General features: G+C 65.4%; 43 protein-coding genes and 1 rRNA gene (2 of these 44 cut by a window edge). 13 read left to right on the top strand and 31 right to left on the bottom strand.

Features of this window, described 5'->3' with window-relative positions:
- Together rrf and BMY90_RS03880 are read left to right on the top strand one after the other, a co-directional pair.
- Positions 1 to 55, top strand: a 5S ribosomal RNA gene (rrf, locus tag BMY90_RS03885) (it extends 59 nt beyond the left edge of the window).
- A 199-nt stretch (positions 56 to 254) separates the two neighbouring features.
- A complete protein-coding gene (locus BMY90_RS03880; protein WP_008211253.1) occupies positions 255 to 938 on the top strand; it encodes a rhomboid family intramembrane serine protease in 684 nt (227 codons plus the stop codon).
- On the opposite strand, the gene BMY90_RS03875 is transcribed toward BMY90_RS03880, so the two are convergent.
- Both BMY90_RS03875 and tfpB read right to left on the bottom strand, forming a co-directional pair.
- Positions 903 to 1,667: a glutamine amidotransferase gene (locus BMY90_RS03875; RefSeq protein ID WP_092701764.1), complete on the bottom strand. Its 765-nt coding sequence runs from the start codon at positions 1,665 to 1,667 to the stop codon at positions 903 to 905. The genes BMY90_RS03880 and BMY90_RS03875 overlap by 36 nt on opposite strands.
- Before the next feature lie 20 nt (positions 1,668 to 1,687).
- On the bottom strand, positions 1,688 to 3,505 hold the full coding sequence (tfpB, locus tag BMY90_RS03870; protein ID WP_092701760.1) for a type IV pilus assembly ATPase TfpB: 1,818 nt from the start codon (positions 3,503 to 3,505) through the stop codon (positions 1,688 to 1,690).
- A 98-nt stretch (positions 3,506 to 3,603) separates the two neighbouring features.
- On the opposite strand from tfpB, the gene glyQ reads away from it, so the two are divergent.
- The gene (gene glyQ, locus BMY90_RS03865; protein WP_092701757.1) at positions 3,604 to 4,515 is read left to right on the top strand and encodes a glycine--tRNA ligase subunit alpha; all 912 of its coding nucleotides are present in this window, start codon (positions 3,604 to 3,606) and stop codon (positions 4,513 to 4,515) included.
- Positions 4,512 to 6,665, top strand: a complete 2,154-nt coding sequence (gene glyS, locus BMY90_RS03860) for a glycine--tRNA ligase subunit beta (RefSeq protein ID WP_092701754.1) — start codon at positions 4,512 to 4,514, stop codon at positions 6,663 to 6,665. Before glyQ ends, glyS begins: the two co-directional genes overlap by 4 nt.
- Before the next feature lie 72 nt (positions 6,666 to 6,737).
- Here glyS and BMY90_RS03855 read toward each other — a convergent pair whose 3' ends face one another.
- Positions 6,738 to 7,328, bottom strand: coding sequence for a helix-turn-helix domain-containing protein (locus BMY90_RS03855; RefSeq protein ID WP_245734864.1), 591 nt, complete (start codon positions 7,326 to 7,328; stop codon positions 6,738 to 6,740).
- Between the two features lie 324 nt (positions 7,329 to 7,652).
- Here BMY90_RS03855 and BMY90_RS03850 point away from each other — a divergent pair, with 324 nt between their 5' ends.
- Positions 7,653 to 10,709 (top strand): TonB-dependent receptor, encoded by a 3,057-nt coding sequence (locus BMY90_RS03850; RefSeq protein WP_175481485.1) that lies wholly within the window; start codon positions 7,653 to 7,655, stop codon positions 10,707 to 10,709.
- A gap of 265 nt (positions 10,710 to 10,974) precedes the next feature.
- Entirely contained in the window at positions 10,975 to 11,841 is an 867-nt protein-coding gene (locus BMY90_RS03845; protein ID WP_092701746.1) for a YbaY family lipoprotein, read from the top strand.
- Positions 11,842 to 11,913: 72 nt separating this feature from the next.
- Here BMY90_RS03845 and BMY90_RS03840 read toward each other — a convergent pair whose 3' ends face one another.
- The 4 genes from BMY90_RS03840 to mnmG form a co-directional block, all read right to left on the bottom strand.
- Positions 11,914 to 13,710, bottom strand: a complete 1,797-nt coding sequence (locus BMY90_RS03840; RefSeq protein ID WP_092701743.1) for an autotransporter outer membrane beta-barrel domain-containing protein — start codon at positions 13,708 to 13,710, stop codon at positions 11,914 to 11,916.
- Between the two features lie 108 nt (positions 13,711 to 13,818).
- Positions 13,819 to 16,146, bottom strand: coding sequence for a Tex family protein (locus BMY90_RS03835; protein ID WP_092701740.1), 2,328 nt, complete (start codon positions 16,144 to 16,146; stop codon positions 13,819 to 13,821).
- Between the two features lie 155 nt (positions 16,147 to 16,301).
- Positions 16,302 to 17,093 (bottom strand): RDD family protein, encoded by a 792-nt coding sequence (locus BMY90_RS03830; protein ID WP_008211234.1) that lies wholly within the window; start codon positions 17,091 to 17,093, stop codon positions 16,302 to 16,304.
- A gap of 199 nt (positions 17,094 to 17,292) precedes the next feature.
- Positions 17,293 to 19,167: a tRNA uridine-5-carboxymethylaminomethyl(34) synthesis enzyme MnmG gene (gene mnmG / locus BMY90_RS03825; protein ID WP_092701737.1), complete on the bottom strand. Its 1,875-nt coding sequence runs from the start codon at positions 19,165 to 19,167 to the stop codon at positions 17,293 to 17,295.
- Between the two features lie 864 nt (positions 19,168 to 20,031).
- Between mnmG and BMY90_RS03815 the strand changes: the two genes are divergently transcribed.
- On the top strand, positions 20,032 to 20,217 hold the full coding sequence (locus BMY90_RS03815; protein WP_008208032.1) for a hypothetical protein: 186 nt from the start codon (positions 20,032 to 20,034) through the stop codon (positions 20,215 to 20,217).
- A 59-nt stretch (positions 20,218 to 20,276) separates the two neighbouring features.
- Here the strand turns inward: BMY90_RS03815 and pepN are convergent, their stop codons facing one another.
- Positions 20,277 to 22,928, bottom strand: a complete 2,652-nt coding sequence (gene pepN, locus BMY90_RS03810) for an aminopeptidase N (RefSeq protein WP_092701729.1) — start codon at positions 22,926 to 22,928, stop codon at positions 20,277 to 20,279.
- A gap of 68 nt (positions 22,929 to 22,996) precedes the next feature.
- Between pepN and BMY90_RS03805 the strand changes: the two genes are divergently transcribed.
- Together BMY90_RS03805 and BMY90_RS03800 are read left to right on the top strand one after the other, a co-directional pair.
- Positions 22,997 to 23,992 (top strand): aldose 1-epimerase, encoded by a 996-nt coding sequence (locus tag BMY90_RS03805; protein ID WP_092701726.1) that lies wholly within the window; start codon positions 22,997 to 22,999, stop codon positions 23,990 to 23,992.
- Complete coding sequence (locus BMY90_RS03800; protein ID WP_092701723.1) at positions 23,989 to 24,960, top strand: pyridoxal-phosphate dependent enzyme; 972 nt, start codon at positions 23,989 to 23,991, stop codon at positions 24,958 to 24,960. Before BMY90_RS03805 ends, BMY90_RS03800 begins: the two co-directional genes overlap by 4 nt.
- On the opposite strand, the gene BMY90_RS03795 is transcribed toward BMY90_RS03800, so the two are convergent.
- Together BMY90_RS03795 and BMY90_RS03790 are read right to left on the bottom strand one after the other, a co-directional pair.
- Positions 24,961 to 26,085 (bottom strand): sterol desaturase family protein, encoded by a 1,125-nt coding sequence (locus BMY90_RS03795; protein WP_092701720.1) that lies wholly within the window; start codon positions 26,083 to 26,085, stop codon positions 24,961 to 24,963.
- A 66-nt stretch (positions 26,086 to 26,151) separates the two neighbouring features.
- On the bottom strand, positions 26,152 to 27,042 hold the full coding sequence (locus tag BMY90_RS03790; protein WP_092701717.1) for a DMT family transporter: 891 nt from the start codon (positions 27,040 to 27,042) through the stop codon (positions 26,152 to 26,154).
- A gap of 89 nt (positions 27,043 to 27,131) precedes the next feature.
- Between BMY90_RS03790 and BMY90_RS03785 the strand changes: the two genes are divergently transcribed.
- Positions 27,132 to 27,704 (top strand): DNA-3-methyladenine glycosylase I, encoded by a 573-nt coding sequence (locus BMY90_RS03785; RefSeq protein ID WP_092701837.1) that lies wholly within the window; start codon positions 27,132 to 27,134, stop codon positions 27,702 to 27,704.
- A gap of 81 nt (positions 27,705 to 27,785) precedes the next feature.
- Here BMY90_RS03785 and BMY90_RS03780 read toward each other — a convergent pair whose 3' ends face one another.
- The 6 genes from BMY90_RS03780 to bioB all read right to left on the bottom strand — a co-directional run bounded on the left by BMY90_RS03780 (position 27,786) and on the right by bioB (position 39,984).
- A complete protein-coding gene (locus tag BMY90_RS03780; RefSeq protein WP_092701714.1) occupies positions 27,786 to 34,406 on the bottom strand; it encodes a DUF3320 domain-containing protein in 6,621 nt (2,206 codons plus the stop codon).
- Between the two features lie 373 nt (positions 34,407 to 34,779).
- Positions 34,780 to 35,661: a malonyl-ACP O-methyltransferase BioC gene (gene bioC / locus BMY90_RS03775; protein WP_092701712.1), complete on the bottom strand. Its 882-nt coding sequence runs from the start codon at positions 35,659 to 35,661 to the stop codon at positions 34,780 to 34,782.
- On the bottom strand, positions 35,658 to 36,443 hold the full coding sequence (gene bioH, locus BMY90_RS03770; RefSeq protein ID WP_092701709.1) for a pimeloyl-ACP methyl ester esterase BioH: 786 nt from the start codon (positions 36,441 to 36,443) through the stop codon (positions 35,658 to 35,660). The genes bioC and bioH overlap by 4 nt, the downstream gene beginning before the upstream one ends.
- Positions 36,440 to 37,339 carry a sulfurtransferase gene (locus BMY90_RS03765; RefSeq protein ID WP_092701706.1) on the bottom strand — a complete coding sequence of 300 codons (900 nt, stop codon included), beginning with the start codon at positions 37,337 to 37,339 and terminating at the stop codon, positions 36,440 to 36,442. Before BMY90_RS03765 ends, bioH begins: the two co-directional genes overlap by 4 nt.
- Positions 37,340 to 37,398: 59 nt before the next feature.
- Positions 37,399 to 38,583, bottom strand: coding sequence for an 8-amino-7-oxononanoate synthase (bioF, locus tag BMY90_RS03760; protein ID WP_092701703.1), 1,185 nt, complete (start codon positions 38,581 to 38,583; stop codon positions 37,399 to 37,401).
- Between the two features lie 345 nt (positions 38,584 to 38,928).
- A complete protein-coding gene (bioB, locus tag BMY90_RS03755) occupies positions 38,929 to 39,984 on the bottom strand; it encodes a biotin synthase BioB (RefSeq protein WP_008216440.1) in 1,056 nt (351 codons plus the stop codon).
- A 149-nt stretch (positions 39,985 to 40,133) separates the two neighbouring features.
- On the opposite strand from bioB, the gene BMY90_RS03750 reads away from it, so the two are divergent.
- Positions 40,134 to 40,841, top strand: coding sequence for a ComF family protein (locus BMY90_RS03750; protein ID WP_092701700.1), 708 nt, complete (start codon positions 40,134 to 40,136; stop codon positions 40,839 to 40,841).
- Between the two features lie 103 nt (positions 40,842 to 40,944).
- Here the strand turns inward: BMY90_RS03750 and ubiA are convergent, their stop codons facing one another.
- On the bottom strand, positions 40,945 to 41,838 hold the full coding sequence (gene ubiA / locus BMY90_RS03745; RefSeq protein ID WP_092701697.1) for a 4-hydroxybenzoate octaprenyltransferase: 894 nt from the start codon (positions 41,836 to 41,838) through the stop codon (positions 40,945 to 40,947).
- Between the two features lie 334 nt (positions 41,839 to 42,172).
- Here ubiA and BMY90_RS16980 point away from each other — a divergent pair, with 334 nt between their 5' ends.
- Positions 42,173 to 42,496 carry a hypothetical protein gene (locus BMY90_RS16980; protein ID WP_139201677.1) on the top strand — a complete coding sequence of 108 codons (324 nt, stop codon included), beginning with the start codon at positions 42,173 to 42,175 and terminating at the stop codon, positions 42,494 to 42,496.
- A 45-nt stretch (positions 42,497 to 42,541) separates the two neighbouring features.
- On the opposite strand, the gene BMY90_RS03735 is transcribed toward BMY90_RS16980, so the two are convergent.
- The 12 genes from BMY90_RS03735 to BMY90_RS17180 all read right to left on the bottom strand — a co-directional run bounded on the left by BMY90_RS03735 (position 42,542) and on the right by BMY90_RS17180 (position 55,111).
- On the bottom strand, positions 42,542 to 43,213 hold the full coding sequence (locus tag BMY90_RS03735) for a glycosyltransferase family 9 protein (protein WP_245734859.1): 672 nt from the start codon (positions 43,211 to 43,213) through the stop codon (positions 42,542 to 42,544).
- 84 nt (positions 43,214 to 43,297) lie between these two features.
- Complete coding sequence (ilvA, locus tag BMY90_RS03730) at positions 43,298 to 44,809, bottom strand: threonine ammonia-lyase, biosynthetic (RefSeq protein WP_425438644.1); 1,512 nt, start codon at positions 44,807 to 44,809, stop codon at positions 43,298 to 43,300.
- A 53-nt stretch (positions 44,810 to 44,862) separates the two neighbouring features.
- Positions 44,863 to 45,141, bottom strand: coding sequence for an acetolactate synthase small subunit (ilvN, locus tag BMY90_RS03725; protein WP_008211731.1), 279 nt, complete (start codon positions 45,139 to 45,141; stop codon positions 44,863 to 44,865).
- 158 nt (positions 45,142 to 45,299) lie between these two features.
- On the bottom strand, positions 45,300 to 47,099 hold the full coding sequence (gene ilvB, locus BMY90_RS03720; RefSeq protein WP_008211730.1) for a biosynthetic-type acetolactate synthase large subunit: 1,800 nt from the start codon (positions 47,097 to 47,099) through the stop codon (positions 45,300 to 45,302).
- A gap of 203 nt (positions 47,100 to 47,302) precedes the next feature.
- Positions 47,303 to 47,644, bottom strand: coding sequence for a VOC family protein (locus BMY90_RS03715; protein WP_092701688.1), 342 nt, complete (start codon positions 47,642 to 47,644; stop codon positions 47,303 to 47,305).
- Positions 47,645 to 47,715: 71 nt separating this feature from the next.
- Positions 47,716 to 48,726, bottom strand: coding sequence for a ketol-acid reductoisomerase (gene ilvC / locus BMY90_RS03710; protein ID WP_092701685.1), 1,011 nt, complete (start codon positions 48,724 to 48,726; stop codon positions 47,716 to 47,718).
- Positions 48,727 to 48,880: 154 nt separating this feature from the next.
- Positions 48,881 to 49,978, bottom strand: coding sequence for a 3-isopropylmalate dehydrogenase (gene leuB, locus BMY90_RS03705; protein WP_008211728.1), 1,098 nt, complete (start codon positions 49,976 to 49,978; stop codon positions 48,881 to 48,883).
- 91 nt (positions 49,979 to 50,069) lie between these two features.
- The gene (leuD, locus tag BMY90_RS03700; protein ID WP_092701682.1) at positions 50,070 to 50,654 is read right to left on the bottom strand and encodes a 3-isopropylmalate dehydratase small subunit; all 585 of its coding nucleotides are present in this window, start codon (positions 50,652 to 50,654) and stop codon (positions 50,070 to 50,072) included.
- A gap of 184 nt (positions 50,655 to 50,838) precedes the next feature.
- Complete coding sequence (gene leuC / locus BMY90_RS03695) at positions 50,839 to 52,254, bottom strand: 3-isopropylmalate dehydratase large subunit (RefSeq protein ID WP_092701680.1); 1,416 nt, start codon at positions 52,252 to 52,254, stop codon at positions 50,839 to 50,841.
- Positions 52,251 to 53,252 carry a branched-chain amino acid transaminase gene (locus BMY90_RS03690; RefSeq protein ID WP_092701677.1) on the bottom strand — a complete coding sequence of 334 codons (1,002 nt, stop codon included), beginning with the start codon at positions 53,250 to 53,252 and terminating at the stop codon, positions 52,251 to 52,253. Before BMY90_RS03690 ends, leuC begins: the two co-directional genes overlap by 4 nt.
- Positions 53,249 to 54,859: a 2-isopropylmalate synthase gene (locus BMY90_RS03685; RefSeq protein ID WP_092701833.1), complete on the bottom strand. Its 1,611-nt coding sequence runs from the start codon at positions 54,857 to 54,859 to the stop codon at positions 53,249 to 53,251. Before BMY90_RS03685 ends, BMY90_RS03690 begins: the two co-directional genes overlap by 4 nt.
- A gap of 114 nt (positions 54,860 to 54,973) precedes the next feature.
- Positions 54,974 to 55,111 carry a hypothetical protein gene (locus tag BMY90_RS17180; RefSeq protein WP_172624109.1) on the bottom strand — a complete coding sequence of 46 codons (138 nt, stop codon included), beginning with the start codon at positions 55,109 to 55,111 and terminating at the stop codon, positions 54,974 to 54,976.
- A 382-nt stretch (positions 55,112 to 55,493) separates the two neighbouring features.
- On the opposite strand from BMY90_RS17180, the gene BMY90_RS03680 reads away from it, so the two are divergent.
- The gene (locus tag BMY90_RS03680) at positions 55,494 to 56,183 is read left to right on the top strand and encodes a GNAT family N-acetyltransferase (protein WP_092701674.1); all 690 of its coding nucleotides are present in this window, start codon (positions 55,494 to 55,496) and stop codon (positions 56,181 to 56,183) included.
- A gap of 46 nt (positions 56,184 to 56,229) precedes the next feature.
- Here BMY90_RS03680 and BMY90_RS03675 read toward each other — a convergent pair whose 3' ends face one another.
- Together BMY90_RS03675 and thrC are read right to left on the bottom strand one after the other, a co-directional pair.
- The gene (locus tag BMY90_RS03675; RefSeq protein WP_092701672.1) at positions 56,230 to 56,859 is read right to left on the bottom strand and encodes a glutathione S-transferase; all 630 of its coding nucleotides are present in this window, start codon (positions 56,857 to 56,859) and stop codon (positions 56,230 to 56,232) included.
- 188 nt (positions 56,860 to 57,047) lie between these two features.
- Positions 57,048 to 57,671: the final stretch of a threonine synthase gene (gene thrC / locus BMY90_RS03670; protein WP_092701669.1), read on the bottom strand. It continues 693 nt past the right edge of the window; 624 of the gene's 1,317 nt are visible here — the last part of the coding sequence; the start codon falls outside the window, past its right edge; it ends in the stop codon at positions 57,048 to 57,050.

Genomic DNA, 57,671 nt, shown 5'->3' with positions numbered 1-57,671 from the left:
CAGCCGCGCCGATGGTAGTGTGCTTCTTGCATGCGAGAGTAGGTCACCGCCAGGGGCTTTATCCTTAGAAGGCCTCCCCATCCGGGGAGGCCTTCTGCTTTGCTGCCGACCGAACCGCTGAGAACGCCCCCGCCGTGATCGCGTGGCGTGCTGATTCCGCACGAGGGTTTCCATTTTCCGGTCCTGGCCGTGATGGCACGGAAAGCCCATGACTTCCCGTATCATGTTTCCAGCAGACCGCTATCGGGGACGCCGTGTTCATCCATGTTGAAACCAGGCGGCGCAAGCAGTGGCAGTGGGCCACGCTGTTACTGGTCGTGGTGTGCGTGGTGACCTTCGTCGGGTTGGCCCTGACGCCGGCACCGCAGCGTGTGTCCCTGCTGCTGGAATGGGGCACGATTCCGGCGAATATCTTTCACCAGCACGAGAGCCTGCTGCGGCAGTTGCGGGACCCGGCGTTGCTGCGCCTGTTCACGGCACTGTTCATCCATGTGGCCTGGCTGCATCTGCTCAGCAACCTTTTGTTCCTGGTGATCTTCGGGTTGCCGGCGGAACGCGCGCTGGGATCGTTGCGCTTCCTGTTGCTGTTCCTGATCGGTGGCGTGGTGGCCAACCTGATGGGGGCCTTGTCATTGGCCGGCGTGGGGCGCCCGATCATCGGCTGCAGCGGCGCGGTGTCGGCCGTGGTGGGCACCTACGTGGCGTTGTTCCCACGCGCGCGGCTCGGACTGGTGTTGCCACTGGGCCTGTACATGCAGTTCGTGCGCGTGCCGGCTTTCCTGCTGATCGGCATCTGGGTGCTGCTGCAATTGCTGTTCAGCTATGCAGGCCCGAGCTACGGCGCAGTCGTGTGGTGGACCCACATCGCAGGCTTCCTGTTCGGCGTGGCCTTCGCGTTGGTCTCACGCAACTCGATCGCGCGGCGCTTGCGCGGTTAGCGCTTCGGGAGCATCGGCGGCCAGGTGGTTGAGTCGCGCGAAGCGGTGCAACAAGCGTCGCGCATCGGGTGTGGGCGCCACGGCCCGGAACGTGGCCTGCGGGTCCTGTCCTTCCTGCTGCATCACGCTGTGCTTGCGCCGTATATAGGCGCGCATGACATCGGCGTTGAATTCCGGGTGGAATTGCACGCTGGTCGCGTGGCGGCCGTAGCGCAGGAAATGGTTCGGGTCTCGGCTGGAGCCGGCCAGTACCGTGGCCCCGGCCGGCGGCTCGAGTACGCTTTGCTCGTGCGTGGTGTGGGCGCGAAAACTGGTGGGTAAACCGCTCAGCAGCGGATCGCCGGAGCCGCCCGGGTACTGCGAGATGGGCAGCGTGCCAATTTCGCGGCCTCCCGGCAGGTAGTCCACGCGACCACCGAGGGCGTGTGCCATCAATTGATGTCCGAAGCAGACGCCGAACATCGGCAGTTCCGCATCCATCGCGTCCCGAATCCAGCCGGCCGTGCGCTCACTCCACGCGGCGCGTTCGGTCACCATCGCCGCCGAACCCGTGATGATGCTGCCGGACACGGTATGTGGCGAAGGCAGTGGTTCGCCCGCTGCCACGTCCACGATCCACAACGGTCGGGCCAGCTTAGCCCCGACCCGGAACCAGTGGGGAAAGTCTCCGTGGCGCGCGCGGATGTTGTCCGGGGCGCGGCCGGTAAGAATGATCAGGACGGGTTTCATGCAGTTGAACGTATCGGCGATTACTCGGCATCGATTGTATCGATGGGCGGGAGCACGGTAAGCACTTCCTGGACTGTCGTCAGTCCGCGTGCGACCTGTTCCGCGGCAGAAATGCGCAGCGGACGCATGCCTTCGGCGAGGGCCCCGGCGCCAAAGCGGCCAAGATCGAGCTGGGCCGAGATCAGCCCGCGCAATCGCGGCGACAGGCGCATCATCTCGTAGATGCCGGTGCGGCCGGTGAAGCCGGTATTGCGGCATTCCAGGCAGCCGACCGGGCGGAACACGCGCTCGGGCAGTGGCAGTGACCAGCCGTGTATCAGGGCCGCCCATTCATGCGGATCCTGCTCGGCTTCCTTCTTGCAGTGCGGACACAAGGTACGCACCAGGCGTTGCGCCACCACGCCAGTCAGCGTGGACTGGATCAGGTAATGCGGCACGCCGAGATCGAGCAGGCGGGTGACCGCGCTGGGCGCGTCGTTGGTATGCAGGGTGGACAGCACCAGGTGGCCGGTGAGCGAGGCCTGCACCGCCATCTGTGCGGTTTCCAGGTCGCGGATCTCGCCGACCATGATTATGTCCGGGTCCTGTCGCAACAGGGTGCGCACGCCGCTGGCGAAATCCAGGTCGATCGAGGTCTGCACTTGCATCTGGTTGAACTCGGGGCTGACCATCTCGATTGGGTCTTCCACCGTGCAGACGTTGATCTCGGGCGTGGCCAGGTGCTTGAGCGTCGAGTACAGCGTGGTGGTCTTGCCCGAGCCGGTGGGGCCGGTGACCAGTACCACGCCGTGTGGCCGCTCCACCATGCTGCGCCAGGTTTCCGCTTCGGTCGCGGAAAAGCCGAGCTGGCCGAAATCCTTGGCCACGATGTCCGGATCGAAGATGCGCATCACCACCTTCTCGCCGAACGCGGTGGGCATGTTCGAGATGCGCAGTTCCACCTCGCGCCCGGTGCTCGAGCGGGTCTTGATGCGACCGTCCTGCGGGCGGCGCTTTTCGGCCACGTCCATGCGCGCGAGGATCTTGATGCGTGCGGTTACCGCGGTCATCACCGGCGGCGGCAGCTCGAACACTTTGTGCATCACGCCGTCGATGCGGAAACGGATCAGGCCGGCTTCGCGGCGCGGCTCCAGGTGGATATCCGAAGCGCGTTGCTCGAAGGCGTATTGCAGCAGCCAGTCGACGATGTGCACCACATGGCGATCATCGGCGCCCACTTCGCCGGCTTTGCCCAATTCCACCAACTGCTCGAAATTGAGGATGGCGGCGGTGTCGTAGCCACCGTTGCTCTTGGCATCCTGCGCCATCTGGATCGAGCGCTGGACACCGTAGAATTCCTGCAGGTAGCGGTTGATGTCGAGCGGGTTGGAAACGACCCGGCGCACATCCCGGCGCAGCATGTGCGACAGGTCGGCTGCCCAGGCTTCCTCGAACGGCTCACATGTGGCAAAGGTCACTTCGCCGGGTGTCGCCGCCACCGGCAGAATGCGGTGGCGCTGCGCGTAGGCGTGGCTCACCACCTGGGTGACCGCCGCGGCGTTGATCTTCATCGGATCGATCTTGAGATACGCCAACTTGGCCGCGCCGGCCAGCCACTCGGTGAGGTTCTCCAGGCTCAGCGGCCGTCCCGGTTCGCGCTGGTTGGGCAACTTGGCGTTGGCAATCAGCACCAGCGGATGCAGCTCGATGGCACTGCGACCGGAGCGAGCTCCCATCCGCACCTGCTTGGCATCGTCCGCCGCCAGATAGCCGTCTACCACCAGCGAAGCCAGTGTCTCGTCCAGCGCCAGCTTGCCGCGACGGCCGAGCAGGGAGCGGGTTTGCGGATGGGCGGCCATGCGTGGGCGGGTCTCCGGAGGTGAACGCGGGCCCGACAGCCGGCGGGCAGGCTTGCTGGGGCTATACTAACGCGCTTTGTTCACGGTCACGGAAAGCCATGTCCGCACGTACCTTCCAGGATGTGATCCAGACCCTCAATCAGTATTGGGGGAAGCAAGGTTGTGTGCTGTTGCAGCCACTCGATACCGAGGTCGGCGCCGGCACCTTCCATCCCGCCACTTTTCTGCGCTCGCTGGGGCCCGAGCCGTGGGCCGCCGCGTACGTGCAGCCATCGCGCCGGCCCACCGATGGCCGCTATGGCGAAAACCCCAACCGTCTGCAGCATTACTACCAGTATCAGGTGGTGATGAAGCCGAACCCGGAAAACATCCTCGAGCTCTATATCGGTTCGCTGAAGGAGCTGGGCCTCGATCCGCTGGTGCATGACCTGCGCTTCGTCGAGGACAACTGGGAGTCACCCACGCTGGGTGCCTGGGGCCTGGGCTGGGAAGTCTGGCTCAACGGCATGGAAGTGACCCAATTCACCTACTTCCAGCAGGCTGGTGGCCTGGAGTGCCGCCCGGTGACTGGCGAGATCACCTACGGTCTCGAGCGCCTGGCGATGTACCTGCAGAACGTGGACAACGTCTACGACCTGATCTGGACCGACGGTCCGCGCGGTACGGTGACCTACGGCGACGTGTTCCACCAGAACGAGGTGGAACAGAGCACCTACAACTTCGAACATGCCAACGTGGCCGAGCTGCTGCACTGGTTCGACGTGTGCGAAACCACCGCCAATCAGCTGGTAGCGGCCAATCTGCCACTGCCCGCTTACGAGCAGGTGATGAAGGCCAGTCATACCTTCAACCTGCTGGATGCGCGCCGCGCAATCAGCGTGACCGAACGCCAGCGCTACATCCTGCGCGTGCGCGCGTTGTCGCGCAGCGTGGCCGAAACCTACGTGGCGCAGCGCGAGAAGCTCGGCTTCCCGGGATTGAAGAACACGCCGAAGGAGCAGGCCGCATGAGCGCCGCCGACAAATCCCTGCTGATCGAACTGGGTACCGAGGAACTGCCGCCGAAGGCGCTGGACGAGCTTGCTGCCGCCTTCCTTCGCGGCATGTGCGACGGACTGGCGACGCGCGGCATCGAAGCCGCACTGGACCAGGCGCGGGCTTACTGCACGCCGCGTCGTCTGGCCGTCCATATCCCCGGGGTAGCCAAGGCGCAGCCCGAGCAATCGATCGAGCGGCGCGGCCCGGCCGTCAGCGCAGGGATCGGTGCGGATGGCCAACCATCCAGGGCGCTGCTGGGCTTTGCGCAATCCTGCGGCGTGGAAGTCGGGCAACTGGAGAAGCTGGAGACCGACAAGGGTGCCTGGTTCGTGTTCCGCGCCGTGAAGCCGGGTCAGCCGGTGGCCGCGTTGCTGCCCGAGGTGGTCGAGGAAGCGTTGAAGGCGTTGCCGATTCCGCGCCCGATGCGCTGGTCCGACCACGACTACAGCTTCGTGCGCCCCGTGCACTGGTTGGTGATGCTGCACGGTGATGCCATCGTCGATGGTGAAGTGCTTGGCTTGAAGAGCGGCCGCAAGTCGCGCGGCCATCGCTTCATGCACACCAATCCGGTGCATGTGCTGGACGCGGACAGCTGGCTGGATGCGTTGCGCGCGGCCAAGGTGCTGGCCGATCCCGCCGAGCGGCGCCAACGCATCCGCGAAGAGATTGCCCGCGCCGGCCTGAAGACCAACGGCGTGCCGCGTCTTGACGAAACCCTGCTCGACGAGATCGCGAATCTCACCGAGTGGCCGGCGGCGATTGCCTGCGCGTTCGACCGGGATTTCCTTGCCGTGCCGCCCGAGGCACTGGTCACCACCATGGAGACCAACCAGAAGTTCGTGCCGGTATTCGATGCCGGCGGCAAGCTCACCGAGCAGTTCATTGGCGTGGCCAACATCGAGTCGAAGGACCCGGCCGAGATCCGCAAGGGTTACGAGCGGGTGATCCGCCCCCGCTTCGCCGATGCCAAGTTCTTCTGGGACGAAGACCTGAAGACGCCGCTGGCTGATTATCAGGAACAGCTGAAGAGCGTCACCTATCAGCAGGCGTTGGGCAGTCTGTGGGACAAGAGCGTGCGCGTGGCCGAAATTGCGCGCGTGATCGCCAACCGGGTCGGCGCCGATGCCGGTGCCGCCACCCGCGCGGCATCCCTGGCCAAGTGTGACCTGTTGACCCGCATGGTCGGCGAGTTCCCCGAGCTGCAAGGCGTGATGGGTCGCTACTACGCCCAGCACCATGGTGAGGCCGCAGATGTGGCCGCCGCGCTGGATGGCTACTACCAGCCGCGCCAGTCGGGCGATGCGATTGCCGATGGCAAGCTATCCCGCGTACTGGCCGTGGCCGAGCGTCTGGACACGTTGGCCGGCATCTTCGCCGTCGGCATGAAGCCGAGCGGCAACAAGGATCCGTTTGCCCTGCGCCGCGCCGCGCTGGGTCTGGCGCGGACCCTGGTCGAAGGCAAGCTCGATCTCGACCTGCGCGCACTGTTTGCCGAATCGCTGGAACTGTTGCCCGAGTCTGCCCTGGCGGCCGGTCTGAAGCGGGGCAAGGACGGCAAGGCACCACCGCTTGACCCGGGCGCGCGTCGCGCCGAGCTGCTCGATGAACTCCACGACTTCGTGCTGGAGCGTCTGCGCGGTTACTACGCCGAACGGGGTTTCACACCGGAACAGTTCGAAGCCGTACTCGCCGTGGCGCCGGTCAGCCTGTACGACTTTGATCGTCGCCTGCGTGCCGTGGCCGAGTTCGGCAAGCATCCCGAGGCGTCCAGTCTCGCAGCGGCGAACAAGCGCGTGGCGAATATCCTGCGCAAGAGCCGGGAAGATGGTGAGGTTGGCGCGACGGGGGCACGCGTCGTCGACCCGGCGTATTTCGAATCCGCGGTGGAAGTCGCACTGGCAGAGGCCCTGGCCAGTGCCCATCACGATACGGCCCAGGCTTTGCGTCGGGGCGACTACACCGAAGCCCTGGCCCGGTTGGCCCGATTGCAGGCGCCGGTGGATGCCTTCTTCGAAGGCGTGATGGTGAACGCCGACGATGCTCGCGTGCGCGCCAACCGGCTGGCCCTGCTTGGCCAGCTCAGCACCCAGTTCGGCGCGATCGCCGATATCGCAAGGCTCTGACGTCGTCGAGGCGTACCGTCCCGGGGCAACTACCCGGGGACGGTGGTACGACAGTCGTCTGCCTGGATAACTTCAGGCGGTAGCGTCGAGCGGGGGCCGGGCCAGAGGGGGGCGGATTCGCTCGGCCAGCCGACGGTTGAAGGTCAGCATCGCCATGGTATCGATGCTCTGTCCGCGCGGTCCCAAGATGCCGTAGAGCTCGGCCAGCAGATCCGCATTCTGTGCCAGCGACAGCGCGCTCTGGCTCAGCTCCAGCTCCGACTGCAGGATCTTCAGCGCCGTATCCAGACGCTCCGAGTCCATCGCCATGCCGGCGGTTTGCAGCGAGGTCGCCGCCGTGTGCAATTTCGTGCGGTGCCGGTTCGGCTGCACCGACTCGGCGTTCGTCTGGTCGTCCATCGGCGCATTGACGGACGGGTCGACCTGCATGGCCCCTTCGCCCGCGACCAGCCAGACCAGCGAGACGCCCAAGGTGCGGGCCAGGGTCACGCAGCGCGCTCGCGAAGGGTCGGTGTTGCCATCTCGCCAACTACGGACGACACCTTCGGAAAAACCGCACATTCGTGCGATTTCAGTGACGCTGCCGACCCTGTAGATCAGCGCTTTTATGCGATCCGAGAAGGTGGCGGACGACTCGGGCAGGGAGTGATTGCGAGAACTCATCGTATATTCTTCCGTTCCTGTGTCGCATAGCCATGAATGTAGGCCAAACGACCACCGCAGAATGTGAAATTTTGCGAAGCTTGATTGTTATGAAAGCGTTGACTTCGGCAATTTCTTGCTATAGGTTCGCAATATCCTGCTGATTCGATGCGGTCTGGAGGGCATTGCCATGATGGGAACGCAGGAAGTTTCCAAGCGTTGACAAGGCAAGCGCATCAAATCGGCAAGAAAGTATGGGCGGCTCAATCTGCCAGCCTGCAAATAGCTGTTTTCAAACACTTTTGATGCCCCGGCTTTCGGGGTGATTCATGGGGAGATTTGTTGATGAACAAGCATTCCATATTGCGCGGGGCCCTCCCTCGCCGGACTGCCCTCGCTCTGGCACTCGGACTCGGGTTCAGTGGATTGGCGATTGGCCAGTCAACCGTTGGCTCCATCTTTGGCCATGTGGCGAATGGGGCTAATGAAACAGTGACCATTCAGGGCACCACAGGCGTGACCCGCACGCTTACGGTCGACAGTGCTGGCAACTATCGTGCGAGCAGTCTGCCCCTGGGCACTTATACGGTGACGTTGTCGCAGAACGGCTCAGTGGTTGATACGCGCAAGAATGTATCGATCACTGTCGGTGGTGGTACTGAGGTGTCGTTCGGTGGCGCGAGCGTTTCGAACGCGGTAGCCCTGAGTGCCGTGACCGTGACAGGCAGCGCATTGCCGGCAATCGATATTTCTTCGGTTTCCACCAGCACGGTCATTGATGCCAAGCAGTTGAGCATGCTGCCGCTGGGGCGGAGCGCAGAGTCGATCTCGCTGCTCGCTCCGGGCGCTGGTATTGGCAGTGGCAACTTCTCGACGACCACCAATCCGAATGGCGCAGTCTCGTTCGGCGGTTCGGGCGTCACTGAAAATGCCTACTACATCAACGGCTTCAATACCACCAATCCGTTGAGCAACTTGGGTGGCATAGGCCTTCCCTATGGCGCCATCGACCAGCAGCAGGTCTACACGGGCGGCTACAGCGCCATGTATGGCCGCTCCGATGGCGGCGTGATCAGCCAGGTCGGCAAGCGTGGCACGAACGAATGGCACTTCGGTGGTCAGTTTATCTGGGCCCCGGTGGGCGCTTCGTCGTCGCCTGGTGATATCTATTATCCGAATAAAGCGTTTCCCGCTGGTTTTGGCTACGAGAACAAGGATCTGCCAGGCACCATCTACCGTCGCCGCGAAGGCGACAAGTCTTGGACGAAGACTTACAGCGCGTACGTGGGTGGCCCACTGATCAAGGACAAACTCTATTTGTTCTTGGCAGCAGAGTCCGAAAAGCAGGAAGGCGTTTCGACCAATTCCAGCGCGAGCAGCATCCAGGCTCGCAATCACTACAAATACGACTTGCCCAAGTTCTACGGGAAGATCGATTGGAACATCAACGACAGCAACATCCTTGAGCTTTCGCACGTCCGCAGCACGACGCGTTACAGCGGTGTGTACAACGCTTACGACTACGCAACGAATGTCGAGAGTGGCCCGACCGGCTCCTACCCGAATACCACCAAGATTTCATCCAAGTACGATATTGCGAAGTATACGGGTTACCTCACGGATGATCTGACGCTGTCCGCTACGTGGGGTCGCAGCACCACCGGTGACTACCAGACCAATCCGAGCGACAACGGCGTGACGCCGTACCTGTCGGGCGTGACGAACCAGAACCCGCTTTACACCGGTGGCACGCCGATCAAGAACTCGGTTGGCACCTCCAGCTCGAAGGATCCGGACGCCAAGAACACCACCCGTGGCTTGCGAGTCGATCTGGAGTACAGGCTCGGTGATCACGACCTGTCCGCCGGTATCGACAATATGAGCTACTGGGCGTCGAACGAAGGTCAGTCGATGTCGGGCCCCGGTTACGCGTGGATCTACAGCCATGCGTCCAATCCGAGCAAGGCCATCAGCCCGTCGTTGGGCGTTGGTGCGCCAGGCGGCAATGGTTATTACGTGCGGAAGTACATCTTCAGCACCACCACCAGCATGTCTGCCAAGCAGACGGCCCAGTATGTGCAGGATCGCTGGCAGGTCAGCAACAACCTGCTGCTCAGCCTGGGCCTGCGCAACGATAAGTTCGTCAACAAGAACAACGTCGGCGCGACCTATGTCGACAGCGGCAACCAGTGGGCGCCGCGCTTGGGTGCTTCGTGGGACGTCTTTGGCGATTCATCGTTGAAGGTGTACGGGAACCTTGGTCGGTACTATCTCGCGCTGCCCAACAGCGTGGCCATCCGCGGCGCTTCGGCATCCACCTACACCAACGAATACTTCGATTACGTCGATATCAAGGCAGACGGCTCGCCGGTCCTCGGCAAGGCGCTGGGGCCCGGCCCGGTGTCTACCAACAACGAGTACGGGCAGGCGCCCGATGCGAAATCGGTTACCGCCACCGACCTCAAGTCCCAGTACCAGGATGAGTTCATTGTCGGCTTTGACAAGAAGCTGGGTGAAAGCTGGGTGACTGGTGCGTCGTTGAACGTGCGCAAGCTGCAGACCGCGATCGATGACGTTTGCGACACCGGCAAGATTGCCGACAAGCTGGCCGCGCAAGGCATCAATCCGCACAGTGTGACCATTCCTGGGTGCGTCATCTTCAATCCGGGCGAAACCAATACGTTCAGCCTCGCCAACGCCAATGGCAATGGGCGCACGTCGGTCCGCATGTCCATGAGTGACTGGGGTTTTACGACAGGAGCGAAGCGCAAGTACTACGCGCTGAACATGTATCTTGAGCACCCGTTCGACGGTAAGTGGCAGGGTCGCATTGACTACACGTTCTCGCGCAGCTATGGCAATACGGAAGGCCAAGTCAAGTCTGACACGGGCCAGACCGATACCTCCAAGACTTCCGACTGGGATGCCGCCGCACTGATGCAGTACAGCAACGGCATTCTCTCCAATGACCGTACGCACCAGATCAAGATTCGCGGTGCCTATGCGATTACCCCGGAATGGATGGTGTCGGGTGTCCTGATCGCGGAATCGGGGACGCCGAAGAATTGCCTGGGCTACGTCGGCCCGACTCAGGAGGATCCGGTCGGTTACTCCTCGTACTATCACTACTGCCTCGGCCAGCCGTCCCGTCCGGGCGATGCGGGTCGCAACCCGTGGACCCATATGTTGGATCTGGCGGTGACCTATCGTCCCAGCTTTGCGGACCACAAGCTCGCGATCAGCCTGCAGGGCTTCAACGTGCTGAACGAGCGTCGTCGTGTCCAGACGTATGCGAACAACTCGAACAGTGTTGCTCCCTATACGATCACCAACACGTATGGCATGGGCGAGTACTTCGAGCAGCCGCGTTATGCACGTCTGCAGGTGACCTACGACTTCTGATCGTAGGTGGTACCGATAAAAGAATCGCCGCGCATGCGGCGATTCTTTTATGTGCGTGCCGAACAAAAGCGAAATGCAATTTCGCAAGATGCTTGACTGCATTCGAACGAGTGTAGTGTTTGGAGGATCGAACGCATCCCCTTATTGACTTTTGCTTTCGATTCGCAATCGTCTTATTCTTGGAGCCTTCCCCCGCGAAGGTAGGCAGCGCGCAGGCGCCTGGCGAAATTCGCGCTCCCGTTTGATCGCAGATTGAGGTTTTCCCATGCGTATGATGGTTTGGCCGCTCGTGGCGGCAGTTTCGCTGGCGCTCGCCGGCTGCAATTCGGGCTCGTCGACGCAGGCCGCGAATGGTGCGAACCCGGCCGCAGCGGGCTCCGCTGCGCAGGCCGCCGCTCACTCGGTGAGCGGCACGATCACGATTCGCGGCAGCGACAAGCCGTCGGCGTCGGACAAGCTGGTGATCAACCTGGTCGACGTGTCGCAGCAGGGCTCCACGCCGCTGGCGACCAAGACGATTGCGCCGGCGACCACCTTCCCGCTGCAATTCGAGCTGGGCTTCAATACGGCCGACGTGGTGCCGAATGACTTGTACGTGGTGAAGGCCGAGCTGATTGATGGCGACCGTCATTACGAGATGCCGTTGCAGGCACCGGTGCTCACCAAGGGCCATCCGGTGACCAACGTCTCGATCGAGCTGGTGCCGCAGCAGACTCCGGGCGAAAAGGAACTGGCAGCGTTCCAGGCCGAGCAGAAGCAGCTGGGCGCCATGAAGATCCACACCGGCACCAAGCTGGAGAAAGACATCTCCTATGGCTGGCAGGTGTTCCGCCAGAACGACCAGGTGCAGTTCATCCGTGCCCGCGCCGACCGTGGCGACAAGGGCTTCACCGCCACCGATTTCGCCTACAAGGATGGCAAGCCGTGGGTGGTCGTGCAGCAGAAGAAAGCCAACCAGGGTGCCAAGCCGTCGTCGATCGACCGTGCCGGCTGGAGTGCCGATGGCACGCTGGTGCTCAAGCAGCACGAGGCTTCCGGCAAGGTCAGCCCGCTGGATGACAGCGATGCGGCCAGCCTGAAGCAACAGGCGCTGGACATGTTGAACATGGCGACTGGTGGCAAGGGCAACTAAGCCTCCCAGAGATCCATGCGTAAAAAAAGCCGCCCGTTTCCACGGGCGGCTTTTTTGTGGGCAGCCGCCGGATCAGAAGGCGAACTTGAAGCCCAGGTTGAGGCTGTTGTACTTCTGGCTGCTGTCGGCGAAACGGCCGCTGTAGCCGAACCAGGTCATCATGTTGTCGAACTTGGCGGAGATGCCGACATCCGCCGTGGCCCAGCTCTTGTCCGGGGCGAAGCCGGCCATCTCGAAGCTGCCGTTCAGGCTGTTGAGGCCTGCGGTGATCATGCGCTGGTCGGCCTTGCTGTCGTGGTTCCAGGCCAGCTCGACGAAGGGCGAGAGCACCGCCTGGTTCAGTTGCCAGTGGCCCTGCAGGCGCCAGCCCAGCGTGCCAATCAGCGCCTTGCGCTCTTGCCGCCCGAACCACATGGCCGTGGCGTCGCTGCCGCCTTCGCTGTAGCCATTGATCTTGATGTTCTGCCAGTCGAGGTTGGCGAACGGACCGGTGCGCAGCCCGCCGACGTTGAACCACCAGCCGCCGGTGAGGCCGGCGCCGAGGTGCGAGCCATCGGCCTTGCCCGATTCGGTGACGCGCGCCGCGCCGACCTGGAAGCTGCGCTCGATGTTGCTGAAGTTCGACTGGCCGAAGTTGGCGTAGCCGCCCACATAGCCGCCGTCATGGTGCAAGGTGATGTAACCGAGACCGGAGATGTCCTGCAGCTTGTAACCGCCGCCACCGGACACGCTGGCGTTGGCATTGCCGATACCCAGTGCGACACCGGTCGACAGGTAGTCATTGGCGCGCACGTCGGCGCCCAGGGTGAGATTCACGTTGTTGCTGGTGGTCTTCGGTGAACTGTCGCTGGCATCGAAACGCTGCCGCGCATAGTCGATGTTGGCGAAGAAGCGGGTCTTGCTGCCGAAATCATCGGCCAGCATCTGGTTGCGCAACGCACGGGTCTGCGCTTCGGATGCGGCCAACGGCGCTTCACCGAGCAGGGAAATTTGCTGCGGCGCGGCCAGTTCGGACAGCACCACCTGCGCCAGCATGGCGTGCGCGGCGGTGGTCGGGTGCACGTCGTCGGCAAACAGATAGCTGCTGGCGGCATTCGGCGTGACCAGGGTGCTGGCGGAGCAGTTGATCGAGCTGCTGGTGGTGCACGCCTGGTCGGTGACATTGCTGAAGCCGTAGCGTGCCGGGTCGGCGATGACCTGGTTGAGCAGCGCATAGGCGTTGACCGGGATGATGCCGGTGCCGATCTGGCCCAGGCCGGCATTCAGCACACCGTTGTACAGCGTGCCCAGCAGGCCGGCCGAGCCCGCTTCGCTGGTGCCGCGGATGCCCGGTGTCTTGCTCACGTCGGGCAGGTTGAACACGACGATGTATTTGGCGCCGGCATTGTGCAGTTGCTTGAGCGTGGCCACTTCGGCGTTGGCGGCCGACAGCGCAATGGTCTGCGCATTGGCCGGGTCGGTGGCGGCGGCAAACAGGTCGTTGGCACCGATCCACGCGGTGTACAGCGTGTTCGCGTTGGCGTGGCCGCCATTGGCCGTCAGGTAATTGCTGACCTGGGTCTGCATCGAGACGACGGGGCCGATATCGGTCGCGGCGCGGGCGCCGCCCCAGGCGTAGTCGGTGCCGCCGGCGACGGAGGGCGTGAGGGTGTAGCCGTAGTGCTGCGCCACCAGTTCCACCGCGACTTCACCGGGGTTGGTGGTGAAGCGTTGCTGCGTACCCGGTTCGATGGAGTGCAGGTTGCCGTTGTCGCTGAGGCTGTCGCCAAACACGACCACGTTGCCGAATGTGGAATGAGAGGCGTGGGCGACGCCGATACAGCCGAGGGCCAGGGCCATGGCGCTGGCGAGCTTGCGCGGGTGGAACATGGTGGTGCTCCTGCGTTTGTTATCGAGAAGTTAGGTCAGGGCTTATCCTGACGCATTCCATACGTCTGCGCATGCTGCGCTGCGGTTCCACGCAACATGCCGGCGATATCAGTTTTTCAACGCGCGCGAAAGCGCATCGGCGAAGGCGCTGTTGGCAGGCGCCGGGGTCGCTTTGGGCGGTGCCGGAGGGCTGCGACGTCCACGCTGGGCCGAGTGATCATCGCCGGTACCGGGGCGACCGCCGCGAGTCTCTCCGGGCTCGTCGTCCAGCCGCATCGACAGGCCGATGCGCTGGCGCGGGATGTCCACCTCCATCACCTTGACCTTGACGATGTCGCCGGCCTTCACCGCGTCGCGTGGATCCTTGACGAAGGTGTGCGACAGTGCGGAGACGTGGACCAGCCCGTCCTGATGCACGCCGATGTCGACGAACGCACCGAATGCGGCCACGTTGGTGACGCGACCTTCCAGGATCATGCCGGGCTTCAGGTCCTTCACGTCCTCGACGCCTTCGGCGAACGTCGGCGCGACGAATTCCGGACGCGGGTCGCGGCCGGGTTTTTCCAGTTCCTTGAGGATGTCGCGTACCGTGGGCACGCCGAACTTCTCATCGGTGTATTGCTCGGGCTTGAGGCCCCGCAGGAAGCCGGTGTCGCCGATGATGTTGCGCACCTCGCGACCACACTGGGCGATGATGCGCTCGACCACCGGATAGGCTTCCGGATGTACCGAACTGGCGTCCAGCGGGTTGTCGCCGGCGGGCACGCGCAGGAAGCCGGCGCATTGCTCGAAGGCTTTGTCGCCCAGGCGCGGAACCTTGAGCAAGGCCTTGCGGTTGGCAAACGGGCCGTTGGCGTCACGATGCTTGACCACGTTTTCGGCCACGCTGGCGCTGAGGCCGGCCACGCGGGAAAGCAGCGCAGCAGACGCGGTGTTGACGTCGACACCGACCGCGTTCACGCAGTCCTCGACGCGGGCGTCGAGTGCACGCGCGAGCTTGATCTGGTTGACGTCGTGCTGGTATTGGCCCACGCCGATCGCCTTCGGCTCGATCTTCACCAGTTCGGCCAGCGGGTCTTGCAGGCGACGTGCGATCGAGACCGCGCCGCGCAAGGTCACGTCCAGGTTCGGGAATTCCTTCGCCGCCGTTTCGGAGGCCGAGTAGACCGAGGCGCCCGCTTCGCTGACCACGATCTTGGCGATCGTGTGCGAGGCGTCGGCCTTGGCCAGGCCCTTGATCAGTTCGCCGGCCAGCTTGTCGGTTTCGCGCGAGCCGGTGCCGTTGCCGATCGAGATCAGGTCGACGTGATGCTGCTTGCACAGCCGCGCCAGCGAGGCCAGCGATTCGTTCCACTGCCGCTTCGGTTCCAGCGGGTAGATCGTGTCGGTCGCCAGCACTTTGCCGGTGGCGTCGACCACGGCGACCTTGCAGCCGGTGCGGATGCCCGGGTCCAGCCCCATCACCGTCTTCGCGCCGGCCGGCGCGGCCAGCATCAGGTCTTTCAGGTTGTCGCCGAACACGCGGATGGCCTCGTCCTCGGCGCCTTCGCGCACGCGGCCGAACAGGTCGAGGGTGAGGTGCAGGTGCAGCTTCACGCGCCAGGTCAGGCGCACCGTTTCGCGCAGCCACGCGTCGGCCGGGCGGCCGCGGTCATGGATGTTGGCGTGCGCGGCGACACGACCTTCGCCTTCGGCGTGACCTTGCTCGGCATCCAGCGCCGGGCTGAGCTCCAGGTCGATGATGCCTTCGTTGCGCGCGCGCATCAGGGCGAGCAGGCGGTGCGAGGGAATCTTGCCGATCGGCTCGACGTGGTCGAAGTAGTCGCGGAATTTCGCGCCCTCGTTTTCCTTGCCTTCGATCAGCTTGGCGCGGATCTGACCGCTCGACCACAACCAGTCGCGCAGCTCGCCGACCAGCGTGGCATCTTCGGCAATGCTTTCCATCAGGATCGCGCGCGCGCCATCCAGTGCGACGCGCACGTCGGCCACGCCCTTGTCGCCGTCGACGAACGATGCGGCCACCGCTTCCGGCGACTGCGAGGGATCTTCGCGCAAACCCAGCGCCAGCGGCTCCAGCCCCGCCTCGCGGGCAATCTGCGCCTTGGTGCGGCGCTTGGGCTTGTAGGGCAGGTACAGATCCTCCAGCCGCGCCTTGGTGTCGGCGGCGAGGATGTCGTTCTTCAGTGCATCGCTGAGCTTGCCTTGTTCCTCGACGCTGGCGAGGATCGCCTCGCGGCGCTCTTCCAGTTCGCGCAGGTAGCGCAGGCGCTCTTCCAGCAGGCGCAGCTGGGTGTCGTCCAGCCCGCCGGTGACTTCCTTGCGATAGCGCGCGATGAACGGCACGGTGGCGCCGCCGTCGAGCAGTTCGACCGCCGCGCGCACCTGTTCGGTCTTGGCGGCGATGTCCTGGGCAATGCGTTGTTCGATGCTGGGCATGAGGCTGGAAATATTCCTTGCAGGTGAATCAAACCGACGAGGCGGACAAGCCTGCGATGATAGCAAGCCGTCTCCTGCCGTCGTTGTGCGGGCGCGCGCGCGGCAAACGAAAACGGCGCCGGCGAGGTGCCGGCGCCGTGACGGTCGACGCGGAATCAGGCGTTGAACGAACCGCCGCCCGTGGAGGGCTGCACGGGTGCATCGTGGAACTCGCTGGCGCGGCCGTTCAGCACCAGGGTCTTGGCCATCATGTCGTGCAGGCCCTGCTTGCGCTCGGTCCACGCGGTGACGATGTAGCAGATGAAAGGCAGCAGCGCGGTGATCACGTTGACCAGCCGGATGACGTTGCGGGCCACGCTGCGGCCGACACCGAGGCGTTGTCCGTTCAAGTCGGTGACGCGCATGCCTACGGCCAGCTTGCCGGGCGTTGCCTGCAGCTTCGAGCATTCAAAGGCGACGTAATAGATGAAGCCGATGATCATGGCGATGATCGTGGCGGGTCGGACCGCCTTGCCGTACTCTGCGGCGGCGACTGCCGGTGCGGTACCACTGTGCATCTGCGCCATGAAATGTTCGAACGCAGCGGTGGCGCCCATCGAGACGGCGATGATGGTGATCGGCACCATCAGGATCAGGTAGTCGATCACCCAGGCGCCGAAGCGCTTCCAGAAACCGGCGTAATCCTCCAGCGCGGCCGAGGTGGTGCGCGGCAGCGGCGCGGCCACCGGCGGAGCGGTGAAAGCCGGAGTCTCGCTGGCTTCCGCGGGCGCGGGAGCGGGCGCACGCACTTCATCGGGGAACAGCACCGACAGCGGCTGCCAGTCGGCCAGGCCGTCGTACCAGGCCAGGTCCTCGCGGCTGACTTGCCCGCTGCGCAGCCATTGCCGCACGTCCGCTTCCTTGTAGGGGCCGTGCCGCTCGCCGTCCCGCCCGATCCAAACTTCCATCGCCTGCTCCCATGCTGGTTAGGTTTCAGGCGCCATGATGCCACGAGTGCCAGCAAAGGCTGCATGCCGTTGGCTTGCGTCGTCGGGTAGGAGCGCACCCTGTGCGCGAACGCTCTTGGCTTCGATCAGGCGCCAAAGCTTTCGCGCACAGGGTGCGCTCCTACAGCCGTCGCCCTTGAAGGCGGAGCATGGGATGGGCTCAGGCCGCGTGGCGCTTCAGATGCACCAGCAGCAGCGAGATCGCTGCGGGGGTGACGCCACTGATCCGCGCCGCCTGGCCAAGCGTGGCCGGTTGGCTGCGCTTGAGCTTGAGCAGCACCTCGGCGGACAGGCCGCGCACCGTGTCGTAGTCGAAGCTGGCTGGAATGGCGGTGTGTTCGTGGCGACGCTGGCGCGCGATTTCCTCGCGCTGGCGCTCCAGGTAGCCGGCGTATTTCACCTGCACCTCGACCTGGGCGGCGACGTCCGCACGCTCGACGGCGGGACCGAGGCCGTCCACCGTGGTGAGGCCGGCGTAATCGAGTTCGGGACGACGCAGCAGGTCCAGCGCGTTGGTCTCGCGGCTGAGCGTGATGCCCAACTGCCGTTCGATGGCGGCGCCCAGCGCGTTGGCTGGCGCGGCCCATAGCGCGCCAAGACGCTGGGTTTCGCGTTCCACGGCGTCGCGCTTGGCGCGCAATGCGTCGAAGCGCGCCTGCGGTACCACGCCCAGTTCGAAACCCTTTTCGGTGAGGCGCAGGTCGGCGTTGTCCTCGCGCAGATGCAGCCGGTATTCGGCGCGCGAGGTGAACATGCGGTACGGCTCGATGGTGCCGTTGCTGGTGAGGTCGTCGACCAGCACGCCGAGATAGGCTTCGTCGCGACGCGGGAACCACGGCGCCTTGCCCTGTGTGGCCCGTGCGGCGTTCAGGCCGGCGAGCAGGCCTTGTGCGGCGGCTTCCTCGTAACCGGTGGTGCCGTTGATCTGGCCGGCGAAATACAGGCCGGGGATGGTCTTGGTCTCCAGCCATGGCTGCAGGCCGCGCGGGTCGAAGTAGTCGTATTCGATGGCGTAGCCGGGGCGGGTGATGTGCGCGCGTTCGAAACCCTTGATCGAGTGCACCACGTCCAGCTGCACGTCGAACGGCAGCGAGGTGGAGATGCCGTTGGGGTAGATCTCGACGCTGTCCAGTCCTTCCGGCTCGATGAAGATCTGGTGCGAATTCTTTTCCGCGAAGCGCACCACCTTGTCCTCGATCGACGGGCAGTAGCGCGGGCCGACGCCTTCGATCTGGCCGGTGTACAGCGGCGAACGGTCCAGTGCGCCACGGATGATCTCGTGCGTGCGTTCGCTGGTGTGCGTGATCCAGCAGCTCACCTGGCGCGGATGGTCATCGCGCGAGCCGAGGTAGGAAAACACCGGAGCGGGATCGTCGCCGTGCTGCTCTTCCAGCTCGCTGAAGTCGATGCTGCGACGATCGATCCGCGGCGGCGTGCCGGTCTTCAGGCGATCGACGCCCAGCGGCAGTTCGCGCAAGCGCTGGGCGAGTGTGCTGGCGGGCGGATCGCCGGCGCGGCCACCGGCGTACTGGGCCGGGCCGATATGGATCTTGCCGGCCAGGAAGGTGCCCGCCGTGAGCACAACCGACCCGGCGCGGAAGGAAACGCCCATTTGCGTCACCACGCCGGTGACGCGACCGCCTTCGAGGATCAGGTCATCCGCCGCCTGCTGGAACAGGTCCAGGTTCGGCTGCGATTCCACGATGTGCCGGATCGCCGCCTTGTACAGCGCACGGTCGGCCTGGCAGCGGGTGGCGCGCACCGCCGGGCCCTTGGACGCATTCAGCGTGCGCCACTGGATGCCGGCAAGGTCGGCCGCGTGCGCCATGGCGCCGCCCAGCGCATCGATTTCCTTGACCAGGTGCCCCTTGCCGATGCCGCCGATGGCCGGATTGCAGCTCATCTGGCCGATCGTCTCGATGTTGTGGCTGAGCAGCAGGGTGCGCGCACCCGTCCGCGCGGCGGCCAGCGCGGCCTCGGTGCCGGCGTGGCCACCGCCGATCACGATCACGTCATAGTGGTTGGGGTGGAGCATGGTCATGGACTCGGTATGAACTTGGGGGCCACGGCGGCGACTAGACTCGGCCTTCCTGGCCTCGCCAAGTCGCCCGGTCCTCGGCAGTCCTGCCTCGGCCGCTCACCACGGGTGGCCTGCCACTGGCAGCCCACCTGGCCTGCGGCCAACGTGGTTCGCCCGCCGCCGATCACGATCACGTCGTAGTGGTTGGGGTGGAGCATGGACGGTTCTCGGCAGGCGCGCAGGACGGGAATGCCGACGTGTGCGTGGTTCGCCAGGCCGGATTCCAGTGAAAACAAGCCGTTATGGTAACTCCGAAGCCCGGTCGGGCGACAGGCGTCGTCGGTGGCACGCCTCGTGCTTCCTCTGAATTGCACTTTCACGGGCAGACGCTGCGCGGTCAACGCGCGCCGAGATCGGACGGACAGGGGTTCGATTGCGTGCCGGGAGAGGAAGCATGGCGGCGCCCCGGGTTTCCTTGGGCGCCGTCACTTTTTTCGGGGTTGGCTTCCTCGCGAAGCCATCCCCAGCCTGGCTCCGGGCACAAAAAAACCGCGTCGTGCGCGGTTTCCTGCCTTGCGAGAGAGATCTGGCGCCCGGCGGTCTCAGGAACAGGGGGAATCCAGGATGACCGTGTTGCCGGGCGCCAGAAACCGTGAATGCGGTTGCCGTCAAGCAGCCTTCGCTGCCTCAAGCGTGGATTGATCATGCCGCCGCGCGCGTGAACACGAAGTGACTAGAACGCGGTTTTGTGTCGGATCGCGGCAGCAGCTGACGCGGTGTGTCAGCTTGTGATCCATGACCATTTTCGATGTGATGTTCATCACGTTTTTGGCATGCCTGATGCAACGCCTCGGAGGCAACAGAGAACGAGGTGATGGCATGGACTTCAACAACGAAATTGCGCCGGTATACATGCACCATGACCTGCTGATCGAGATCGGCAAGGTCGAGATGGCGATGGATTACCTGAATCAGAACGAGATGGCCAAGCAGGAGCAACTGCTGTCGCGCCTGCAGAGCAAGATGAGCCATCTGCGCGACGAACTGATGCACCTGGCGGTCTGATGCCGCCGCCGCTCGTGCAGGCGAGAGTCTGCACGAGTGGCCGGGAATGAGCCGTCGGCTCAGTCCTGCAGCATGTTGCCCAGGATCTCGCCCAGGTTGCGCGACAACGCCGGCCGCCCCAGCAGCTGCGCCATCGCCTCACGCGCCGCTTCGCGGCGTACCGGTTCGAGCCGCTTCCAGCCGTTGAATGCCGTGGCCAGCCGCGCGGCGATTTGCGGATTGAGTGCGTCGAGCTGGGCCAGGCGCTCGGCAAACAGCACGTAGCCGGCACCGTCGGCACGGTGGAAACCACTGGGATTGGCGCTGGCGAACGTACCAAGCAGGGCGCGGGCGCGGTTCGGGTTCTTCAGCGTGAACTTCGGATCGGCCTCCAGCGCCTGCACGCGGGCCAGTGCCGGTTCGCCCGGGATCTGCGCCTGCACCATGAACCACTTGTCCAACGCTAATGCGTTGTCGTCGTAGCGCGCGCGGAAGTGCGCCAGCGCGGCATCGCCTTGCGTCGCCTGGTTGCGTACCAGCACGTCGAGCGCGGCGAGGCGGTCGGTCATGCCATGCGCGTTGTCGTACTGGGCGGCGGCCAGCGCATGGGCGCGTTCCGCGTCGATCAGGGCGAGCAGTTCCAGCACGCGCCGCTTGAGCCGGCGCATGCCCTGGCCGGCGGCACCGAGATCGAGTTCGGTTGGCGCGGCGAGGGATTGATAACGCGCATGCAGCGCCGCAGCGCCGATACGGCTGGCGAGACGCTGCAGCAACGACTGCCGCAGCGCGTGGATGCGCGCAGGGTCGGCATCGGGCTGGCGGTCGGCCAACTCGAGTTCGCCCGGTGGTGTGAGCAGGCCGGCGAGCAGGGCGTCGTCCAGCTCGGCTAGTGTGAACAGCGCGGCGAGCGCATCGCACCAGGCGACGGGAGCCGCGTCGTCGCCGCCGTCACGCAGCGCGTCGAAGGCGCGTGCGGCGAGCTGCTGGCCGGCCTCCCAGCGGTTGAAGCCGTCCACGTCGTGGGTCAGCAACAGCGCCAGTTCGTGCGGGGCGTAATCGCACTCCAGGATCACCGGTGCGGAAAAGCCACGCAGCAGCGACGGTACGGGTTTCTCCGCAACATCGCGGAACACGAAGGAGTGTTCGGGCTGATCGAGCACCACCACCGACTCGGTTTCGCCTGCGGCCGCCTGGCCGTCCAGATGCAAGGGCAGCATGCGGCCATCGTGACCGAACAAGGCCAGCTTCACCGGAATCGGCACCGGTTGCTTGTGCGGCTGGCCGTGACTGGGAGGTGTGTGCTGCGACAGCGTCAGTGTGTACTGATGGCGCGCGGCATCGTAATCGCCACGGGCCTTCAGCCGGGGTGTGCCGGCCTGGCCGTACCAGGCCAGGTTGGGGCTGAGGTCGATGTCGTTGGCCTCGCCCAGCGCGGTGAGGAAATCCTCGATGGTGGCGGCGCGGCCGTCGTTGCGCTCGAAGTAGCGGTCCATGCCGCGGCGGAAGCCGTCGCGACCGAGCCGGCCGGCGGTCATGCGCACCAGTTCGGAGCCCTTCTCGTACACCGTGGCGGTATAGAAATTGTTGATCTCGCGATACTCGGATGGGCGCACCGGGTGCGCCAGCGGGCCGGCATCCTCGGTGAACTGGGCGCGGCGTAGCAGCGAGACATCCTCGATGCGCTTCAGTGGCGCGGAATTCATGTCGGCCGAGAAACTCTGCTCGCGGAATACGGTGAGGCCTTCCTTCAGCGACAGCTGGAACCAGTCGCGGCAGGTGACGCGGTTGCCGCTCCAGTTGTGGAAGTACTCGTGCGCCACCACCGCTTCTACCGCGCGGTATTCGTCGTCGGTGGTGGAGTCGGGATCGGCCAGCAGGTACTTGGCGTTGAAGATGTTGAGGCCCTTGTTCTCCATCGCGCCCATGTTGAAATCGTGCGTGGCGACGACATGGAACACGTCGAGGTCGTAATTGCGGTCGTAGGTCTGCTCGTCCCAGCGCATCGCGCGTTCCAGCGCGTCCAGCGCGTAATGGCAGCGGTCGATCACGTTGGCTTCGGACCACATCACCAGCTTCACCGCATGGCCGTCGGCGGTGGTGTAGTCGCGTTCGATCTTTTCCAGCCGTCCGGCGACCAGCGCGAACAGGTAGCTGGGTTTCGGGTGCGGGTCGACGAAGCGCGCCCAATGGCGGCCACCCTCAAGTTCGCCGGTGCCATCCGGGTTGCCGCCGGCCAGCAGGATCGGGAAGCGCTCGCGATCGGCGCGCAGGGTGACGGTATAGGTCGCCAGCACGTCGGGGCGATCCGGGAAGAAGGTGATGTGACGGAAGCCCTGCGCCTCGCATTGGGTCAGCAGGAAGCCGGCTTCGCGCGAGCCCGACAGGTACAAGCCTTCCAGCGCGGTATTCGCGGCCGGTTTCAGTCGCACGCGGGTTTCCAGCACGCTGCCGTCGCGCGCGCCATCGATTTCCAGCACGTGGTCGGCGTAGCGCCAGGCGGTCGGTGCCAACGCCTCGCCATCCAGCGTGATCGACAGCAGTTCCAGCCCTTCGCCGTCCAGCCGCAGCGGCTCGTCCTGCGCATCGTCGCGGCGCAGTTGCAGGCGTGCGGTGACTTCGCTGGTGTCGATGCCAAGATCGAAGTCCAGTTGCACCGCGTCGACGCGCCAGGCCGGGGGGCGGTAGTCGCTGAGTCGGGTCGGGGCGGGAGTGTGTTCGGGGCGAGCGCTCATGGGGGGATACCGGTGAAATGGAATCGGATCAGGCTAACATGGGGCGTGTTATGCACAGGAAAACGCCGATGGGTCGATATGCCGCAGAACGCGCCACGCTTGGCGCACAGCCGATCGTGGTGCTGCAGGATGGCGCGGGACGACGCGTTCGCGTCGCCTGTCACGGCGCCGCGCTGATTGGCTTCGAGGTGCCGCGTGCGGGCGGCGTGTTCGATATCGCGGCCGGGTATCGCGACGAGGCGGAGATCGTGGCCCGACCCAGCTCGCGCTTTGCCATCATGGTGCCGTTCGGCGGGCGCATCGCCGACGCGCGTTACACCTTTGACGGGCAGACGCAGGACCTGCAGCCGGGGGTGGAGGGCGCGGCCCGCGCCAGCCGGCATGGCTTCGTGCGCGGCGTGGATTTCGAGGTGGCGTCGTTGCAGGCGGACGAGCATTCCGCGCATGTCGCGCTGACGACTTCGGCGATTCGCCCGCAACCCGGTTATCCGCATGCGATCGATCTCACGGTGACTTACACGCTGGACACCGGCGGCCTCACGCTGGAGGTGTGCATGCGCAACGTGGGCGACAACGCCGCGCCGTGCTTCTTCGGTTGGCATCCGTATTTCCGCGTGACCGAGGGCGAGGTGGACAGCTGGGTGTTGCAGGTGCCGGCCGAAGTCCTGGTGCGCGCCGATGCCAACCTCATCGCGCTGCCCGGCGCGTCTGCCTACGTGCCGCTGGACGACGCACCGGCGCTGGATTTCCGCGAGCCGCGCGTGATCGGCGACACCATCCTCGACCAGGGTTATGTCGATCTCGACATCGAGGCGGACGGCCGCATCCGCACGCGCCTGCATGATCCGGCCAGCGGCTTTGCCATCGCGGTATGGCAGGAGCGCGGGATGATGCACACGTTCACCGCCGACACGATCAGCAGTGGCGTGCGTCAATCCGTGGCGCTGGAGCCGATGGAATGCATGGCCAACGCCTTCAACCGACCCGACTGCGCCGAGGCGATCCGGCTGGAGCCGGGTGCCGAACGGCGGTTCCGCTGCGGCGTGGAAGTCGAAACGGCATGAGTGACGCCATGCCCGTGGATGCACTGCCGACACTGGCGCAGATCCGCGACGCCGCGGCACGCATCGCGCCACATGCGGTGGTGACGCCGGTGCTGCGCAGCGACGTGCTGGACGCGCTGGCCGGCGCCGAGCTGCATTTCAAGTGCGAGAACCTGCAGCGTGGTGGCGCGTTCAAATTCCGCGGCGCCTGCAATGCGGTGTGGTCGCTGGATGATGACGAAGCCGCGCGTGGCGTGGTCACCCATTCTTCCGGCAATCACGGCAATGCGTTGGCGCTGGCGGCCGCCACGCGCGGCATCGCCGCCCACGTGGTGGTGCCGGAAGGCGCGGTGCAGGCCAAGCTCGATGCCATCGCGCGCGCCGGCGGCATCATCCATCGCTGTGCGCCGACACAGGCAGCGCGTGAAGCGGCCGCCGCGGAAGTGCAGGCGCAGACCGGCGCCGTACTCGTCCATCCCTATGCCGACACGCGGGTAATGGCAGGCCAGGGCACGTTGGCGCTGGAGCTGCTACGCCAGGCGCCGACGCTGGACAGCGTGATGACGCCGGTGGGTGGCGGCGGTCTGGCCGCCGGCGTGGCGATCGCCGCGCACGGCATCGATCCGGCCTTGTCCCTGTTCGGCGCCGAGCCCCAAGGCGCAGACGACGCAGTGCGTTCGCTGGTCGCCGGCGAGCGCGTCACCGACGTGGTTCCCGACACGTTGTGCGACGGCCTGCGCGCGCTGGTCGGCCTGCGCAACCTCGACGCGCTGCGCGGGCATCGCGTCGAGGTGATCACCGTCAGCGATGCGGAAACCATCGCCGCGATGCGCCTGTTGTGGAGCGAGCTGAAACAGGTCATCGAGGTATCCAGCGCCACCGTGCTGGCGGCCGTGCTGAAGAGCCGCGAGCGCTTCGCCGGTCGGCGCGTGGGACTGGTGCTCACCGGTGGCAACGTCGATCTTGACGCGTTGCCGTGGGGTGCCTGATCAGGCCGCTGCGGATTCTCCGGAGGGGGCATCGGTCGGTGCCGGGACCGTCACCTGTGCATGGACATGGCCGGGCAGATGGTGCGCCAGCGCGTGCAGGTCGAGTTCGCCCACGGGAATCGGCCGGTAATCGTCCGGGCTGAACGCCACTTCGCCCGGCTTCCAGCCGTCCAAACGGCGCACCGTGCCCCAGAAGCGTTTCAGCGAGGCCCAGTGCAGGCCGATCAGGCCGTAGTTGTTGTCGGCATCCACCACCGGGTCGCCCACGCCGGTGGGGCGCAGCGGTTCGCCATACAACGAGGTGCCAAACAACACATCCCAGATCGACAGCACCTGGCCGTAATTGCAGTTGTGCAGGCCCGGGCGTTCCGGGTCGACCAGCATGTGGTGCAGACGGTGGAATTTGGGGTCGACGAAGACGTGTTCGAGGATGCGGCCAAAGCCGAAGCGCGTATTGGTGTGCGAGAAGTTCTGCACCAGTTCGCCCAGCAGCATCAGCCACGCGAATTCGTCCGGATCGACGCCCATCGCCAGGCCCACCACGGCGAGAATCATCGACTGGATGAAGCCGTCCACCAGGTTGCCGCGGTCGTTGGTCCAGCAGCTCATCTGCCGCGTGCTGTGGTGCATGCTGTGCAGCGCCCACCACCAGGGCAGCGCGTGCTGGGTGCGGTGCATCCAGTAGTACACGAAGTCGTAGACCACGTAATACGTTGCGAACAGCGCGTAGGGATGGTTGTTGAACCACGGCATCCAATGCGTCAGCGCCAGCGGCGAGCCGGTGCTGGAGGTGGCCGCGTCCGCACCACCGAACAGATGGCTGAACGGCATCAGGATCAGGTAGGTGAACAGCGGAAAGATGCCCAGCAGCATCATCAGCGTGTAGTTGCGGTCCACCAGGGTGAGCTTGCGATCGCTCCATTTTTCCGCGGGGAACCAGGTTTCCAGCGGTCGGAAGATGAAGCCGATGATGCTGATCTGCAGCGCCGCGATCAGCAGCGACGCGGCGATGTCGCGCGGATCGCCGGACAGCTTGCCCAGATGCAGCAAATCGAGTGTCGGTGCGACGGCATGACTGCTCAGCCAGTCGACCAGGTGAAGCCAAAGCTGTGGCAGGGAGGACATGGTGTTGTTCGTGGGGACGACGGGCGCATGATACCGCTGTCAGTCGGCGCCGGCACTGACGGAAAATCAGTGCCCGCGCCGGCGTATGCCGACACCGCTTACCGAGCACAGACCCAGCAGGATGCAGACGATGCCGACGCCTTCCATCAGCGTCGGCTGCTCGTGCAGGATGATCCAGGCCAGCAGCACGCTGACAATCGGCACACCCAGGCTGGACAGGCTGGCCACCGCCGTGGGCAGGCGTTGCAGCACGAACAGCCACAAACCCCAGGCGATGCTGGAAGCGAACACCACGCAATAGGCCAGCCCGGCCACGAAGGCCCCGTTCCATTCGATCGGCCGCTGCGGCACCAGCAGCGCGATGATCGCCAGGCCGATGCCGCCGAACAGCATCTGCCATGCCGTGAGACTGAGCGGCGAGCAGGTATGGCGCTGGAACATCCGTTTGCTCAACACCGTACCCAGCGCCCAGCCCGCACCACCCAGCAGGGCCAGCGCCGTGCTGTGCCAGCTGCCCATGCCGCGCCAGGGTTCGAGAATGCAGAGCAGGCCGAGCGCGGCGAGCGCGAGGCCCAGCCAGTGCCGCGCGGTCGGACGCTCGGCCAGCAAGGGCCACGCCAGCAGCACGGCCCAGAACGGCATGGTGTAGGCCAGCAGCGCCACGCGTCCGGCGCCGCCGGTTACCAGCGCCCATTGTTCCAGCCCCTGGAACGCGGTGGTCTGCGCCAGGCCGATCAGCACGGTGGCCAGCAGCGGTGGTGGCCGCAGCGATTGCTTCGCCACCAGCAACGCGGCAAACAGTACCAACGCCCCCAGCAGGTAGCGGATCGCCGAAAAATCGAACGGCCCCGAGTAACGCAGCACCTGCTTCATCACCACCCAGCTGTAGGCCCACAAGCCGATGGTGACGAGCATGGCCAGCACGGCGGTGCGCTGCGGGGAAGACGATGAAGCCATGGATCGAGATCACGAAGAAGGAAATCACGAGTCTATCCGCATCGTCGCCGCAGCTGCGCTACATTGCCTGCTCCGAAGGAGGACATTGCATGCAGCGCTGCGCCTGGGCCGCCGATGGCGACGACTTGATGTGCGACTACCACGACCACGAGTGGGGTGTGCCGCTGCACGACGAAAACGCCTTGTTCGAATTCCTGTGCCTCGAAGGGGCGCAGGCAGGACTGTCGTGGCGCACCGTGCTGGTCAAGCGCGAAAACTACCGCAAGGCGTTCCATGGTTTCGACATCGCCCGCGTTGCGAAGATGACTGATCGCGAACTGGAAAAGCGCCTGCTCGATCCCGGCATCATCCGCAACCGCCTGAAAGTGTCATCGGTGCGCGACAACGCCGTGGCTGCACTCAAGGCCATCGACGAATTCGGCAGTCTGGACGCTTGCCTGTGGTCGTTCGTCGACGGCAAGCCGATCGTGAACCGCTGGCGCGAATCCAGCCAGGTGCCGGCCAGCACACCGCTGTCCGACCACATGAGCAAGACGCTGAAGAAACGCGGCTTCCGCTTCGTCGGCGGCACCATCTGCTATTCGCTGATGCAGGCAACCGGGATGATCAACGACCATCTTGTGGGTTGTTTCCGGCACAAAATTTGTGCCGGTGGACGCTGAGTTGGCTCATCCGCTCGACCGCGGCGGCTGACGCGCATTTCGGTGGCGACGCCGCGTGGGGTAGAGATAACGGGGATAGAGTCAGCCAAACTGCATGGCTTTCTCCAGCCTGCTCCTGTTGGCGGCGCCAAGCTTTTGCAACCCCAGTGCGTGCGCCATTGCGTAAAGAACATCTTCTCCGAGTTTGCCGGTGGCCCTCATTTCTCGAGCCAGTGCGCCGAGTTCTTGAATGCAGATTTCGTCGACCGAGCGAGCAGGGTCGTCGTCGATGGGACGACGAAAAGCGAGTGCGGCGCCGGGACTTTGGTCGCCAGGCCAGAAAAAGGTTCCGACGTCTTCGCTTGAACTCGGATGCGCCTGATTCGCGATGTGGATGACGCGATCGCGGATACGTCCGCCCGTACGAAGCCAGCCATGTGTCCTGGCGATGCGGCGAGCGAGGACGATATCAAGAATGGGGCCTTCATGGTTGATGACGTGAGTAATCATCCGGGTCAACGAGGGCGTATAAGCATCGGCGAAGAACCTGTCGGGCTCCACGAGGTTCACGGCTTCGCTCGGATCGGCTTCGGAATACGCGCTGTCTGCTTGCGTTGCAAGAGCGTCCGGTTCGCCGGGAAGGGATTTCGCATACGCAGCCTCAATGATATGTGACGTGGATGCGACGGTTTCGGACAAATCTGGATTGGGCTTGGCCTCAGAGCCGTTGGCCATCGAGGCCGCATTACGCTCGGCGGCTTCAGCGGTTAGTCGCGAAGCTTCCTCGCGTGCCTCCTGTTCGGCTTTGATGCGTGCGGTCTCCGTGGTGCGATGTACGCGGGTCACGTCGAGAAGATCTTGCAGGCGCTTGTCGATGTGCTCGACAACGTTAGCCGGATCGATCCACCAGTCGGTGGACCATATGCGCAGAATCTCCCAGCCTAGCCCACGCAGAACCTGCTCGCGCAGCTTGTCGCGGTCACGTGCTGTGGCGCTGCGGTGATAGGTGGCGCCGTCACACTCGATGCCGGCCAGATAGCGTCCCGGTGCATCTGGGTCGACCACGCCCAGATCGATGCGGAACTGCGAGACACCGATCTGGGTGTGCAGGCGCCAGCCGCGTTTCGCCAGTGCGTCGGCGACGGCTTGTTCGAAGGGGCTGTCGTAGCCGCCCCGGCTCCCGGGCGTGGCTTCGGCCAGAGCGCGGGGGCCACGCGCCGCGAATTCGAGGAAGTGCTTGAGGTCGCGTACGCCCGCTGCGCTGGTTCGGGCGAGGTCCATTTGTTCGGCGCGCAGGCTCGCGAAGACGCGAAGTTCCTGGCGAGCCCGCGTGATCGCGACGTTCAGTCGGCGCTCGCCGCCTTGGCGGTTCAGTGGTCCGAAGTTCATCGAAAGCAGGTCGGCGCGGTCCGGGCCGTAGGTGATCGAGAAATACATGATGTCGCGCTCGTCACCCTGGACGCTTTCGAGATTCTTCACGAAGAGGGGTTCGAGTGCGGCTTCCTCGAAATAGGACTCGAGCGAAGGATCCTGTCGGCGCGCCTCGTCGAGAAGATCCTCGATCAGGCGCTGCTGCTCGGCATTGAATGTGACGACGCCGATGGTCAACCGGCTTTCCCTGAAATCCCGTGAGCGCAGGTGTGTGACGATATCGGCGACGAGTGCCTTGGCCTCGATGGGGTTCGTGCGTGAGGCGCCTTTCTCGTAGACGCCAGGCACGGAGTGCAGGCTGACGGCCTGGTCGTTGGTGACCGGGGACGGAAACGTGACCAGTTTGCTTTCATAGTACCGCTGATTGGAGAACGCAATCAGGCTTTCATGGCGGCTGCGATAGTGCCAATTGAGATTGCGGGTGGGCAGGTTGGCGCCGATGCATTCGTCGAGGATGCTTTCGAGATCGTCTTCGACGTCCTCGTCGTCGCTTTCGGCTCCGGCTCCCGCGCGGTCGAAAAATGATGTTGGCGGCAGTTGCTTGGGATCGCCGACCATGACGACCTGTTTGCCTCGTGCGATTGCGCCGATGGCATCCCAAACGGGAATCTGCGACGCCTCGTCGAACACGACCAGGTCGAACGCGCTCGCATCCGGTGGCAGGTACTGTGCAATCGACAACGGACTCATCAATAGGCAGGGCGTGAGCTTGGTCAGCACGGTGGGCGCACGCGACATCAACTCTCGCAGCGGCAGATGGCGGGATTTTTTGCTGATTTCATGGCGCAGGGTTCCCCATTCTGATGCGCGGTCGACGCTTTCCTGGTCGGGCAGGTCGGCACACAGACGTGCGCGCAACCAGTCTCGGGTCAGGGTCGTGAATCGATCATCGAGTTCACGGAAGTCCCGGATGCGTTTCTCGTGCTCTGCGCTGACGAAATCCCGGATGGCCGGCTCGTTGTCCACCGCCGCATTGAGCCACCAGCGGCAATAGTTGGTCTCAAAACTGCGACGTACGTTACCCGAACCCACGGCGCCACTCTCCATCCCTGAGACAAGCGGAGCGAGACCGAGACTGATTGCATCACTGCAGGTGCGGCGCCACGCGGCCCAGGCGCGAAGACGCGGTTCGGATTGGACGATACCCTCGCATAGCGCGAGCACGCCATCGAGTGGGAGCGTACTCAGCTGGGCCTGACCACTCTCGGTGAAACAGGCGACAGTAGTCAGATCGGAGAGGGTTTGCGGCAACCGCTCCGTTGCAGTCAGCAGGGCGTGTGCTTCGGCGGCGATGGGGCCGCTCGCTTCCAGTAGACTGTTGGCGTCGCCGAGAAGGTGATCGAGTGTCGTTTTGACCAGGCCAAGGCGTTCCGGTGTCGCTGCGAGGCCGGCGATGGACGCGGTGATCTGCGCATGGAAGTCCAGCGCGTTCGCCACATCCTCGGCATGGGTGTGTCGTCCGTTCCAGATGCCACCCGTCATGCTGCGGAGATCATCGAGTTCGTCCAAGGACTTTTCGATCCGCGAGCGCTCGTTCAATAGCTTCCAGTCGGTGGCCATGGCGTCGCCGGCTTCGCCACGCGCGATCGCTTCGTGAGTCCCGTCGAGGTGACCTTCCTCACGCAATCGACGCAGCTCGCGCTGAAATGCCAGTGCGGCACGAAGCGTGTCCGCGGGTGTTGAAAACCCCGACCACAGCGATGCCGTGGCAGCCTGCAGGCCGGCAAGCTTGCCCACCTTCCTTTCCAGAAGGCGCAGCGCACGCATACGGGCCAGTTCCGCGCGCAGAGGCTGGCCGCAGCTGCCGTCGGCGATGGTTTCGAAGCCGCGATCTTCCCAGGTCTTCTGTTGCCGAGCGTTGGCTAGCGCGGACTGGAAGCGCAAGGCACAACGGATATGCTGGGGCTTGCTGTCCAAGGCCTTCCAGACGTCTGTGGACGCGGCCCCCGGATCGAGCGCGATGATCTTGGAGCGCAAATCGCGAATGTCGGCCCAAGTTGACAGGTCTCTGGCGACATCGGGTTTGCTCTTGCCGATGGTTGTTGCGGACAGGCGAGCTGTGACGCGGTGCCTGAGATGCCAAGATACGGGCCAGATCGACTGCTCGGCACGGGACCATTCCTGCTGCAAGGCGGCAATGTCGATGTGCTCGATATCGGTGGCATAACCCATCGACAGGTTTTTCGTGGCCTGGTCGAGCCGGGTGATCAGTGCCAATCCCTTGTTCAGGCCGGCCGTGGTGGACGCGGGCCACGGCTCGGCTAGTTGATCGAACAACTGGCGATGTTTCTCAATGCACTGCAGTCCGGATTCGCACGCGTCGATGACCTCGCCCGTCCATGGCGCAGACAGCCGCGAACTCATGTCAAAATGCAGGTTTATCAGTTCGAGACCTTCTTGCAGGCGTTGCGCAATCACGCGGGCATCCGGGCGCAGCGCAAAACGCCAGTCGCGGCCGGCTGCGGTCGGCAAGCATCGGGCAAGTTGCTCCAGCGCTTGCACGGCCCGCCGATCCGATAGTGGTAAAGATAGTCCAGTTGCCTGCGCGAACTGATCGACGCAGTGTTGCATGGCGCGCACGGCAGGCAGGGCTTTTCGTGCGGCGTCGACGGTGCGCTGCTGCCAGCTCGGCGACCACTCCACTTGTCCGATAGTGGCCAGGGCATGTGTCGTGAGCGACTCGTATCCGACGGATTGCGCATTCACCTCCAGCCGGTCGGACACGTCGCGCATGGCCGCCATGGTGGTTGCATCGTGTGCGGCAAACGAGGGCCAGGAAAAGCCGAGCCCTTCCAGTTCAGGGTTCGCACTGAGTTGCCCGATGGCATCGTAGATCGACCAGCCGTTGCTGTATCGGCGATGCAAGCTCTGAACGTACCCGTTCAGCGTATGGCGCAATTCAGCCAGATGCTCGGCTTGGGCTTGCCAGGCACCGGCGTCGGCTTTCCCGCGGGCTTCCCATGCGGCGTTCAGCTGGGCGAGGACGTCAGTTTTTCGGGCTTTGCTCGAATGTAGCTCGAGGCAGAATTCGCCGAGTTTCACTTCGCGTAGACGGCGATAGACGACATCGAGCGCCGCGATTTTTTCGGAAACGAACAGTACGCGTTTTCCCTCGGCAACGGACTGCGCGATGAGATTGGCGATGGTCTGGCTCTTGCCTGTTCCCGGCGGCCCGATCAGGACGAAATTCTTGCCGCGTGCAGCAGCCATGATCGCCGACAGCTGCGACGAATCAGCAGCCAGTGGGCAGAACACCTGGCTTGGGCTGAAGTCGCTGTCGAGGCGGATGGTGTCCGGGAAGGGGATGTTCGAGTCAAAGTGGTCGCGTGGCGTGTCGAGCAAATGGCGTACGACCGAGTTCTCTCGCAACTGATCGGTGCGTTCCGCTAGATCCTTCCACATCAGATATTTTGCGAAGGAGAATGTGGACAGCACGACTTCTCGGCTGACCTCCCAACCTTTGATGTCCTTGATCGCGTGTTCGACGCTCTGCCATATCCGGTCGACGTCGAGCCCGGCATCGTCCCGGGGCAGCTCGCCTTCCGCGACACCCAGCCCGAGACGGAAATCCTGGCGAAGCATTTCGATCAGCGTGGGATTGAAGCGTGGCTCGTCGTCATGGAGTGCGAAGGTGAAGCCCGAGCGCGCGTTATGTCGCTGCAATGTCACGGGAAGCAGGATCAGGGGCGCGCGGTAACGTCGTTCATCGCGATCGTCGCGGGTCCATGACAGAAAGCCCAATGCGACATACAAGGTGTTTGCGCCACCTTCCTGCAGCGAGGTGCGCGCGGTGCGATAGAGGTCGATCAGGCGTGTTTCGAGATCCTGTTGGGAGAGGCCGACGAAGATTTCGCGCCGCCTCAGTGCATCAAGCGCGTGCTGGCGTTGCACGTTTTCGCGTTCACGTTCCTCGTATAGCGCCTGATTGCGGGGATCGGCGCCCGTCATGAGATCGGGGCGCGGCAGCAGCTTCAGTGTTTCGTTGGTGGCGAGCAGGTCTTCGAGCGCACCGGGGTCCGGCACGTCGAGACGAAGTGCGCGCTTGCCCTCCTTGAAGTTGAGCAGGTTGTTGCGCAGCGAAAGGTCCAGCAGCTTGCGCTGCCAGCGCGCGAGGCGATCCCTAGGATCGAGTGCTGCCGGTTCGACACTGGTGGCCGCCGTGAACTCGCCGGGCAGGTCGGGAGCCTCTTCGATGCCCAGTTCGACATCGGGTGGGACGGCAGGCGCGCTCTGTGCCTGGCGTGGCGTTGCTTCGGTACTCGCCAACGGCTTGATGCGCTGCATGCGCGCACGGCGGACATCGACCGCAAGCTCGAAGGTTTCGTCGTGGCTCTCGGCAATCTGTTGGTTGGCGCGTTCGGCAGCGTAGGAGAAAGCTGGAACAGGATGTTGGGCGATCAAGGTCGTCTCGAACAGCACCAGTTCCTTGAGTCGCACCCGCTTGCGCAGTGCGGTCACGTCGTCGATGACGGTTGTCGAGAATTGTTCGTCTTTGAGCCAAACGCCAGCGAACGCATGGCCGCGTGTGAATACCAGCAGCGGATTGAGTCCCGCCTGTTCCAGGGCAGAGCAGAACAGCAAGGAGGAGTCCAGGCAGGTGGCGAGGCCGGATTCGGCGATCTGCCCGGGGCCTCGCACCTTCTGCCCGGAGTGCTCGAAGCTGGCTGGCGGCAGGGCGTAATCCAGCTTCATCGATGCGACGGCGCTCCAGATGGCGGAAGTCAGCTCCCAGACCCGTCGCGCACCGCCTGCATAACCATCCAGCGCCGAATTCTTGCCGCTCTTGCGCAGTACGTCAGCGGCCTGTTTGAGCAAGCGCTCAACAGCAGGTTCGTTGGGCTGGACGAAGGCGGCGACCAAGTCGGGCAGGCTCGACAGGCCTCCCCACTGGTTTCGCGGCAACAGCTCCAGCTTCACGTCGGATTTCGCCATCGCGGAAGTTTCTGCATCAGTAGTGCGGAGCACAAAGGAAACTGTCGCGGTCTCGGCTTCGGTCAGGCGGCTGAGCAGGCTGCCATCCAGTGCGATATCCGGGAGAGGTACCCGATAGCGACTGTGCGTGCCGATTTCATCGATTCGCCAGGTTTTGGGCTGGAAGAAGGTCGGCTCGGAGGTGACGGCGAGTTCGAGGTCACTTATCCGGGCATCGGTGTCGTTGACGATGGTCAAACTTGCGATCACCGGGACCGCGTTCTGAAACGCGGCCAGATTGAGCTTGGTGACAAGAGTTGCTTCGATGCGAAGCGGTTCCTCTTGGCGCACCCCGCTTTCTTGCTGCTGCTCCTGCGTCATCCTTGCCCCCTCCTGGCTTCGATTCACGCGCTTCGGATGCATCGTGCAGCCAGGTCGCGAAACCCATGGCGTGGTGCACGAGTAATCAGCAGATATTAAGGCAAGTGCCATGCCATGTATGGAATTTCATGGCTGAGGAAAAGCAGGACACGAGCATGCGGAAGACCCGTGTCTTCCCGCATGCGAGCCGATATCTCGTGCCTCCAGGTCGTTGAATGCAAAGGCTTTTGATGGGGCCGTGCAAACACATGTGGCGAGCCTCGGTTTTTCCGCTTTTGTTGCCGCCGCTCCGTCAAGAGGCTCAGCCGCCATGTGTTGAACGTGCGACCACACTCGACCAAGAAATATCGGGCGATGCTATTTCACTCGCGACTCAGCGTCGCCGTGAGCCGCGCAGGCTGTTGATCGAGAAACTGGCCATCTCGCCGCCGCCCGGGATGCGGCGCGATTGTCCCGGCGGCGGACCCCAGGCGTGGGCGGTGACGACTTCCCAGGTGGCGGGAATACGGCCGTCCACGCGCATGGTTTCGTAGGCTTCGAGCATGGCGCGGTAACGTGATTTACCGGCGAGGCCGCGTGCGCGCGAGGCATCGGCGTTGGTGGCGCCGAGGCCCTGCAACTCCTCCAGCAATTTGCGCGGCTCGCTGTAGGTCAGGGTGAAGCGGTCGACGTCCAGCACCGGATCGCGCAGGCCGGCGTTGATCATGGCATCGCCGATGTCGTGCATGTCCAGGAAACGGCTGACATGCGGTTGGCCATCGGCAGCGGCCCAGGCGGCACGCAGTTCCTTCAGCGTGTCGGGGCCGAAGGTGGAGAACGTCAACATGCCGCCGGTCTTGAGCACACGCACGCACTCGCCAAACAGCGCGGGCAGGTCGTCGATCCACTGGAAGCACAGGTTGGAATGCAGCACGTCCACGCTGTGGTCGGGCAGCGGCAGCGCGGTGGCGTCGGCACAGATGCGTTGAAACGGTTTCAGCCAGGCGCTGTGGCGCTTCGCTTCGCGCAGCATCGGCAGGGCGGCGTCCAGTGCGATCACTTGCGCTTTCGGCCAGCGCTTCTTCAGCAGCGCGGTGCCACGGCCGGGGCCGGCGCCGACATCGACCACGCGCGCCGGCTCTTCCAGATAGAAGCCCAGCCGGTCGAGCAGCAGTGTTTGTACTTCACGCTGCAGCGCGTCGTGTTTTTCGTAGCTGCGCGCGGCCGCGCCGAAATGGCGACGGACCTGGCGGTGGTCGACGTGGAAATCATTCATGGCGTGGGGTTTGCTCTGAAGCGGGCCAGCAGCGGCTGCAACGCCGCGGCAACGGCATCGGCATGGCCGAAGAAGGGGGCGTGGCCGGCGTGCGCAACCTCGCTGAATCCGCCGTTGGCGGCGTCGGCCGACCATTGCATGGACAGCGGATGCACCAGCCGGTCGCGGCGGCCGGCAATCCACTGGTTCGGCACGCTCAGTTGCGGCAGGCGTTCGCGCAGGTCGGTGTTTTCCAGCAGGCGAATGCCCTCCTGCAGCACGCGCAGTTTCGGCTCGCCGCGCGCGAAGGCGTCCGCGCGCAGGCGCCGCAGTTCGGCGCGCGGGTCGGGGCTGCCCATGGCCTCCAGCGCCATGAAGCGTTCCAGTGTGGCGTGGTAATCGGTTTCCAGATCCTGCGCGAGCTGGCGCACCATTGCCGGCGCATTGCCGTGCGGCCAGCTGTCGTCGCGCACGAACTTTGGCGTGGCACACAGCATGGCCAGCCCGCGCACGTGCTGCGGTTGTTCCAGCGCGGCGACCAAGGCCACGAGGCCGCCCAGCGACCAGCCCAGCCACACGGCCGGCGGCGTGGCTGCGGCCACCGCTTGCATGATGGTGGCGGGTTCCAGTGGCAGGTCGCAGTCACGCGAATAGCCGTGGCCGGGCAGGTCGACCACATACAAGGTGCAGTCGTCTGCCAGTGCCTCGATCAGCGGCGCGAACAGTCCGCCGTGCATCGCCCAGCCGTGCAACAGCACCAGCGGCATGGGGCCGCGGCCGTGGGTTTCGATGTGCAGCGTCATGCGTCTTTTTCCTTCTCCCCGTCGGGGAGAAGGTGGCCCGAAGGGTCGGATGAGGGGCGGGTGCTTGCGGAGATGTTTAATGGAACAGACTTTGTAGCCAAGTCATCGCCAGATTGGCCCCTCACTCCAGCCCTCTCCCCGGCGGGGAGAGGGAGTTGGTGTCTGGCAGGGAGAGGGAGCAGATCCGGCCCCACCGCACCGCGGTTATCGAACACGAAGCAGCCGCCTTCCCAATGTGCACCGCCGGTTTCCTCGAAATACTTGAGCACGCCGCCGTCGAGCTGGAACACGTTTTCGATGCCGGCATCGCGCATGTGCAGCGCGGCCTTTTCGCAGCGAATGCCGCCGGTGCAGTACGACACCACGGTCTTGCCTTCGTAGCGGGCACGGTCGGCGGCAATGGCCGCGGGCAGGGCAGTGAACTGCGGCAGGCGATAATCCACGGCTTGCGGGAATTTGCCGACGTCCGTTTCGTAGTCGTTGCGCGTGTCCAGCAACAGCAGTTCGCGACCGTCGTCATCGTGGCCCTGGTCGAGCCAGCGTTTCAGCGTGGCGGCATCCACTGCCGGCGCGCGTCCGGCTTCGGGGCGGATCGCGGGGGCGCGCAAGGTGATGATTTCCTTCTTCAGGCGCACGCGAAGACGGCCAAACGGCGCGGTGTCCGAGGGCGATTCCTTCGTCTCGATATCCGCGAAGCGCGGATCTTCGCGCAGCCATGCCATGAATGCGTCCAACGCGTCGCGCGACCCGGCCAGGAACAGGTTGATGCCCTCCGGTGCCAGCAATACGGTGCCTTTCAGTGCCAGTGCCTCGCAGCGTTCGAACACGCGCTCGCGCAGGGCCGGGAGGTCGTCCAGGCCGACGAATTTGTATGCGCAGAGATTGACGATCGACATGCGGGGAAATCGCGGAGGCAAGCGGCTGATTATACGTGGCGGGGGGCGATGGCCGGGATTCAGCCGGCGCCGGGCATCCGGCGCAACTCGTTCAGGGCCTGCAGCAGGTGGTCGATATCGGCTTCTTCGTGCGCGGCCGACAGCGTGATGCGCAGCCGCGCCTGGCCTTTCGGCACGGTGGGCGGACGGATCGCACCGACCAGGAAACCGCGTTGCTCCAGTGCCTGCGCGGTATCCAGCGCAACTTGCGCATCGCCCAGTTGCAGCGGCTGGATCGCGCTGGGCGAAGGCATCAGCGCCAGGCCGAGTTCGGCGGCACCAGCGCGGAAACGGGCGATCAACGCAGCGAGTTTTTCGCGGCGCCAGCTTTCTTCGCGCGCGGCGGTGACTGCGGCCAGCGCAGCAGCGGCCAGCGCGGGTGGCATGGCCGTGGTGTAGATGTACGGACGAGCGAATTGCAGCAGGCCGTCGATCAGCGCGGCCGAACCGGCGACGAAAGCACCGCTGCAGCCCAGCGCCTTGCCCAGTGTGGCCATCAGTACCGGCACCTCACGCTGGCCAAGCCCGGCGGCGCGAATGCTGCCGGCGCCGTCATCGCCGAGCACGCCCAGACCGTGGGCATCGTCCACCATCAAGGTGGCGCCTTCGCGCGTGCACACGGCGGCCAGTTCGCGCAGTGGCGCCACGTCGCCATCCATGCTGAACACGCCATCGGTGGCAAGCAGGGCGGCGCTGTCCGGACGGCTCTGCAACTGGCGCGAGGCGCCGGCCACGTCGGCGTGCGGATAGCGTTTCAGTTCGGCACCGGCCAGTTGCGCGCCATCGATCAGGCAGGCGTGGTTGAGCTTGTCCTGCACGCAGGTGTCCCCACGTTGCAGCAGTGCCTGCAGCGTGCCGAGGTTGGCCATGTAGCCGGTGGAGAACAGCAGCGCGTGTTCGCGCCCGGTCCATTCGGCCAGCGCCTCTTCCAGCATCGCGTGCTCGCGCCGATGGCCGCAGATCAGATGCGCCGAGGTGCTGCCCACGCCTTCGTCGTCGGCGGCGCGCTTCAGTGCAGCGATCACCTGCGGATGCTGTGCCAGGCCCAGGTAGTCGTTGCTGCAGAAGCCGAGCAGGCGGCGTCCGCCGGTTTCCAGCCACGGACCGTCGCCGTGCTCGACCACGCGCAGGCGGCGCAGCAGGCCGGCACGCTCGCGCCGGGCCGTCTCGGCGGCCAGTCGATGAAGAAGCTCGGATCTGGGCATGGGGCGGTTATCCGTGCGGCGGATGCTGGCGTCATCCCCACTTTCGCACACTGCTGTCCGGAATAATCCTGGGATGTCCTTCGAGAGTGAATACCCGCGCCGTTTGCGCGAGATGCAACAAGGGGGCGACTCCATTTCTGGCAGCGACCACCTCTCCGGCTCGTCATCCCGGCGCAGGCCGGGATCCAGTAGCGATCACGCCTGTCCAAGCCATACGGCTACTGGATTCCGGCCTGCGCCGGAATGACGAGCGAGGGTGCGGTATCGGTACAAGTCATGCGGAACCACAGGGTTCAAAATTATTCCGGACAGCAGTGCACTTCCGCAGGGATGACGCCAGCAGGATCATGCCGCCGCGCCGCAACCGCAGCTGTTGCCGCAACAGGCGGCTTCGTCGGCGCTGGCAGAATCGAGGATGTCCGCGTGCACGGTGCCCGAGGTCTCCACCACGTCCAGCGGATGCAGGTCGAGTCGGCGGAACAGGGCGTGGTCGTGCGCCACGTCGGGATTGCCGGTGGTCAGCAGCTTGTCGCCGGCGAAGATCGAGCCGGCGCCGGCGAAGAAGCACAGCGCCTGCACCGCATCGTCCATCTGCTGGCGGCCGGCGGACAGGCGCACGATCGAGCGCGGCATCAGGATGCGTGCCACCGCGATCGCGCGCACGAATTCGAACGGGTCGAGCTTGTCGGTGTTGGCCAGTGGCGTACCGGGGACCGGCACCAGCTGGTTGATCGGCACCGACTGCGGGTGTTCGGGCAGGTTGGCCAGCGCCTGCAGCAGGCCGGCGCGCTGCTCGCGCGTTTCGCCCATGCCGACGATGCCGCCGCAGCAGGTCTTCAGGCCGGCGTCGCGCACCTGGCCCAGCGTTTCCAGCCGGTCCTGGTACTCGCGGGTGTGGATGATCTCGCCGTAGAACTCCGGCGCGGTGTCGATGTTGTGGTTGTAGTAGTCCAGCCCGGCATCCTTCAGTGCCTGCGCGTGACCGTCGCCAAGCAGGCCCAGCGTGGCGCAGGTTTCCAGGCCCAGCCCCTTCACCGCGCTGACGATGGCGGCGACCTTGGGAATGTCGCGGTCCTTCGGCCCGCGCCACGCCGCGCCCATGCAGAAGCGACTGGCGCCGGCGGCCTTGGCGGCTTTCGCGCGCGCCAGCACGTCGTCGATCTCCATCAGCTTCTGTGCCTGCACGCCGGTGTCATAGCGCGCGGCTTGCGGGCAGTAGGCGCAATCCTCGGGGCAGCCGCCGGTCTTGATCGACAGCAGGGTCGACACCTGCACGGCGTTCGAGTCGTGGTTTTCCTGGTGCACCGTGTGCGCGCGGTACAGCAAGTCATTGAACGGCAGGTCGAACAGCGCGAGCACTTCGTCGCGGGTCCAGTCGTGGCGGGTCGGGGTAGCGGTCACTGTCTATGCTCGCGGGATCAAAGCGAAAGTGTGGAAGTCGTGGCCTCTTCGTGTCAACTTCAACATGCCATTTAAGGTTGACGATGCGTGGACGCATGCGTCCCGCTACCATCGGTGCATCGCGTCGAATGGAGTGATTCGTGCAGGGAATGGCACGCCGCTGGATCGAAGTCCTGCGATACGGCTTGTTGCCACCGCGCTGCCTGCTGTGTGGGGCGCAAGGGCATGACGGCATCGACCTGTGCGCCGATTGTGCCGCCGAGTTGCCGCGCAACCACCATTGTTGCGCCCGCTGCGCGTTGCCGTTGCCCACCTCCGCTGCGCTGTGCGGCCAGTGCCAGCGCCATCCGCCCACCTGGGATGCCGCATGGGCGCCATTTCGTTACGGCTGGCCACTGGATCGGCTGGAATCGCGCTACAAGTTCGGCGCCGCGCTGGCGGCCGGTCGTGCGCTGGGCGCCCTGTGGCAACGCGAGCCGCTGACGGTCGAGCAGCCGGCGCTGATCGTACCGGTGCCACTGCATCGCACCCGCTTGCGCCGGCGCGGCTACAACCAGGCGCTGGAGTTGGCCCGACCGCTGGCGAAGGCGCTCGGTGTGCCGTGTCGCCACGACGTGCTGCGACGCGTTCGCGCCACCGATGCACAAACCGAACTGGATGCCGTCACGCGCCGCCGCAACGTGCGCGCCGCCTTTGCCGTGCGCGAAGGCATCGCCCTGCCATCGCACGTAGCCGTCCTCGACGACGTGATGACCACCGGCGCCACCCTGGCCGAATGTGCCCGCGTGCTCAAGCGTGCCGGCGTGCAACGCGTGGATGTGTGGGCACTGGCGCGTGCGCCTTCGAAGCAGAAGTGAGCGGTGAGAAGTGAGGAGTGAGGAGTGAGAGAAAAGCTGAGCAGAGCCGCACGCTGTTGCCTTCTCTCACTCCTCACTTCTCTCCACTCACTCCTCGCTTCCGCTACTTCATGGCCAACGCCAGCACGATGCCGATCCACACCGCCAGGCCCCACCAGTTGTTGTGGCGGAAGGCAGTCAGGCAGGGGCCGCGTTCGCGTTTGCGGATCAGCCACAGCTGGTAGGCGAACAGGCCGGTGGCGACCAGCAGGGCCAGCCAGTACGGCCAGCCCAGATGTGCGCGCTGGCCGACGAAGACCATCGCCAGCAGCAGGGTGGCCATCAGGATGCCGAGAATCGGCAGGTCGGCGTCGCCGAACAGGATCGCGGTGGATTTGGCGCCGACTTTCAGGTCGTCGTCGCGGTCGACCATCGCGTACTCGGTGTCGTACACCACCGACCACAGGATGTTGGCGATGAACAGCAGCCATCCCAGCGGCGGCACCGTGCCCGTCACGGCGGTGAATGCCATCGGGATCGACCAGCCGAACGCCGCGCCCAGCACCACTTGCGGCAGGTAGGTCCAGCGCTTGGTGAACGGGTAGATTGCCGCCAGCGCCGCGCCGACGAACGACATTTCGACGGTGAGCTTGTTGGTGAACAACACCAGGATGAAAGCGAACATCAGCAACGCGGCGAACACGATCAGCGCCTCGCGCGGCGTCACCCTTCCGCTGGCGATCGGCCGGCCGGCGGTGCGTTCCACCTGCGGGTCCAGCTTGCGGTCGGCAAAGTCGTTGATCGCGCAGCCGGCCGCGCGCATCGCAAACACGCCCAGGGTGAAGATGATCAGCAACTTCCATGGTGGAAAATCGTCAGCCGCCAGCCACAGCGCCCACCACGTCGGCCACAGCAGCAGCAACGCGCCGATCGGGCGATCCATGCGGGTCAGCACCAGATAGTCGTGCGCCTTCTCGCGCTGGCGCAGTGGCAATTTCTGCAGCAGCCAGTCCAGCACGCGACTGGCGCGGGTCGAACTGTCGGCGGGTCCCGCGGGTCTCGCCGCCGGTCGTGGCGCACGCACGTGTGGCCGGGTCTGGGTGGACGATGCAGGTTTGCGCCGCTGGCGCTTGCGCGGAGGAGGAGCCATCGGCGAAGTGTAGCGTGAGCCGATGGCGGAGGCAGTGTGACTTGTCGGGAGAAACGCGTTGTGCCGCACGATCCCGGCTTCGGGTCAGTCCGATGAGCGCATGTGATCATCGAGCGGCTCCACCCGGATTCGCCGACCTCTCTTGACGTCCGGTTCAACTACGCCGCGCCATGATCGGCCTTTGCCTTGATCGGAGCGGCGTATGAAGGCGATCCTCTGCACTCTCACCCTTGTGGCGATGTTTGGTCTGACGGCTTGTCACGCTAACCGGGACAAGCCGGTAGCGTCGGACGGGCCTGCGGCAAGTTCGTCCGCGCCGGCATCGGGCACCGCCAAGGCCATCGAGAAATCGCGCAATGCCATGATGGACAAGAGCATGGATATCCAGAGCGAGCACTGGGCCTCGACGCCGGCGGCGTCATCCACGACGGCTTCATCACCAGCAGTCACGCCCGGAACCACGGCGCCGCCCAAGGCGGCAACGCCGGCAGCCACTCCGCCGGCAGTACCCGGCACCGGGCACTGAAGTCCGTCCCGGGGGGGCGGGCCCTGCCTGCGCGGAAACCTCGGGTCAGGCTCCTTCGGCAACGGCAAGCGGACTTGTCGCGGATGGTCCTTGGCGAGGACGTGGGGCGTTGTCAGTGGAGGACGCGCCAGGCACGCCACGTGAGGGCAATCGATGCCATGCGTCGACCACCGTTTCAAGCTGGATCTGATCCACGCGCTGACATTCCGGCAGGCCGCCGACCACGCTTACTGCTCCACCGCGCCCGCTGCGGGGCGCCCACGTGCGTGGCGACCGGCCGCCGAACAGCACCACCAGCGGACAGCCCAGCGCGGCCGCCAGGTGCGCCGGCCCGGTGTCGACGGACACCATGCTGTGGGCGATGTCGAGCAAGGCCTTGAGGCGACCCAATGGCAGTGCGGCTATTTCGATGGCCGGCGTCGTCGATCCCACGGCCGCCTTGAGCTGGCGCAGATAACCGGCTTCCGCGGGCGACCCGCAGAACAGGATTTGTGCGTGCGGCATGGCCTGCGTCATGGTTTGCGCGAGGGCGGCCCAGCGGTCCGCCGGCCAGGACTTGACGTCGTCATCGGCTGCACGCACCCCGTTCCAGCGCATCGTCCGCTTGTTGGCCGGTTGCAGCAGCACCAGCGGGCGTTGTGTCCAGTGGCACGCCCGCAACCATTCGTCGCGGTCCAGTTGTTCGCCCTGGCTGACATCCGCGGAAGTGGTGTACACGACGGGAGTCGGAACCGGTAGGTGCCATTGGGCCACTCCGGGCCGGGCGCCCGGTTTGCGTGCAGGCTGGTCGGGCGCCCCGCTTCATTCACGCAGCAGCAGGCGGTACGCCGGATTCTCGCTTTCGTCGCAGTGCGGGTAGCCCAGCGTGTCGAGGAATTGGCGGAACGCGGGCTGCTCGTCGGCGGGCACCTGGATGCCGACCAGGATGCGGCCGTAGTCGGCGCCCTGGTTGCGGTAGTGGAACAGGCTGATGTTCCAGTCCGGGTGCATGTGGCCGAGGAAGCGGGTGAGTGCGCCGGGGCGTTCGGGAAATTCGAAACGGTAAATCCGTTCGTCGTTCGCCAATGGCGAGCGGCCGCCGATCATGTGGCGCAAGTGCAGCTTGGCCAGCTCGTCATCGGTGAGGTCGAGCACGTCGAAAGCCTGCGCGCGAAACGCGGTGGCCAGCGCCTCGCGTTCATTGCGGCCGGTGGTCTGAATGCCCACGAACAGGTGCGCGCGGGTGGCGTCACCGATGCGGTAATTGAATTCGGTGATGCTGTGCTGGCCAAGCGCGGCGCAGAAGCGGCGGAAACTGCCGCGTTCCTCGGGGATCGTCACCGCGAACACCGCTTCGCGCTGTTCGCCCACTTCGGCCCGTTCGGCGACGAAGCGCAGGCGATCGAAATTCATGTTGGCGCCGGAAACCACCGCGACCAGCGCGCCGTCGATGTCGCCGTGCGCGGCGGCATATTGCTTGAGTCCTGCCAGTGCCAGCGCACCGGAGGGTTCGGGCACGCAGCGGGTTTCCTGGTAGACGTCGCGGATGGCGGCACAGATGGCGTCGGTGTCCACGCGCAGCATGGCGTCCACGTGGCGCTGGCACAACGCGAAGGTGAGCGCACCGACCTGCTTCACCGCGGTGCCGTCGGCGAACAGGCCGACTTCGTTCAGCAGCGCGCGTTCGCCGCTTTCCAGCGAGCGTGCCATCGCGTCCGAATCGGTCGCCTGCACGCCGATCACCTTCACCCCGGGACGTTGCGCCTTGATGCACGCGGCGATGCCGGAAAGCAGGCCGCCACCGCCCACCGGCACGAACACCGCGTGCAGGTTATTCGGGCATTGGCGAAGCAGTTCCAGGCCAACCGTGGCTTGCCCGGCAATCACGTCGAGGTCGTCGAAGGGGTGCACGAACACGCTGCCGCGTTCGGCCTGCACACGTGCAGCGGCTTCTTGTGCGTCGCTGTAGGAATCGCCGGCCAGCATCACTTCCACGAAGTCGCCGCCGAGGCGGCGCACCGCGTCGATTTTCACCTGCGGCGCGGTGACCGGCATCACGATGACGGCGCGAATGCCGAGCTTCGCCGCGGCCAGGGCCACGCCTTGCGCATGGTTGCCGGCCGAAGCGGCCACCACGCCGCACGCGCGTTGCGCCGCATCCAGTTGCACCATGCGGTTGTAGGCGCCGCGCAACTTGAACGAGAACACCGGCTGCTGGTCTTCGCGCTTCAGCAATACGCGCGCGCCGAGTCGGGCGGACAGCAATGGCGCGTCATCCAGCGCGGTCTCGTGAGCCACGTCGTAGACGCGTGAGGCTTGCGCGCGCTGCAGCAGCTCGCGATCGGTCGCGACTGCATCGGCGGTGGCTTGTTCGGCGAGCCGTGCGTTCAAGGCTGGGCGGCCAGCGCCAAGGGGGCGCTGTCGTCACCGATCAGCGACAGCGTGTTGACGTCGATCACGTCGACCAGCTTGCGCGTCTGCCGCACGATCTGGTCCAGCACCGAGGCACTGCCGTGCAGCACCAGGGTCAGCTGCGACACCGACGGATCATGGGTGGCGGCGACGGTCAGCGCATCGATATTGCAATGACGCGCGGCAAACAGGCCGGCCACGCGTACCAGCGCGCCGGATTCGTTCTGCAACAACAGGGACAAGGTGTGTTTCATGGCAATCCTCCGAATCGTTCGGTAGTGAATCTCTCTCCCATTGGGAGAGGGTGCCGGCAGGCGGGTGAGGGTACGGTCGGAGCGAAACGTCGAGACTTCGCCGAACCCTCATCCGGCCCTTCGGACCACCTTCTCCCAGAGGGGAGAAGGAAAAAAGCTCAGAACATGGATGTCGAGGGAACCTCGTTCGTGTCGGCCGGTATCTCGCCGCGCGAAGCGATGAAGTCACCGGTAATCATTTGTGCGTAAGTGGCCCCCGGCCCCACCATCGGGTAGACGCCGGCATCGGGGTCGATCATCACTTCCAGGAAGGCCGGGCCGTCGAAGGCGAGGAATTCGGCGATGGTGGAGGCCAGCGCCGACTTGTCGTCCAGTCGACGCGCCCACGCGAAGCCGTCGGCCTCGGCGGCCTTGATGAAATCCTTGCGATGCAGGCTGCGGTCGCTGGCGCTGAAGCGGCCCTTGAAGTACAGCTTCTGCCACTGCCGCACCATGCCGTCGCCGACGTTGTTGAGCACTACCACCTTCAGCGGCAGGCCATAGGTGGTGACGGTTTCCATCTCGCCCAGGTTCATGCGGATGCTGGAATCGCCGTCGATGTCGATGACCAGCGCATCGGGTCGCGCGAACTGCGCGCCGATCGCCGCGGGCAGGCCGAAACCCATCGTGCCCATCGAGCCGGAGGTGAGCCATTGGCGCGGCTGGCGGAAATCGAAGTACTGCGCGGCCCACATCTGGTGCTGGCCGACGCCGGTGCTGATGATGGCGCGGCCCTGCGTGTGGCGATTGATTTCCTCGATCACCGCGTAGGGCTGGATCAGCGCGCTGTCGCGGTCGTAGTTCATCGCGTGGGTGTGCTTGAGCGCGGCGACGTGCGCATGCCATTCGTCCGACGCCGGACGTGCACCGTGGGTGATGCCGTAGTGGGTCAGCCGCTCCAGCGCGGCGGCGAGCGGGCCGACGTGATGCCAGTCCACCGCTTTCACCTTGCCGATTTCCGCGGGGTCGATGTCCAGCTGCGCGATGAACTTCGCGCTGGGGGCGAACTTGTCCGGCACGCCGGCCACGCGGTCGTCGAAGCGGGCGCCGAGGGTGAACACGAAGTCGCAGTCGTCCACCGCGTAGTTGGCGTAGGCGGTGCCGTGCATGCCCAGCATGTGCAGCGCCAGCGGCGTGGTGGTATCGACCGCGCCCAGGCCCATCAGCGTGGTGGTTACCGGGATGCCGAAGGCTTCGGAAAATGCGCGCAATGCCGGTGCCGCGCTGGCGGCGATGACACCGCCGCCGGCGTAGATCAGCGGGCGTTTTGCCAGGGCCAGTGCGGCGAAGAAGCTGGCGCAGGCATCGTCGTCCAGACGCGCCGATTCCACCGCATGCAGGCGTGTGCGATAGCCGGGAATCGGCAGGCGGCATTGCCCGTCGAAATGCAGTTCGGCGTTCTGCACGTTCTTCGGAATGTCCACCACCACCGGGCCGGGGCGGCCGCTGCGAGCGATCTCGAAGGCGGTGCGCAAGGTGGCTTCCAGCGTCTGTGCATCGGTGACCAGGAACACGTGCTTGGCGCAGGCGCCCATGATGTTGCTGATGGGGGCTTCCTGGAATGCGTCGCTGCCCAGTGAGGTGGTGGGCACCTGTCCGCAGATCACCACCAGCGGGATCGAATCGGCCATCGAGTCACGCACCGGGGTGACCATGTTGGTGGCGCCGGGGCCGGAGGTAACCACGGCCACACCCACCTTGCCCGAGGCGCGCGCGTAACCGGAGGCCATGAAGCCGGCACCCTGTTCGTTGGCCGGCACCACCAGCGGCATCGCTTCGCGGCCGTCGGGGCCGGCGTGTTCCGCGTTGTAGCGGAACACCGCGTCGTACACCGGCAGGATCGCGCCGCCGGAATAGCCGAACAGCACACTGCACCCTTCGTCGGCCAGTACCTGTACGACCACCTCGGCGCCGCTCATCGGCTGGCTGGCGAGGGGGTGGTGGTCGGTGGCGATGGAGGAGGCAGCGGGGGCTGTCAGCGTTGATGTGGTCACGATGGGTTCCTGAATGCGCCGGGCGGACCGGCAGGTCGGGCACGGGTCTTGAAAGGCCGTGCCGGTGGGCTATCTGTCGGACCGCGCGGCCGGACATGCCGGCCAGCGAGCGGGTGCCGACCGATGCTTCAATTGCGGATCAGCTCGTGCTGGACGGCGGGATGCACGGGCACGCCGAAGGTGGTGATGATGCGAAGGTCCTGTTCCAGCGTGGAGAAGCGCTGCCACTCGATGTCGTTGACGTCGGTGCTGCTGGAGAAGGTTTGTGCGGCATCGTCTTCGAAACCGAGCTGGCAGATGCGGCCGGCCTGCGCGGGTTCCTGGCGGATCGAGAAGTTGAGCTGCTCGGTGCGCCACATGGCGTAGGTTCCGTTCACCACGGCCTGCGGCTTCTGGCCCAGGCGGGCGCTGTAATCGGCGATGGAGGCGTCCAGGTCAGCGACGGCCAGGGCGATATGGAAACGTTTCATGGCGAACCTCGTCTTCGTGGATGGGTAAAGCGGGCCGCGCGGCCTCATGCACGCGCGGCCTGATGCCGGTTTCAGCCGGCCTTCTTCAGCGACTCCGCCGGCGCGGCGGTGGTCGGGTGCAGCCAGGTCATGCGAGCGCGCAACTTGGCGCCGACTGCCTCGATCGGGTGATCGAGGTCGGCCTGCTTGTACTTCTTGTAGTTGGGCAGGCCGGCCTGGTATTCGGCGGTCCAGTTCCTGGCGAAGGTGCCGTCCTGGATGTCCTTCAGCACGTCCTTCATGCGCGCCTTCACGCTGGCGTCGATCACCCGCGGGCCGCTGACGTAGTCGCCGTACTGCGCGGTTTCGGAGATGAACTCCAGCATCTTCGCGATGCCGCCTTCGTAGAACAGGTCCACGATCAGCTTCAGTTCGTGGAACACCTCGTAATAGGCGATTTCCGGCTGGTAGCCCGCCTCGATCAGGGTCTCGAAGCCAGCCTGCACCAGCGAGCTGGCGCCGCCGCACAGCACGGCCTGCTCACCGAACAGGTCGGTCTCGGTCTCTTCCTTGAAGTCGGTCTTGATGATCATCGCGCGGCCGCCGCCGATGCCGTCGGCATACGCCTTGGTCTTCGCCTCGGCCTGGCCACTGGCATCCTGGTGCACGGCCCAGATGCACGGCACGCCGCGGCCGCGCTCGTACTCGCTGCGCACCAGCGCGCCCGGACCCTTCGGCGCGACCAGGATCACGTCGATGTCCTTGCGCGGCTCGATCTGCTTGAAGTGCACATTGAAGCCGTGCGCGAACAGCAGCGCGGCGCCGGGCTTGATGTTCGGCTCGATCGCCTCCTTGTAGACGGCCGGCTGCACCATGTCGGGGGTGAGAACGGCGACCAGGTCGGCGCCGCGCACGGCTTCGGCCGGTTCCGCCACGGCAAAGCCGTCGGTGTAGGCGCGGTTCCACGAGGGGCCGCCCTTGCGCACGCCGACCACGACGTCGAGGCCGGAGTCTTTCAGGTTGAGCGCATGCGCGCGGCCCTGGCTGCCATAGCCCAGGACAGCGATGCGGGCGTTGGCTAGCGTGTCGTTGGTGGTGCTCATGCGGTAACTCCTTCGGTAACGTTGGCTGGTTGGTTTCTGGCCGCATGGACGGCCACAGGTAAGGTCTTCAATGACGGTGGAACGAGCTGCTTCGTGCGTGTTCGAATAAAAAAAGCGGTCACGTCCCTGTGTCCGCGGGGTAAGGGGTGTGGTGTCAGCCGCATGCGCGCTCGCGATCGGCAGAGGCATTGCTGCTGTTGGCGTGATCGTTCAGCGCGGCCAGCACGGCATCGCGCACCGCGTCGGTGCCGGCGTCGCCACCGATGTCGCGGCTGTGCGGGCCGTGCTGCAATACGTGATCGACCGCCGCTTCCACCGCCTGCGCCTCGGCTTCCAGTTGCAGCGAGTGACGCAGCAGCAAGGCGACCGAGAGGATGGTGCCGACCGGATTGGCGACGCCCTTGCCGGCGATGTCCGGGGCCGAGCCATGGATCGGCTCGTACAGGCCCTTGCGGCCCTCGCCCAGCGAGGCGGATGGCAGCAGGCCCAGCGAGCCGGCCAGCGCGGCGGCTTCGTCGGTGAGGATGTCGCCGAACAGGTTCTCGGTGACCACCACGTCGTAGCGGTTCGGCTGGGTCAGCAACAGCATCGCCATCGAATCGACCAACTGGTGCTCCAGCTTCACGTCCGGGTACTCGGCGGCCACCCGGATGACCGTGCTGCGCCACAAGCGCGAGGTTTCCAGCACGTTGGCCTTGTCCACCGAGGTGACGTGCTGGCGGCGGCCGCGCGCCAGTTCGAACGCACGCCGCGTCACGCGCTCGACTTCGGCCACGGTGTATTTGCATTCGTCGGTGGCGGTGTCGGCGGTGCGGGTCTTCGCGCCGAAGTAGGCGCCGCCGGTCAGTTCGCGCACGAACAGCACGTCAACGTTGTGCAGCTTCTCGTTCTTCAGCGGCGACAGCGAGGCCAGCGCGGGATGCACGGTCAGCGGACGCAGGTTGGCGTAGACGCCCAGCGCGGCGCGCAGGCCAAGCAGACCTTGCTCCGGACGCACCGGGGCGTTCGGGTCGGACCATTTCGGCCCGCCCACCGCACCCAGCAGCAGTGCGTCGGCGTTCTTGCACGCGGCCAGCGTGGCGGCGGGCAACGGTTCGCCGGTGGCGTCGATGGCGGCACCGCCGATCAACTGTTCGTCGAAGCTGAAATCGTGCGCATAGTGCGCGGCGACAGCTTGCAGCACGGCGACGGCGGCAGCGGTGACTTCCGGGCCGACACCATCGCCGGGCAGGGTGACGATACGGGCTTTCATGCGTGGAATTCCTTGGTGGAAGCTGTAAAACGGCGGTCATCCCAGCGAACGCTGGGGTGACGGTGAGGAGAGGTGGGGTAGGTGCGGTGTTTCATGCGGCCTTCTCGACGCGCGCTTCGAACGCCTCGATCGCATCGGCGTGCTGCTGCAGGAAGCCGAGCTGATCCACGCCGTTGAGCAGGCAGTGGCGCGCGAACGGTTCCAGCTCGAAGCGGATGCGACCGCCGTCGGGCAGCTCGATCGCCTGCTCGCGCACGTCGATGGCCAGCTCGGTGCCGGGGTGGTCCAGCAGCCAGCGGTGCTCGGCCTCATCGATGATGATGGCGAGCAGACCGTTCTTCAGCGCGTTGCCGCGGAAGATGTCCGCGATTTCGCTGCACAGCACCGCCTTGATGCCGTAATCCAGCAGCGCCCACGGCGCATGCTCGCGCGAGGAACCGCAGCCGAAGTTGCGCCCCGCGACCAGGATCGCGCAGCCGCCGGCTGCCGGCTGGTTCAGCGGAAACGCCGGGTTGTCGCTGCCATCGGCCTGGTAGCGCCAGTCGTTGAAGCACAGCTTGCCCAGACCTTCGCGCGTGGTGGTGGTGAGAAAACGCGCCGGGATGATGCGGTCGGTGTCGATGTTCTCGTCCGCCAGCACGGCGGTGCGGGAGTGGATGCGGGTGATGGGCTGCATCAGTGAAATTCCTCGCTTGTTGCGTTCGCTCCCTCTCCCCGCTGGGGAGAGGGTTGGGGCGAGGGGCGGGTGCTCGCGAAGTCGCTGATCGGAGCGCGCTTCGATGCAAAGCTTCCGCGAGCTTGGCCCCTCACCTCGGTCCTCTCCCCGGCGGGGAGAGGAAGAAAAGCGGCGGCACGGATGTTCATGCGGCCACCTCCGTCAAGTACTCGCGTGGATCGGCGATCTTCCCGGCGACGGCAGAGGCCGCAGCGGTGGCGGGGCTGGCCAGCACGGTGCGGGCGCCCTTGCCCTGGCGACCTTCGAAGTTGCGGTTGGAGGTGCTGACGACCAGCTGTCCCGGTTGGGCCAGGTCGCCATTCATGGCGATGCACATCGAGCAACCCGGCACGCGCCACTCGGCGCCGGCGGCGGTGAACACGTCATGCAGGCCTTCGCGCTCGGCATCGCGGCGCACGGCCTCGGAACCGGGCACCACCAGCATGCGCACGCCCTCGGCGACACGCCGACCGCGCAGTACATGCGCGGCTTCGCGCAGGTCGGACAGGCGCGAGTTGGTGCAGCTGCCGACGAACACCACGTCCACCGGCATGCCCTGCATCGGCTGGCCGGCAGTGCTGTGCATGTAATCCAGTGCACGCTGTTCGATAGCATTGCGCGCGGCCGGCACGGGCGCATCCATCGCGATCGCCATGCCCGGATGGGTGCCGTAGGTGACGGTGGGTTTCACCGCGCGGGCATCGATGCGCACTTCGCGGTCGTAGCGGGCACCGTCGTCGCTGCGCAGGGCGCGCCAGGCGTCCACGGCGGCATCCCATGCCGCACCCTTTGGTGCGCGCGGGCGGCCTTTCAGCCAATCGAAGGTGGTGTCGTCCGGCGCGATCAGGCCGGCGCGGGCGCCTGCCTCGATCGACATGTTGCACACCGTCATGCGCTGTTCCATCGACAACGCCTCGATCGCCGCGCCGCGGTATTCGATCACGTGGCCGGTGCCGCCGTTGATGCCGATCTGGCCGATGATGTGCAGGATCAGGTCCTTCGCCCCCACGCCCGCCGGCAACTGGCCATCCACATGGATCGCCAGCGTCTTCGGTTTGCGCTGCAGCAGGCATTGCGTGGCCATGACGTGGCCGACTTCGGTGGTGCCGATGCCGAAGGCCAGTGCGCCGAATGCGCCGTGCGTGGAGGTGTGGCTGTCACCGCAGACGATGGTCATGCCCGGGCGCGTTGCACCCAGCTCCGGGCCGATCACGTGCACGATGCCGCGGTCGGCGCTGTCCCAGCCGTGCAGTTCCACGCCGAACTCGCGGCAGTTGGTTTCCAGCTGCGAGACCTGCGCCTTGGCCTGCGCGGTGGCGTAGGGCCGTTCGCCATCGGCGCCGGCCGGCAGCGTCGGGGTGGAGTGATCCAGCGTGGCCAGCGTGCGATCCGCGCGGCGCAGCTTCAGGCCGCGCGCGCGCAATTCGTCGAACGCCTGCGGCGAGGTGACTTCATGCACCAGATGCAGGTCGATGTACAGCACCGCCGGCGTGTCGGCGGTTTCGGGCGCGACCACATGCGCGTTCCAGATCTTTTCGAACAGGGTGCGTGGCGCGCTCATGCAGAAGCCTCCAAAGAAGCCGGCTGTTGATGAGGAGTGCGGGCATGGATGCCCGCTTCTTGACTTTCGCGGTCAGGGACGACCGCATGAACAAAACTCAGCCAGCCCCAGCGATCGCGCGTGCTGCCATTGAACAAGCCGAAGAAGCTTTCCTGCAGGCCGCGCGTCACCGGCCCGGGCTTGCCGCTGCCCACGGGTTTGCGATCCACCGAGCGCACCGGGGTGATCTCGGCAGCCGAGCCGGTCATGAACACTTCGTCGGCGGTGTACAGCGCCTCGCGCGGCAGGTCGCGCTCTTCCACCGGGATGCCCAGTTCGGCGGCCAGGGTGATGACCGTGTCGCGGGTGATCCCGGCCAGGATGCCGGCGCTGGACGGCGGCGTGAGCAACTTGCCGCGCTTGACCAGGAACAGGTTTTCGCCGGCGCCTTCGCTGAGCAGGCCGTTGTGGCCCAGCGCGATGCCTTCGTCGTAACCGTTGCGGCGCGCTTCCAGTCCGATCAACTGGCTGTTGAGATAGTTGCCGCCAGCCTTGGCCCAGCTCGGGATGGTGTTTGGTGCAGGGCGGTGCCATGACGACACGCACACGTCGGCGCCGCGTTCGGCGGCTTCACCCAGGTACGCGCCCCATTCCATCGCCATCAAGGCCACTTCCACCGGCGCGCCGTCCTTCGGCAGCACGCCCAGGCCGCCGGCGCCACGGAACACGATCGGCCGCACGTAGGCGGACTTCATGCTGTTGGCGCGGATCAGTTCCAGGCTGGCGGCGTTGATCTCCGCCTCGCTGTAACCGATCTCGATCTCGTACACCTTGGCCGATTCGAACAGTCGCCGGGTGTGGTCGGCCAGGCGGAAATAGGCCGGTCCATCGGGCGTGGCATACACGCGCTCGCCCTCGAACACCGAGGAGCCATAGTGCAGGGCGTGCGTGCTGACGTGGGTGTTGGCTTCACTCCACGGCTTGATGCGGCCGTTGTGCCAGAGGAAGGGCGTGTTCATGCGTGGGCTCCCAGGGTTTTCGCGGTGCGGTGCTGCGGGGCGTGCGCGGTTGGCGCGTGGTGTTCGATGTGATTGACGATGGACAGCGCGGCTTGTGCGGCGGCTTCGACGATGTCGGTGCTGACGCCGTGACCGTTCCACTCGCGCTCGGCGTGGCGCGCGGTGAGGCGGGCTTCGCCCTGCGCGTCGCCGCCTTCGCTGATCGCCTGGATCTGGAAGCCGGTCAGTTGCAGGTCGGCGCCGGTGGCGCGTTCGATCGCGCGCAACACGGCGTCGACCGGGCCATCGCCCAGCGCCGCTTCGGCGACATCGCGGCCGTCGTCATGGCGCAGCCCGACCGAGGCCGAGGCGCCGCCGGCCAGATGCGAGCTGGTATCCAGCCGGACCAGCCGCCACGGGCCGGCGGCATCGGGATCGCGGCCGTGTGCCAGCGCGTCCAGGTCTTCGTCGTGGATGGTGCGCTTCTTGTCGGCCAGCGCCTTGAAGCGGATGAAGATCTCACCCAGCGCGGCGTCGTCGGGCGTGTGGCCCAGGGCTTCCAGTCGCTGGCGCAGCGCGGCGCGGCCGGAATGCTTGCCCAGCACCAGCTGGGTTTCGCCCAGGCCGACATCCTGCGGGCGCATGATTTCGTAGGTATCGCGATGCTTCAGCATGCCGTGCTGGTGGATGCCCGACTCGTGCGCAAAGGCATTCGCACCCACGATTGCCTTGTTGCGCTGCACCGGCTGGCCGGTCAGCTGGGTCAGCAGGCGCGAGGCCGGATGCAGCTGGCGGGTGGCGATGCGGGTGTCCACGCCGTACCAGGCGCGACGCACCTTCAGCGCCATCACGATCTCTTCCAGCGAGGCATTGCCGGCACGTTCGCCGATGCCGTTGATGGTGCATTCCACCTGCCGCGCACCGGCACTCACCGCGGCCAGGCTGTTGGCCACACCCAGCCCCAGGTCGTCGTGGCAGTGGCTGGAGAACACCACCTCTGGCGACGCCTTCACATGCTGGCGCAGCCAGGTGAAGCGTTCGGCGATCTCGGTCGGCGTCATGTAGCCCACCGTGTCCGGCGCATTCAGCGTGGTCGCGCCGGCGGCGGCCGCGGCGCTGAAGATTTCGGCCAGGAATTCCGGCTCGGTGCGCATGGCGTCCTCGGCGGAGAATTCCACCTCGTGGCACAGCCCGCGGGCGCGTTCCACCGCGGCCACCGCGGCGTCGAGCACCTGCGCCTTGCTCATGCCCAGCTTGTGCTCGCGATGCAGCGGGCTGGTGGAGATGAACACGTGGATGCGCGAACGCTGTGCCTGTTCCAGCGCGCGGCCGGCGGTGTCGATGTCGCCGGCCTGGCAGCGAGCCAGTGCGCACACGGTGGTGTGGCGCAACGTGCCGGCGATCTCCGCCACGGCGGCGAAATCATCCGGCGAAGCCTGCGGAAAACCGGCCTCGAGCACGTCCACGCCCAGCGTTTCGAGCATGTGCGCCATGCGCAGCTTGGCGCGCCGGTCCATCGAGAAACCGGGCGTCTGCTCGCCGTCGCGCAAGGTGGTGTCGAAGATACGCACGTGCTCGGCGACTACGTCGCCTTCGCTGTTTTCGTCGTGCTGGCTGGAATTTTTCATCATGGCTCCGCTGTGTGAGGCGATGCCGAGGGCAACAAAAAACCCCGCTCCATTTCTGGTGCGGGGTTCTTTGGGAGTCTTCAGGTTTGTTTCTATTTACCTGGACACATGCCCTCAGCCCGCACCTCCGTTGGTAATGAGGAGTACGAGTACAAGGGCAAGAAGGAGCGTGCCGCGAAGCCGCAGCAGGCCGGTAATCGCCAGGAGGCGATTCGATTCGGCGATGCGACGGTGGCTGTTGCGCTGCGACATGCGATTGAACCTACGGCAGTGTCGAAGGCTTGTCAAACATTTTCTTCATGACGATTTTTCCGATGTCTGGCCGGGGTCGGATACGTACGCGTACGGACGGCTGGCCGTCCATATGGTTTTGCGACCGGCGTCACTCGAACGAATCGTGATCACGCGGACGCAAGGCGATCTGCCACGTTGTGCGAATGCCTGCGCAAGTTTTCGGGGGCTCGACACCTGCCGTGATGAGTGTCTTCCATGCCGGCGGAACAAGCATCCGGGCGGGTCCGCATGGGGGCGCCTGGCTGAGGCGGGGCGGGCGCTTCGGGACGGTCGGCGTGCCATGCACGGCGCAGGTGAAGTATCTTGGGACGACGGTTTTCAGATCAGCGAGTGGTGTGGGATGAATCAGCTCGACCGCCCCGTCTGGGCCAGCCTGACCAGTGCGCATGCCCACCTTGCGCAGGGTGATGCCAAGGCCAAATGCTATCGGCCGGAGATCAACCGGTTCGCTTCGGCGTGCGATGACGACGACGTCTCGCTCGACGCGCTGGCCCGGCTGCTCCGCCCCGCCCAACCGGTGTTCATCCTGCAGGTGCCCGAAATAGGCATTCCTTCCGGCGTGACGGTAGTCAAGACCGCGGTCGGCGTGCAGATGGTGGCTGCCGAGCGGATCGAGACCCTTCCAGGTCCGGATCGGTTGATCGCGCTGGGCGACGCGGACGCGGAGGAGATGCTGGCGCTGGCCACGCTGACCCAGCCGGGGCCGTTCCTTCGTGACACCCATCGCATGGGGCAGTTCGTCGGTATCCGCATCGACGGACGGCTCGCCGCCATGGCCGGTGAACGCTTCCGCTTTCCGGGCTATACCGAAGTCAGCGCGGTATGCACGCATCCGGATTTCCGCGGACGCGGCCTGGCCAGCCGCTTGTCGCGACATGTCGCCGCGGCGATCGCGGCACGCGGCGACACGGCCTTCCTGCACGCCTGGCAGAGCAACACGACAGCAATTCGCCTTTACGAAGCACTGGGCTTTCGCCTGCGTTGCGAGGTAAACGTGGCCGTGCTCGAGCGAAACGCCGACGGCGGGTGATGGGCTTGTGGGCCGGGCGGATGGCGGCTTCCGCACCCGTGGCTCGTCATGGCTGGCAGGTGCCGTCGCCGTAGGGGGCTGCCCTGAATTCGGGCAGCGATTCGGCGCTTGCGGAGAATGCCGCCAGGGAAGGGCACGACTCGACCGGAACCGTCCCCGGAAGCATGCGCTGGGTGAAGTACCAAGCCACGCCCACGGCCACGCCAGCCTGCCGGATCGTTACGCTGTCGACGGGATGGGCGCCATGGGCGAACTCGCGTTCAAGTTCGCGGTAGGCGGACAGCAACTGGCCGGTCACGCGGGAGACCCAGGGCTGGTGCCGCTTCTCCGCGGGCCGCAATTCACGCTCGTAGACCAGTTGCACGCTTTTCTCGGTCGCCGCCAGCGCCAGGCCGAGGAGATGCAGATCGTGCTGGAGCGCCGCGGGCGCCAAGGGGAATAGCGACCTGGGACGCGCCACTGCCTCGGCGTACTGGATGATCAGGGTGGAGTCCATCAACACCTCGCCGTCGTCGCAGACGAGGGTCGGTGCCTTGACGACGGGATTGATCTTTTCGAACCCGGCGAAGTCGCGGAACACCGAGAGCGGCTGGTGCTCGAAGCGAAGTCCCAGCAAAGACAGCGAGATGGCGACCCGGCGGACGTACGGTGAGTCCAGCATGCCGATGAGCTTCATCGTTTTCCCCTGGAGGCTTGAGTCAATCGGTGCGCGCCGGGACACCCGTCTTTCCGTGCCGCCCCACGGTCGGGGCGGCGATTCGCTGCGGCCCGGAAATGCTTCAGCGGATCAAGGCGGATGATGCGCCAGCTCTGCACGCAACCGGTAGCTGCCGGAAGTCACCCGCCGGCCGGTGCAGGCCATGCTCATGCATAGGCAGGCTCCCGCAGCCACCGCTTCAACGCCTCGTCGTCCGCCGCCATCGGCTCGGCGCTGGCGGAACGTTGCAACATGGCGGCGAGGGCAGGAGGTACCGGGACGGCGCGATCGGCAAGCGGTTCCACCACGCTTTCGAATTTCGCCGGATGCGCGGTGGAAACGACGGCCCAGGGCGCGGTGTTGCCGGCGTCGCGCAGGCGGTCGAGCAGGTGCATGGCGGTGGCGGTGTGCGGGCAGAACACTTCGCCATATTCGCGTGCGTGCCGGGTGAGCGTGCGGCGAATGGTGGCGTCGTCCACGCTCATCGCCTGGGTCTGCGCGCGCAGTTCGTGGGCGTGCGGGAAGGTCCAGCGCAAGCGTTCGAAATTGCTGGGGGCACCGACATCCATGGCGTTGGCCAGGGTGGCGATGGCGTCGCGCGGACGGTAATCGGCGCCGCTGAAGAATTCGGGCAAGGTGGCGTTGGCGTTGCAGGCCAGGCAGACCTCGCCGACCGGCAGGCCGATCTCGCGCACCCACAGCGCCGCCAGCGCGTTGCCGAGATTGCCGGTGGGAATGATGAAGTTGAGCGGCGTGTGATGTTCGTTCCACCACGCCAGTGAAGCATGCGC

The organism is Rhodanobacter glycinis (genome assembly GCF_900114325.1).
Taxonomy (GTDB): domain Bacteria; phylum Pseudomonadota; class Gammaproteobacteria; order Xanthomonadales; family Rhodanobacteraceae; genus Rhodanobacter_A; species Rhodanobacter_A glycinis.
This window is presented reverse-complemented; position numbering and strand designations above follow the sequence as displayed.

Bases quoted from the DNA above. Each gene is read 5' to 3' on its own strand.
- glyQ (WP_092701757.1), top strand. From the start codon at position 3,604: ATGTCCGCACGTACCTTCCAGGATGTGATCCAGACCCTCAATCAGTAT.
- BMY90_RS03715 (WP_092701688.1), bottom strand. From the start codon at position 47,644: ATGAAACGTTTCCATATCGCCCTGGCCGTCGCTGACCTGGACGCCTCC.
- BMY90_RS03800 (WP_092701723.1), top strand. From the start codon at position 23,989: ATGAGTGACGCCATGCCCGTGGATGCACTGCCGACACTGGCGCAGATC.
- BMY90_RS16980 (WP_139201677.1), top strand. From the start codon at position 42,173: ATGAAGGCGATCCTCTGCACTCTCACCCTTGTGGCGATGTTTGGTCTG.
- BMY90_RS03850 (WP_175481485.1), top strand. From the start codon at position 7,653: ATGAACAAGCATTCCATATTGCGCGGGGCCCTCCCTCGCCGGACTGCC.
- BMY90_RS03785 (WP_092701837.1), top strand. From the start codon at position 27,132: ATGCAGCGCTGCGCCTGGGCCGCCGATGGCGACGACTTGATGTGCGAC.
- BMY90_RS03685 (WP_092701833.1), bottom strand. From the start codon at position 54,859: ATGAAAAATTCCAGCCAGCACGACGAAAACAGCGAAGGCGACGTAGTC.
- BMY90_RS03795 (WP_092701720.1), bottom strand. From the start codon at position 26,085: ATGTCCTCCCTGCCACAGCTTTGGCTTCACCTGGTCGACTGGCTGAGC.
- BMY90_RS03830 (WP_008211234.1), bottom strand. From the start codon at position 17,093: ATGGAAGTTTGGATCGGGCGGGACGGCGAGCGGCACGGCCCCTACAAG.
- BMY90_RS03805 (WP_092701726.1), top strand. From the start codon at position 22,997: ATGGGTCGATATGCCGCAGAACGCGCCACGCTTGGCGCACAGCCGATC.
- ilvN (WP_008211731.1), bottom strand. From the start codon at position 45,141: ATGAAACACACCTTGTCCCTGTTGTTGCAGAACGAATCCGGCGCGCTG.
- leuC (WP_092701680.1), bottom strand. From the start codon at position 52,254: ATGAGCGCGCCACGCACCCTGTTCGAAAAGATCTGGAACGCGCATGTG.
- ilvB (WP_008211730.1), bottom strand. From the start codon at position 47,099: ATGAGCGGCGCCGAGGTGGTCGTACAGGTACTGGCCGACGAAGGGTGC.
- leuD (WP_092701682.1), bottom strand. From the start codon at position 50,654: ATGCAGCCCATCACCCGCATCCACTCCCGCACCGCCGTGCTGGCGGAC.
- BMY90_RS03835 (WP_092701740.1), bottom strand. From the start codon at position 16,146: ATGCCCAGCATCGAACAACGCATTGCCCAGGACATCGCCGCCAAGACC.
- BMY90_RS17180 (WP_172624109.1), bottom strand. From the start codon at position 55,111: ATGTCGCAGCGCAACAGCCACCGTCGCATCGCCGAATCGAATCGCCTC.
- glyS (WP_092701754.1), top strand. From the start codon at position 4,512: ATGAGCGCCGCCGACAAATCCCTGCTGATCGAACTGGGTACCGAGGAA.
- tfpB (WP_092701760.1), bottom strand. From the start codon at position 3,505: ATGGCCGCCCATCCGCAAACCCGCTCCCTGCTCGGCCGTCGCGGCAAG.
- BMY90_RS03675 (WP_092701672.1), bottom strand. From the start codon at position 56,859: ATGAAGCTCATCGGCATGCTGGACTCACCGTACGTCCGCCGGGTCGCC.
- BMY90_RS03840 (WP_092701743.1), bottom strand. From the start codon at position 13,710: ATGTTCCACCCGCGCAAGCTCGCCAGCGCCATGGCCCTGGCCCTCGGC.
- BMY90_RS03875 (WP_092701764.1), bottom strand. From the start codon at position 1,667: ATGAAACCCGTCCTGATCATTCTTACCGGCCGCGCCCCGGACAACATC.
- BMY90_RS03750 (WP_092701700.1), top strand. From the start codon at position 40,134: ATGGCACGCCGCTGGATCGAAGTCCTGCGATACGGCTTGTTGCCACCG.
- bioH (WP_092701709.1), bottom strand. From the start codon at position 36,443: ATGACGCTGCACATCGAAACCCACGGCCGCGGCCCCATGCCGCTGGTG.
- leuB (WP_008211728.1), bottom strand. From the start codon at position 49,978: ATGAAAGCCCGTATCGTCACCCTGCCCGGCGATGGTGTCGGCCCGGAA.
- ilvC (WP_092701685.1), bottom strand. From the start codon at position 48,726: ATGAGCACCACCAACGACACGCTAGCCAACGCCCGCATCGCTGTCCTG.
- BMY90_RS03780 (WP_092701714.1), bottom strand. From the start codon at position 34,406: ATGACGCAGGAGCAGCAGCAAGAAAGCGGGGTGCGCCAAGAGGAACCG.
- BMY90_RS03690 (WP_092701677.1), bottom strand. From the start codon at position 53,252: ATGAACACGCCCTTCCTCTGGCACAACGGCCGCATCAAGCCGTGGAGT.
- bioF (WP_092701703.1), bottom strand. From the start codon at position 38,583: ATGCCCAGATCCGAGCTTCTTCATCGACTGGCCGCCGAGACGGCCCGG.
- BMY90_RS03680 (WP_092701674.1), top strand. From the start codon at position 55,494: ATGAATCAGCTCGACCGCCCCGTCTGGGCCAGCCTGACCAGTGCGCAT.
- pepN (WP_092701729.1), bottom strand. From the start codon at position 22,928: ATGAGCGCTCGCCCCGAACACACTCCCGCCCCGACCCGACTCAGCGAC.
- mnmG (WP_092701737.1), bottom strand. From the start codon at position 19,167: ATGCTCCACCCCAACCACTATGACGTGATCGTGATCGGCGGTGGCCAC.
- BMY90_RS03790 (WP_092701717.1), bottom strand. From the start codon at position 27,042: ATGGCTTCATCGTCTTCCCCGCAGCGCACCGCCGTGCTGGCCATGCTC.
- bioC (WP_092701712.1), bottom strand. From the start codon at position 35,661: ATGAATGATTTCCACGTCGACCACCGCCAGGTCCGTCGCCATTTCGGC.
- BMY90_RS03765 (WP_092701706.1), bottom strand. From the start codon at position 37,339: ATGTCGATCGTCAATCTCTGCGCATACAAATTCGTCGGCCTGGACGAC.
- BMY90_RS03845 (WP_092701746.1), top strand. From the start codon at position 10,975: ATGCGTATGATGGTTTGGCCGCTCGTGGCGGCAGTTTCGCTGGCGCTC.
- BMY90_RS03855 (WP_245734864.1), bottom strand. From the start codon at position 7,328: ATGAGTTCTCGCAATCACTCCCTGCCCGAGTCGTCCGCCACCTTCTCG.
- BMY90_RS03815 (WP_008208032.1), top strand. From the start codon at position 20,032: ATGGACTTCAACAACGAAATTGCGCCGGTATACATGCACCATGACCTG.